This is a genomic window from Kocuria rhizosphaerae (assembly GCF_044462265.1).
Lineage (GTDB): Bacteria > Actinomycetota > Actinomycetes > Actinomycetales > Micrococcaceae > Kocuria > Kocuria rhizosphaerae.
The window spans coordinates 1-44,897 of sequence record NZ_JBISWL010000033.1 but is presented as its reverse complement, the minus strand read 5'-3'; the positions used below and the strand labels follow the sequence as shown (position 1 = coordinate 44,897).

The following is a 44,897-nucleotide window of genomic DNA, read 5'->3' as shown; positions in this document are numbered from 1 at the left end:
CCCATGAAGCTTGCAACGCTGCGCACCGACCGGTCCACGACCGCCGCCCGTCTGGACGGTGAGGTCTTCACCGAGATCGAGGGCTACCCCGACCTGGGGGCGCTGCTGGCCCAGGAGAACTGGCGGCAGATCGCGGCCGACGCCTCCGGGCCGCGCCACGAGGCCGCCCACGCCCGGCTGGAGACGCTGGTGCCCAACCCGTCCAAGGTGCTGTGCGTGGGGCTCAACTACAAGAGCCACATCCAGGAGATGGGCCGGGACCTGCCCTCCCATCCGACGATGTTCGCGAAGTTCGCCGACACCCTCACCGGGCCCGGCGACCCGGTGGAGGCCGTGGCGGAGGACCCGGAGCTGGACTGGGAGGGCGAGCTCGTCGTGGTCATCGGCAAGACCGCCCACAAGGTCTCCGAGGCCGACGCCGCCGGCCACATCGCCGGGTACACGGCCGCCAACGACATCTCCATGCGCGGGTATCAGTTCCGGACCAAGGAGTGGCTGCAGGGCAAGATCTGGGCGGCTTCCACCCCGGTGGGCCCGGTCATGGTCACCGCCGACGAGTTCGACCCGGCGACGGCGACCCTGCACACCCGGGTCAACGGGCAGACGATGCAGGAGCACTCCATCGGGGACCTGCTGTTCACCCCGACGTTCCTGGTCTCCTACCTCTCCACGATCCTGCCCCTGCGCCCGGGCGACATCATCCTCACCGGGACCCCGGGCGGGGTGGGCCGTGCCCGGGACCCGCAGGTCTACCTGAAGTCCGGGGACCAGGTGGAGGTCGCCATCGACGGGATCGGCACGCTGTCCACGAAGATCGTCGACCCCGCGCCCAGCCGGATCTGAGAACCGGGACGGATGCTCCGCCGGCAGATGGGATCCGGCCACGACATGAGGTCTCGTCGTCGGTGTGCTCGGCATCCCGTGCAGGTCCCGGCGACCCGCCCGGGACCGGGCGGCCCGGCATGACCGTCCCCTCCGGGCCGGCGGGGACGGGGCCTGCCCTGCTCGTCGTGGCCGCGGGCGTCGTCGCCGCCCTGCACGTGTGGAAGCTGGCCCCGGCGCTGCCGGGGCTGTCCGCCGAGCTGGGCCTGACCCTGGTGCAGGCGGGGTTCCTGCTCTCCACCGTGCAGGTGGCGGGGATGCTGCTGGGCACCGTGGTGGGCCTGTTCGGGGACCGCATCGGCCTGCGCCGGGGTCTGCTGCTGGGGCTGAGCCTGCTCACCGCCGGGTCGCTGCTCGGGCTGGCCTCCACGGGGTACGGGACGCTGCTGGGCTCCCGCGTGCTCGAAGGCGTGGGCTTCATGCTCGTGTCCATCTGCGCCCCGGCCCTGATCCGGCGGACCGTGGCGCCCGGGCGGGTGTCCCTGCTCGTGGGCCTGTGGGGCTGCCACATCCCCGTGGCGGCGGCGCTGTCCCTGCTGCTGGGCGGGCTGCTGAGCGAGGCGCTGGGCTGGCGCACGTGGTGGGGGGCCGCCGCGGCCTGCTCCCTGGGGCTGGGCCTGCTCGTGCTCGCCGTGCTGCCGCCGGACCCGGCGCACGTGGTGGTCCACGGGGTCCGGGAGCGGCTCGGGCTCACCCTGCGCAGCCCGGGGCCGTGGCTCGTGGCCCTGGTCTTCTGCCTCTACACCGCCCAGTGGAACGGCGTCGTGCAGTTCCTGCCCTCGATGTACGCCGAGGCGGGGATCGCGATCACGGCGGCGGCCGGGCTCAGCGCGCTGGCGGCCGGCGTCAACGTGGTGGGCAACCTGGCCGCCGGAAGCGCCCTGCAGCGCGGGGTGCGCCCGGTGGTGCTGTGGGTCGTGGGGTTCGCGGTGCTGGGCCTGGCCGCGGTGGTCGCCTTCGGGCTCGCCCCGCACCTTGACCCGGAGGTCCGCTTCGGCGCCCGCTACGGCGCGGTGCTCGTCTTCTCCGCGGTGGGGGGCGTGGTGCCGACGACGGCGATCGCCGGCCTCATGCGGGTGGCGCCGACCCCGACCACGGTGGCGACCAGCCTGGGGCTCGGCCAGCAGTTCAACGCGCTGGGCCAGTTCGCAGGGCCCCCGGCCGTGGCCGCCGTGGCACAGTCCGCCGGCACGTGGGACGCGACGTGGACGGTGACGGGGGCGCTGGCCCTCGCCGGGATCGCCGTGGCCGTGACGGTCTCGCGGCGCGTCCCCGCCGAGCGCTGACGCGGGGCCAGATGCTCCGGGTCCGGGACTCAGCTCCGGCCCGGGGCCGCCCCGACGCACCGCCGTCCGGGCGCCCCCGCAGGCCTGACCCGTCTGGTGGGGCTCTGCGGAACCGCGGATCGGTCCCCGGGCTGGTGGAGCCGTCCCTGCGGCGATCGAACGATCAAGAACGCCGGGGCACAACTCCGGGGCGGGGGCGCCGCATCCCAGGACGTAAGCTGAATTCGTGGCCGAGTTCACCCTGAAGCAGTTGGAGTACTTCGTGGCCGCTGTGCAGGCTGGGAGCTTGGCGGGCGCGGCTCGCCGCTGCCACGTCTCGCATGCCGGCATCGCCCATGGGCTGAATGAACTCGAGCGAGCCTGTGGGACTCCGTTGCTGGTCCGGCGCAAGGCCAAGGGCGTGGTTCCGACGGCGCTTGGCCATGCCATGCTGCCATTGGCCCGGAACATCCTGCGCGATGCCGCAGGCGTGGAGCTGCTGCTGCAGTCCAATCCTGGGGAACTGTTCGGGGAGCTGTCCGTTGGGTGCACCCTGGCCCTCTCCCCAGCGCTGCTGCCGGCGATTGCCTCGGGCTTTGCCGAACTTCATCCGAAGGTGGAGCTGATTTTCCGGGAAGCATCCGGAGGTGAGGTCCTGCAGCTGGTCCGCGACGGTCAGGTCGATGCCGGCCTGGCCTTCCGGCGTCAGGTGCCCCCCGACCTGGAGTACGTCTCCTTGCGTCCGATCCGGGTCAAGGCGGCCCTTCCCAGGTCCCACCCGCTGGCATCCAGACCGAGCATCTCGCTTCGCGAGCTGCGGGATGAGCATGCCATCACACCCGACGGCCCCGCGCTGGAGGCCATGCTCGCGGTCATGCGGGAAGCGGGCGTGGAACCGAGGATCCGCTGGACGCTGTCCAGCCCGGAGACGATCCGAGCGATGGTCGCCCGTGGCTTCGGGTATTCCCTGCTCTACGTCTTCCCGGAGGAATCCCGCCACGACGACTCGCCCGTTGTCGCCGTGCCGGTGCAGGACCAGCTGCCGGGCAACGCCCTGGTCCAGGTTCTCCCACCGCTGCGGCGTCACGTGGCGAAGGTGGACAAGCTGGCCGAGTTTCTGCGCGGGGACGTGGTAGGTGAGCTCATCGGCTAGTGTTCCGTTCCTGACGCCCGGTCTCATGGCTCTGTCCCTGGCGCAGCCGGCGAAGGTCGATGAGCACGACGGTGAGCAGGAGCAGGAGCAGGAGCGTGGCTTCGGCGCGGTTGTAGCGCAACTCGAGGTGTTGGCAGCCCAGGAGCCGGCACCGGGACAGTCGTCACCCTTGTCCGCGTACCACTTCTCCGGCCTACGAGGGGGCCGCCCCGGAGACCCACGACGACCGCTCGCGGATGCGTCGGTCTCCACCAGGGGGACGAAGCGCCTGCTGTCGTGGGTCCGGCCGCCGATACCAACAAGTGCGGCGACAGGACGGTCGCGTGCCGGGGATCAGGGGGCGAGCAGAGGCCACAAACGGTCGTCCACCATCCGTGGCTGCGTCCGCCTCCGCATCGACGCAAAGGTCAAAGAAAGATTTCGGGTCGTTATTTCCGCGAATTAACCGCTTTACCTGTGTGATTCGGGTCACGCAAGCTTGATGTGAGTCCAGATTCCAGGGGTCCTGCTGGGTCCCTGATCCAGACCGTCATGCCGGGTCTCGTCACCCCTTGGGGGTGGGTCCGGCGACCCGTCGACCAGGGAAGGCAACATGCCGAACGAACACACATCATCCGGCCGAGAAGTCTCAGGCTTCTCGACCGACCTTCGAACCGCAGCCTCGAGTGTCCCGTCCACGGGAACGCACCTGGTGCTCCTGGGCACCCAGGGCGGTCCCATCCCGGGGGCACGTGCGGCTACGTCCAGCGCCCTGGTGGTCGACGGGAGCATCTACATCATCGACGCCGGCAGCGGCCTGCCCGTCCGCTTCTCGGAGGCAAGGCTGGGTTTCGATCGTGTCAGGGCCATGTTCATCACCCACCTGCACTCGGATCACTTTGCGGACTACTTCAACTTCCTGAGCCTGAACTGGACGAACTGGGACGCCGACGGGCAGACCATCCGGCTGTTGGGCCCGGGCCGGGCCTCCGAGGCCGACGCCGGGGCCTCCGAGGTCCCGGGCCTCCCCGACGCACCTGACACCCCCGTTGTCAGCCCCGGACTGCCGACGCCAGGCCTGCGGGACATGACAGAGCTGCTCACGCGGGCCAATGCGTACGACATCAACGAACGCCTTCGTTCCACACGGCGCAAGGACGGCAAGCCCCTGGATTTCACCGGGCTCGCAGGCTCCCCGATGTTCACCACGCACGAGATCGAGGTCCCTGAGGGAGCCAGTGTCTGCAGTCCGGCTCCCGCCGGCGACGGGTACGTCATCTACGAGGACGAGAACGTGCGCGTGCTCGCCACCCTCGTGCAGCATCCGCCCGTCTTCCCGGCATTCGGGTTCCGGTGCGAAACGGCCTACGGCACGGTCGTCTTCAGCGGCGACACCACGCCCTGCTCGAACCTGGTCGAGCTGGCCCGGGGAGCGGACGTGCTCGTCAACGAGGTCATGGCGGTCGATCAGGCCATTGAGCGCTTCCGGGGCACCCCGCTGTACTCGACCATGGCGCACCAGTTCCTCAGCGCCCACACCCCCTTGCGGGGTCGTCAGGCTGGGGACGGCCTGCCCGCCATTCCGGGTGTGGGCACCGTGGCAAGAACGGCCGGCGTCCGTGCCCTGGTGCTGAACCACATCTACCCCGGAGACGGGTCCGTGCCCGACGAGGTGTTCCACGACGAGGCCGCCGCGGAATTCGATGGTCCCGTGGTCGTGGGCAGGGACCTGCTCAGCGTGGACGTGGCGGCTGTCGCCGGCGCCGCACCGGCCGGCGGGCGTGACCTGTCGAGCGCGTTCAGCGCCTGACCGGCCGTTCCACCTCCCTCCAACCGTTGGTGCCGCCCGCACCGGGCGGGGCCCTCACATCAGGAGACAGATCAATGGAAACCAGCAGAGCGCCCCGCCGGGGCACCGCAATCAAACCAGTCGCCATCATCCTGGCCTTCCTCGCAGTCCTCATGGACGGATTCGACACCGCGATCCTGGCCATGCTCGTGCCCCACCTCGCCTCGGAGTGGGGAACCCAACCGGCCGCCTTCACCTGGCCGCTGATGCTCACCAACGTGGGCGTCGTGGTCGGCTATCTGTCCTGCGGCATCCTGGGGCGCGCCCTGGGCGAGAAGCGCGTACTCATCTTCGGAACGTTCACCTTCGGCATAGCCACACTCCTCAGTGCGGCTTTCCTGCCCACGGAGTCCATGGCCCTGCTCAGCCTCACCCGCGCCGCCACCGGCATCGGCCTCGGGGTGGTCCTGCCGATGGCGGTCGTCGTCGGCACCCGCAACGGACCCCAGGACAAGCGGCAACCCGTCGCTGTCCTGGTCACGATGGGCCTCATCACCGGGGCCACGGTGGCCGGATTCACCGGGGGCCCGCTCATCGCCGCGCTGGGCACGAACGGAGTCCTCTGGGCAACGGGCGCGGCACCCCTGGCCCTGGCTGTGCTGCTGCAGCTGTGCGTCCCGGCAACATCGAACCACGAGGCGGACACCGACGCGTCCGCCCCCCGGGCCAAGCTCGCCAGCATCTTCACCGGAGACCTGCGACGTCCCACCCTGATGCTGTGGACCGCAACGTTCCTGATCTTCACCGTCTCCTACACCCTGAAGTCCTGGTTGCCGACCCTCTTCATCGACTACGGGCTGGGGAAGACGGAGGCGGGCCTGGGCCTGGCCTACTTCAGCCTCGGGGGCATCATCGCTGGACTGGCCCTCATGCCGCTGTCCGCCAAGATGGGCACCGCACGCGCCCTGGTTCTCATGTCCTCGATCGGAGCCGCCGCCACCGCGGCACTGGCCCTCGTGGACGTCGGAAATGCCATGCTCATGGCGGTCACACTCGTGGCCGGAATAGGCATCACCGCCGGCTCGATCGGGCAGACGGCCATTGCGGTGTCCATCTACGAGTCGTCGCTGCGGGGCGTCGCGGTGGGCTGGTCGGCCGCGTGGGGCCGGACGGGATCGATCCTGGGGCCGAGCATCGGCGGCGTCCTGCTCGCACTCGCCTGGCCGGCGCAGGACATCGTGCTGCTGCTGGCCGCCCCGATCGCCGTCACGACCGTCTGCTGGTTCATCCTGCCCCGGCTCTTCAAGCCCACGGGCAATGCCCACGGCCATGGCCTGGACGGCACCAGGGAAGCGGCACCCGAGGCCAAGGTGAGCTAGGCGAGCTCTTGCCCACCGCACCGCGCAAGCGCGGTCCGAGGGCGCGGGAGTCACCGAAACGGCTCCACGCTCTTGGACCGCGCCACCGCGTTCGTCCGGCGCCAGTGGGCAACAGGTTCGTCCGGGCCGGAGCTCGAGAAAGGGTTTCAGTGGTCGAAGCGCAGGGCGGTGAGCCCAGCACCGCGGTGGTGACCATTGCTGCCATGGTGGTGGGGTCGATCAGCCGCACGTGCTGCTCCGCCACGGCGGTGGCGAGCTGGTGGATCCATCCCATCCAGAGCTCCTCCGGGAGGTGGGGCGTGCAGGGCCGAACGGAGAGCGGGAGGGCAGGAACGTCCGTGCCGACTTGCTGCCCTCCGCCCGCCCGCCCGCGTCCCTCAGTGCCCTTTGAAGGCCTCCGCGAGCCACCAGGCCCCGCCGTCGGAGGCGATCCGGGCGTCGATCACGAGCGGCCGGTCGCGGGGCCCCGCGACCCACTCCGTGACCGCCGCGAGGTCCTCCCGGGTGCGCACGACGACGCCGGCGGCGCCGTGGCCCCGCGCGATGGAGGCGATGTCGGTGACCGGGAAGCGGACGATGGCCAGATCCTCGTCCTCCTGGGTGTCGAAGTGGTGGACCTCGGCGCCGTAGGCCGAGTCGTTGTAGACGACCACCACCAGGGGGATGTTCTCCCGGACGGCCGTCTCCAGCTCCGCGATCGCCATGAGGAAGCCGCCGTCCCCGGTGCCCAGCACCGGCAGCCGGTCCGGGCGGGCGGTCGCCGCCCCGATCGCCGTGGCCAGGCCCAGGCCGATCGACTGGAACGCCTGGGTGAAGCAGAAGCCGAACTCGTCGGGCACCCGCAGGTAGGTGCTGGGGTAGCCCATGAAGTTGCCGGAGTCGATCGCGACGATCCGCTCGGCCGGCAGCAGCGTGTCGAGCTCCTTGCTGAGCACGCGCGGGTCGATGGACTCCGCGGTGGAGAGGTCCTCGGTGTCCACCGTGTTCCACCGGGCGTGAGCGGCGATCCGTTCGGCCGTCTCGGGTGTGCGCAGGCCGGTGCTCCGGTGCCCGGCGGCGTCCAGCAGTTCGAGAGCGGCCGTGGCGGTCCGGGCGCAGTCGCCCAGCACGCCCAGGTCGATCGGCCGGTTCACCCCGAGCGCGGAGTCCTCGAGGTCGACCTGCACCACGGTGGCATCGGGACCGATGAGTGCTCCGTGGCGCATGGTCCACATGTTCAGGGCGCACCCCCAGCCCACGACGAGGTCGGCGTCGGAGATCGTGGCCGCCGTGAACGGAGAGGAGAAGCCGCCGGAGATCCCGAGGTTGAACGGGTCGTCCTGGAACAGGCCGTGTGCGACCGCCGAGGTTGCCAGCAGGGCCCCGGAGGCCTCGGCGAGTGCCGCGATCTGCGGGCCGGCGGTGCGCCCACCCCGCCCGGCCACGAAGACCGGGCGCTCGGCGCGGCCGATCAGTCCGACGAGGCGCTCGACCACGGCGGCGTCCGGGCGCACCGCCTGCGGCGGGTCCAGCGGCCGCAGCTCTGCCGCGGCGTGGTCGACGGGAGCCGCCTGGAGGTCCGTCGGCAGGGACAGCACCACGGTCCGGCGCTCGTTGACGGCCGTCCGGTAGGCGCGCACGGTGTCCGCCAGCGCACTGGCCGGGGAGTGGACGCGCTCGGCCACCGCCCCGACGCTGCGCGCCAGCGCGTCCTGGTCGATCCGGAAGTTCGAGCGCACCGCGGCGGCGGCCGTGTCGGCGGTCAGCACGATCATGGGCGTGCGGCTCTTGGCGGCCTCGCCGATCCCCGTCACGGCATTGGTCAGCCCGCAGCCCTGGTGCGTGGAGACCACCCCGACCCGCCCGGACATCCGTCCGTACGCGTCGGCCATGGTCGCGGCCCCGCCCTCGTGGCGGGCGGCGGTGAAGGGCACGCCCGCCCGGCGCAGGGCGTTGGTCACCGTGAAGTTGCCGCTGCCGACCACGCCGAAGACGTGGCCGGCGCCCAGCGCCGCGAGGGTCCGGCCGACCAGTTCCGCGACGTCGGCCGCCGGTCGGTTCTCGGGCTCCGGCGCGACGGCGTGGTGGGTCGCGCTCGTGGTGGTGGTCATGGCTTCTCCTTCGGGACGAGCCGTGGCCGGGGGGGGCCCGGCCACGGCGATCGGGGACTGAGATCAGACGGACGTGGAAGAAACCGTCGCTTGGCCTTCGACGGGAACCGACGGCTTGCGTCGGACCGTCGGGAAGCGCGGGATGAGGGCGACGGCGATCGCGGCCACCACTGCGACGAGGGCGAAGACGATGAAGTTCCACTGGAAGGGCAGGGCCATCGAGCCGATCCAGCCGCCGATGAGCGGGCCCGAGATCGCGCCGATGCGGGCGAAGGACAGGGCCCAGCCGGTGGCGGTGGCGCGGGCGTAGGAGGGGTAGTAGTCGGCCACCCAGCCGGTGAGCACCAGGGAGGTGGAGATCGAGCCGATGCCGGCCAGGGCCACGAACACGTAGTTGATCACGATGTTGTTGGGGAACATCAGCAGCAGGATGCCCATCCCGCCGAGCAGGTAGAAGGTCACCAGGATCAGCTTCTTGCCGTACGCGTCGGCCGCCCGGCCCAGCACCATGCCGCCGAAGGCCGAGGCGAGGCTGAAGACGGCCAGGAACGTCAGCGAGGAGCCGAGGTCGTAGCCGGCCGAGCGCATGATCGAGGGCAACCAGGTGTTGAGGCCGTAGACCAGGACCATGCCGCAGAACAGGGAGATCCAGAAGAAGACCGTGGCGCGCAGGTAGCCGCCGGAGAACATGGCCGCCAGGGACTGCTTCCAGCTCACCGACTGGATGTCGGCGCCGGTGGCGTGGGTCGGGGTCCAGTCCTTCTCCACGAAGGGTGCCACGCGCAGCCTGTGGGCCAGCTGCCCGGCCTCGGCCTTGCGCCCCTTGCTCATGAGGTACTCGATGGATTCCGGGACGATCCACGCCAGCAGCGGCAGCAGCAGCAGCGGCAGGGCGCCGACGCCGATCACCCAGCGCCAGCCCAGGGTGGGCAGGATGGCGATCGCGACCAGGGCAGCCACGAGAATGCCGAAGGAGTAGCCGGAGAACATGACGCCGTAGTTGAAGGACCGGCGTTTCGGGGCGGAGTACTCGATGGTCAGGGCTGCGGCCACGGGGAGGACCCCGCCCATGCCCAGGCCGCCGAGCAGCCGGAACAGGCCGAACAGTTCCGGTGTGGGGGCCAGCGCGGCGCCCAGCTGCATGGTGGTGAAGAGGGCCACCGAGACCAGCATCATCTTCTTCCGGCCGATGCGGTCCGAGAGCGTGCCGATGGTCATCGCGCCGATGAGCATTCCGATCAGGGCGTAGGACCCGAGACCGCCGAGCTCCAGCGGAGTGAGGCCCCACGGCTGGTACTCGGCCAGCGCCGGCAGGACGGCGCCCAGGACGCCGACGTCGTAGCCCTCGGCGAGGATCACCAGCCAGCAGGCGAACAGCACCGTGTTCGTGGTCTTCTGTGGAACGGGCCAGTGGGTGGAGGTCGGAATTGCCATGGTCACCTTGTCCTTGCTTCGCTCGCGTGCCGACGGGCCGGAGGTTCGGATGGAGTGTGCAGAAGTAGTGTGCCGCGAGTCACAGTATGCTCTATACATTACGTTCGTCACAAGAGCGCAATGGGCGATTGAGGGGCACTTTCCGGAGCCGTCCGACGCGCGGGCGCGCAGAGCCCGGAAGGCGTCCGGGGGTGCGGGCTCCGGTCGCGTCGGCGTTCGGGAGGGCCCGGCGGTCTCCGCCGGACTGGTCCCGGCCGGTGCGGATGAGCAGCCTGTCGCCGGTATCGCCGCAGTCGTGCCGGGCGATGCCGCTCCCGGGGCGGGTCAAGCTCGTTATAGTGAAGTCACGGCTCCTGTCACCACAGGTCAGGCCGCAATGGCAACGACATCAGGCGCCATCCACGGTGAGCGTCCTGCGGGAGGACCCACGGTCCTCCTGCGGGGGACCGACGATCCGACTCGGTCACCCGGTGGCCGCACCACCCGGCCGCAGTGCTCCCAGCACGAGGAGAACGCAGCCCTCGGACGCCCGACATCCCGCGTGGGACAGGTGCGAGAAGGCGTTGACCCGCCACCCGAGAAGAAAAGGAACCGATGAGCTCCACACCAGACGACCACCACCCCTCCAAGGCTGCCGACGAGAACACGGTGGAACCATCGGCCGCTGCCGGTGACGCCTCCGACGGGCTGGCCAATCCCGAAGCCGCTGAGCAGTTCCAGCAGGCCGTCGAGCACCGCTTGATCGACCAGGCACGCGAGAAGTCCGACACCGATGAGGAGGAGGCTCCCGAGACGGAGCCGGAGGAGGACAGCCCGGTGCGCATGGACAACCCGGAGTAGATCCCGACGGGCTGCTCGGCTCGCCCCGGTGTGGCGTGGCCGGGGGACGGCCGGGTCCGCGGCGGCGTAGCCTAGGGCGTCCGGGACCGGCCACCTCGTCGTCGTCCCCCGCCCCTCAAGGAGACACCGACCGTGGAACCCGAACCGCTGGAACCCCTCATGCGCTTCCTCGCCGTGGACCGCGCCGAGGACCTCCAGGAGCTGGCCGAGCGCATCCCGGGTTCCGGTTTCGTCTGCTTCTACCCCAACGACGAGGAGTACGAGGGCTTCCTCGACGGCGCGGGGCGGTTCTGGCTGCGCGGCGACGACGCCACGCCCGCGAAGAAGCTGCTCGACGTGCTCGAGCCGCCGTTCCGCGTGGCCTACCCCGTCGCACCGGCCGTGACGGGCAACGAGGAGTCGGTGGTCTCCGCCGGCGTCCTGCACACCCCCGAGGAGCTGGCGGCCTACCGCGGCCGTTTCTTCGACGCGGACGGGGGCGTGGACCTGGACCACCAGGCCCACGCCATCGACGCGAACGGCCAGCACTGGACGCTGATGAGGGGCGACACCTCGGAGGAGGTGGTCGCGGTGTGCTTCGCCCGGGACGAGCGGGGCGAGGCGTTCTCCGCGCAGACCCCCTTCGACGCGGAGGAGCTGCCCCTGCCGGTCACCGTCGTCGAACTCGACTGAGACCCGCTCCGGTCGCGACGGGAGGTCGTCATGAAGCATCCCTTCCCCACCGTGCGTGACAGCCGGTCGAGGAGGGTCTAGCTTCGGGGAGCATGACCGTTCAGCGGATGGACAACGTCGCCGTCGTCGTCGAGGACCTGGACGCCGCCGTCGCCTTCTTCACCGAGCTCGGCCTGGAGGTGGAGGGCAGGGCGCAGATCGAGGGCCAGTTCGCCGACCGCGCCGTCGGGCTCGACGGCGTCCGCAGTGAGATCGCGATGATGCGGACCCCCGACGGCCACGGCAGGCTGGAACTGACCAGGTACGTCACTCCTGCGGCGGTGGGCGCCCAGCCGCAGGATCCGCCGCCCAACACGCTGGGCCTGCACCGCGTCATGTTCGCCGTGGATGACATCGACGACACCATCGCCCGCCTGCGCGCCCACGGCGCCGAGCTGCTCGGCGAGGTGGCGCAGTACGAGAACACCTACCGGCTCTGCTACCTGCGCGGGCCCGCGGGCATCGTCGTCGCCCTGGCCCAGCAGATCGGCTGACGACGACGGCGGCGCGCTCCGCGGGGAGCGCACCGCCGTCGTCCCGGTGCGGGGACTGTGCCGGTCGGGGCCTACGCCCGCCCGGCCGGGGCCTCCTCGGGCGCCTCGACCAGCGGCGCCGGAAGGTCGTCCTCGGGGGTGGAGCGGGTCGCCGGGCCGTCGAGCTGCTGGATGTCCTGGCCGGAGCGGTCCTTGGACGCCAGCAGGGCGACCAGACTCATGGCGGAGAAGGCGATCCACAGACCGGCGACCAGCCACAGTGATCCGCCGCCGGCGATGACCAGCGCGGTGGCGATCATCGGGGTGAAGCCGGCGCCCAGGGTGGAGGCCAGCTGGTAGCCGATCGAGGCGCCGGAGTTGCGCACGGAGGTGGGGAACAGTTCGCCGGCGAAGGCCCCGTAGGGCCCGGAGGTGAAGCCCTGGACCACGGACAGGCCGAGGAAGATCGCCAGCATGAACGCCACGGTGGAGCCCATGTCCAGCAGGGCCATGACCGGGAAGGCCAGGATCATGGCCGCAATGTTGCCCCAGATCATGACCCGGCGCCGGCCCAGCCGGTCGGAGAGCCTGGAGGCGATGATGACCATGATGATGGTGCACACACCGGCCAGGGCCTTCATGTTCAGCACCTCGGACGGGGCCAGCACGGCGTGCTGGACGGCGTAGGAGATCGCCCACGCGCCCATCAGGCCCTGGGCCATCTGCCCGGACAGCCCGGCGCCGACGGCGATGAGCAGGGACCTGGGGTGCTCGCGGAACAGCTCGGCGGCCGGGACGCGGCGCTTCGTGGTCTCGGCCTTGGCGGAGAGCTCCTGGAAGACCCGGGACTCGGAGACCTTCATGCGGATGAAGATGGCCACCCCCATCAGGACGGCGGAGAACACGAACGGCACGCGCCAGCCCCAGGCGAGGAACGCCTCCTGCGGCAGGGTGAACATGGCCGAGAGAATCAGGGTGCCCAGGATGGTGCCCGCCGGAGCGCCCATGTAGGCGAAGGCGGAGGCGAATCCGCGGGACTCCTTCTTCGAGTTCTCGAAGGCCAGCAGCATGGCCCCGCCCCACTCGCCGCCCACGGCGATGCCCTGGAACAGGCGCAGGGTCACCAGCAGGATGGGTGCCCACACGCCGATCTGCTCGGACGTGGGCAGCAGGCCGATCAGGGTGGAGGCGATGCCCATCATGAGTACGGTGCCGACCAGGATCGCCTTGCGGCCGATCTTGTCGCCGAGGTGGCCGAAGACGAACCCACCCAGGGGCCGGGCGATGTAGCCGACGGCGAGGGTGCCGAAGGAGACGAAGACCGCCAGGTGCGGGTCCATGCCCGCGAAGAACACCTGGTTGAAGACGAGGCCGGCGGCGGTGGCGTAGAGGATGAAGTCGTAGTACTCCACGGCGGTGCCGAGGAAGCTGGAGAACAGGATCCGGCGCATCTCGCGCGGGGAGGCGTGGTAGCTGCCTCCCGGTGCGGCGGGCGAGTGGGTGTGTGCGGTCATGGTGTTGTCCTCAGGGTCTCTAGTGTGCGGTGGCGGCTGCGGTGACGCCAGGGGCGTTCAGGGAAGCGGTGTCCGGGGCCCGGCCGAACGGGATGTTCTCCAGATCGTCCGGAACGCTCAGCGGCCCTTCGAAGGTGGTGCGGGCCTCGGCCCACGCCTCCGGCGGTGACCAGCTCGGCACCAGGTGGTGCAGCGCGAGGTGGCGCGCCCCGGCCCGGGCGGCGATCGTGCCCGCCTCGGCCGGGGTCGTGTGGGCCCTGCGGTGGTGGTCCATGGTGGCCTGCAGCATCTGCTCGTCCGTGTACTGGCGGGCCAGGACGTCCAGGTTGATCGCCTCGTGCAGCAGGAGGTCCGTGCCGCGGGCCAGGCGCACCGTGTTGTCACACGGAGCCGTGTCGCCCGAGATCGTCACGGAGCCCGCCTCGGTGTCGAAGCGGAACGCGTAGGCGGGCGCCGTCGGGTGGTGGGAGACGAGGATCGCGGTGACGGTGACGAGCTCGTCCCGGAACACCTCGAACGGCTCCATGTCCGGGGCCACGACGGTGTCCGGATCGAAGCCCGTGCCCGCCGGCAACTCGATCTCCCGCGCCGCGAACTGCTCGGCCGGGCTCCTGGCGAGGGAGTCGAAGATCCGGTCGTTGCAGTCGGTGGCGTAGGCGGTGAGCAGGCCCTCGACCAGACCGGCGACGCCCGGCGTCGGCCGGTGCGGCGCGACCGGCGCCGGGATCGAGGTGGCCCTGGGTGAGAGCGGTGGAAGCCGGCCCCTGTCGCCGGGTCCGACGACGGGGATCGGCCCGCGGCGGTGGTTCTTCAGCTCGAAGGCCCCGAAGAGCAGCAGCGAGGGCAGGTCGACCGTGTGGTCGGAGTGCATGTGCGTGATGAACACGCCGCCCAGGTCGGCCATCCGGAGCCCGGCCGCGGCGGCCTGGCGGCCGGCGCCCTGGCCGCAGTCCACGAGGTACCAGGTGCCGTCGACGACGACGGCCGTGGCGATGCCGGCGCGCGGGGCGCCGTGGTGGTCCGTCCACCAGCGAGGACCGCCGGCGGTGCCGAGGGTGATGACGTGAGGGAGGTGCTGGCTCGTTCGCATGGTGCCGTGCCTTCCGGTCGGGGTTTTTCTCCTGTCTTCGAGAATCGTGGCGCCCATCACATTTGTCGAACTAAAATAACTGCTGAGACGAATAAGGAGGGCTTATGAGTGAGGTCACGCTGCGGCAGTTGGAGTACTTCGCCGCGGTCGCGGAGACGCTGTCCGTGACGGAGGCGGCCCGGCGCTGCCACGTCTCCCAGGCGGCGGTGAGCCTCGCGCTCGTCCAGCTGGAGGATTCCGTCGGTGCGACCCTGGCCATCCGGCGGCGCGGCAAGGGAGTCGCGCTCACCGCGGAGGGCCAGGTGGTCGCGACCCGCGCCCGTCAGGTGGCCGACCAGGTGGCGGACCTCGCCTTCGCGGTCGACCGGGTGCACGGCCAGCTGTCCGGGCGGTTGGTCATCGGGGTGTTCAGCACCCTGGCCATGCACGTCGTCCCGCCGCTGGTCGACTGGTTCACCTCCCGCCATCCCCAGGTGGAGCTGGACTTCGTGGAGGGCACGGGGCCGGAGGTCCAGGAGGCCATGCTGGCCGGTCGTCTGCAGCTGTGTGCGGTGTACGAGGCCCAGGTGCTCTCCGACTGCGCGGCCGAGGTGCTGCGGGAGATGAAGCGGCAGGTCGCGCTCAGCCCGGAGCACCCACTCGCGGCGCAGGAGGCTGTCAGTCTGGCCGACCTGGCGCCGTATCCCGCCATACTCGTGGACGAGGAGCCGGCGTTGCAGCGCAACCTTGCCGAGTTCGCCCGTGCCGGCGTGGAGCCGGACGTGCGGTGGCACTCGGCGAGCGTGCAGGCCATCCAGAGCGTCGTGGGCCGGAACCTGGCCTACTCCCTGCTGATGCAGCCGGTCGCCACCAGCCCCGAGGGGCGGCCCCTGGTGTTCCGGCCGCTGGCCGGGGACATCCCGACGAACTCGGTGATGGCGGTGCTGCCGGCCGGCGTCGCCCCCAGCACGCTGGTGGAGGAGGCGCTGACGGCCCTCCGGGCCCACTGGGGACCGGAGGACTGAGTCCCGGTCCCGGCCGGGCTGCCCGCCCCGGTCCGCGAGGAGGCAGGCGGCCCGTCCGCGGCTGCGGGGACCGGCTATCCGTGCAGGTCGCGGTAGGCGGCCGCGGCGCCCGGATGCAGGGGAATGCCGAACGTGTAGATCAGGGACCGCGGGTCCAGGTACTGCACGCCGACCGTCCCGGAGGGGACGAGCTCCGCGGAGCGCCGGACCAGGACCTCGACCACGCCCCGGGCCACCTCCTCCGGCAGCCCGGACCGGGACACGAGCAGGGTGGCGACGCCGATGGACGGGACCTCCCGCGTGGCCCCGTAGATCCCCCGGGGAACGGCCGCGGCCTGGTAGACCTTCCCGTACCGCTCCTGCAGGACGCCGAGCTCCCGTGACAGGTCGACCAGCCGGATCCCGCTCCCGGTCCCCGGGGCCGCTCCGGCCTCCATCTGCGGGTTCGGGACGCCTCCCGCGAACAGGGCGGCGTCCACGGCGCCCTCGTCCAGGGCGCGCCGCAGCCGCGTCAGGGGAATGTCGACGAGTTCGACGTCGTCGAGGTCCATGCCGCCGGCGCGCAGGACACGGTGGCCGACGTGGGAGGTCCCGGACCCCTCCCGCCCCAGCATGACGGTCCGCCCGCGCAGGTCGGAGATCGTCCGGACCTCGGAGTCCCCGGGCACGGCCAGCTGCACGTAGCTGAGGTACATCCGCCCCATGGCGCGCAGGTCCAGCTCCGACTCGAGGGCGACGTCGGCGAGGACGAGGGCGAGGTCCACGGCGCCCTCGCCCAGCAGCTCCATGTTGTCCAGGGAGCCGTCCGTGGTCCTCGGGGTGATCGAGAACGCCGCTCCGGAGCGTTCCACGGCCCGGCTCAACAGGTGGGCGAACTCGTAGTAGAAGCCGCGCTCCTCGCTGGCGCCGAGAACGTGCGCGGGCCGTGGCGCGGAGCAGCCGCTCAGACCCACCCCGGCCGCCGCGAGGAGGCCCAGCAGGTGGCGGCGCGTCAGTGGAGCGGCCCGGTTCATGATCGCTCGACCCGCGTGCCGGGCTCGGCCGTGCCGGCGGGCGGGCCGCCGGAACCCCCGACGGCGTCCTCGGCACCCTCTTCGGCGCCGTCGTCGGCGTGGCCGGCGGCCCGCGGAAGGGCGACCCTGACGGTGAGGCCACCGCCGGGTGTTCCCACCAGGGCCAGCCGGCCGCTGTTGGCCGTGACCAGGGCGTCGACGATGGCCAGCCCGAGTCCGGTGCCCGAGGGCGCCGGACCCTGCTCGGCGGTCCGCGCGGTGCCGCGGAAGAACCGCTCGGTGAGCCGGTCCAGGTCCTCGGCGGCCACTCCGGCGCCGTCGTCGGCCACCTCGACGGTGATCCCCGGGGTGGGGAAGGACGGGTCGTCGTGGCGGTGGATCCGGACGGTGGCCGTGGCACCGCGTCCCGCGTACCGGCAGACGTTGTCCAGCAGCACGTCGAGGATCTGCTGGAGGTCCTCGGCGCTCGCCGCCGCCCAGGACGCGGTGTCCACCTCCGGGGCGACCAGGGTGACGCCGGCCCGCTGTGCCGTGTCGAACCAGAAGTCCACCCGGTCGGCGGCCACCAGGGAGGGCAGGCAACGGCGGCCCGCCCCGGAGGAGTCCCGGGGCAACTCGGCGGAGGAGAGCGCCAGCAGGTCCTGGAGGAGACCCTGGAGGCGCTGCGACTCACTCACGGCGCGCTCGAACCCCGCCCGGCCCCGGGGCGGCACCAGGGGAGCGAGGGTGTCCAGGCGCAGCTGGAGGGCCGCCAGCGGATTGCGCAGCTGGTGCGCGGTGTCCGCGATCAGCCGGCGCTGGGCCTCCACCGCGTGCTCGACGGCGGAGGCCATGGTGCCGAAGGAGCGGGACAGGGCGCGCAGCTCCGGCGGGCCGGTCTCCTCCCGGCCGTCCGACCCCGGGCCGCCCGGCTCCGGGGGAGGGGCGAAGGGAAGGGTGTCGGCCAGCGTCCTGATGCGGTGGCTGAGCCGGTCCAGGGGCCGGAGGACCCAGCCGCTCACGGCCACGGCCAGGACCCCGAACAGGACCAGGGCCGCCACCATCCCCAGGCCGATCAGCAACCAGCGCACACCGATGTCCGCCCGGGCCTGCTCGGTCGAGGCGACGATCACCACGGCGCCGTTGACCTGCGTGCCGGTGCCCACGGACTGGGCGAACACCACGCTCTCGGCACCCCACGGGGTGAGGACGTCGGGGGTGGACGGGCGCTGGTTGCGCAGGACGCTGTTCACGGCGTCGGCCACGCGGGTGTCGTCCGGGGCCGCGCCCGTCGAGAAGGACCCGGTCCCGCGGGTGGAGACCACGGCCACGCCCTCGGCGTAGAGCTCGTGGTAAGCGTCCATCTCCTCCTGCACCAGACCCTCGGCGCCGGTGCGGACGTAGTCCTCGGCGAGCCCGGCGAAGCGTTGCAGGTGGGCCTGGCGGCCGGCCACGAACTCCCGGGTGCGGGCCTCGGCGGTGCTCAGGGCCAGCGGCACCGCGAACGCGGTCACCACGATCGCCCCCAGGACCGCCAGCACCACCAGCAATCGCGTGCGCATCGCGTCGGATCACCCGGTCCAGCGGTACCCGAAGCCACGGATCGTCTCGATCAGTCCGGGGCGGGCGAGCTTCGAGCGCAGTGCCGTCATGTGCACGTCCAGGGAGCGGGAGAAGGCCACGAAGGCGTCACCCCACAGCCGGTCCATGAGCTGCTCCCGGCTCACCGCGGCGCCGGGGGTCTCGACCAGGACGGACAGCAGGTCGAACTCCTTGGTGGTCAGTGGCACCCGGTCCCCCGCCACGGTCAGCGACCGGGCGTCGACGTCGATCACCACGTCCCCGAACGTCAGGACACCGGTCCGTGGGGTGCTGCTCTCCGGTGCGGCCCGCCGCCGGACCGTGTCGATGCGGGCGAGCAGTTCGCTCATCCGGGCCGGTTTCACCAGGTAGTCGTCGGCGCCGTTGTGCAGCCCGCGGACCACGGAGCGCTCGTCCTCGCGGGCGGTGAGGATGATGATCGGCATCCTCGACACCTGTCGCAGACGGCGGAGCACCTCGATCCCGTCCAGGTCCGGGAGACCGAGATCGAGGAGGACGATGTCGAACTCGAGGTGACGGATCAGGATGTCCTGGCCCCGTCCCAGGTGGACCGCCGTCATCCAGTGCGCCTCCAGTGCGTCTACCAGGGCGTCGGCGACCCCCTCGTCGTCCTCGACGACCGCTACGCGCATCTGTACGGTGACTCCTCTCCGGCCCTCAGCGGTGCAGGAGGACCTGCACCGCTGAGGGGGTCGTTCCGGCCAGTGTAGATCCGGGCCGGTGGGCCGACAGGGCCCACCGCGTCCGGCTCAGCCGCCGAGGAACGGCGCGATCGTCTTGACCAGCTGCTGGCCGCCCAGGACGGCGAACAGCAGGGCCGTGATGCCCAGGGCGATGTTGGTGTGCAGCTTGTTCGCCCACTGCTTGGGGATCCGCTTGCCGTTGAGCAGTCCGAGCAGCGTGAGGGCGAGGAAGGGCATGAACAGCGACCCGAGCACCCCATAGGCCAGGATCAGGCCGATGGGCTGGCCCAGGGCGAAGAGGAGCATCGGCGGGAACGTCAGCCACAGCACGTAGAAGCGGAAGTACTTCCCGCCCACCCGGGTGTCCGGGTGACCCGACTCCTTGCCGCGGATGTTCCCCCAGAAGTCGGCGAACATGAGGGAGACGCCGTTCCAGACTCCGATGATCGAGGAGAACGACGCGGCCCAGAAGCCCACCAGGAAGCCGGTTCCGACCACGTCGCCGTACTCGGCGCGCAGCACGGCGTAGAGGTCCAGCAGGCCCTCGTCCCCGGAGCTGAGCGCCAGGCCGGCGGAGCGGACCACCTCGGCGCCCACGACGAGCATCGCGATGACGAAGACGCCCGTGACGACGTAGGCCATGGAGTTGTCGATCCGCATGACGCGCATCCACTTGGGCGTGAACCAGCCCTTCTCGCGCAGCCAGTAGCCGTAGGCGGCCAGGGTGATGGTGCCGCCCACGCCGCCGGCCAGGGCCAGGGTGTAGAGCACGCCGTCCTCGGGGATCATCGGCACGAGGCCCGTGAGCATCTCCGGGATGTTGGGGGTCGCGATGACCGCCAGTCCCACGACGGTGACGAACATCAGGCCGACCAGTGCGGCGGTGATCTTCTCGAAGGTGGCGTACCTTCCGAACCACACCATGACGAAGCCCAGCAGGCCCATGACGATCGCCCACGCCCAGAGCGGGAGGAAGGGGAGGACCGCCGCGAGGGGCAGGGCGGCGGAGGACATCGCCGTGGCTCCGTAGACGAAGCCCCAGAGCATGATGTAGGGGCCGAAGTACCAGGTGGTCCACCGGCCCAGGGAACGCCAGCCCTCGAAGATGGTCCGGCCGGTGGCCAGGGTGAAGCGCCCGGCGCCCTCGACCAGGATGATCTTGAGGATCACCCCGAGGATGACCGCCCAGAGCAGGCCGTAGCCGTACCGGGAGCCGGCCACCAGCGTGGCGACCATGTCGGCGGCGCCGACGCCCGTGGCGGCGACCACGAGGCCGGGTCCCACGATCTTCCACTTGGCGGGGGCCCCGCCGTCGTCGTCCGTTCGCGCCTCGTGGGCCGCGAACGCAATTTCTGTGTTCTCGCTCATGTATTTCCTCGAGGAATCGGTCAATGGAATGCCGTGAATTCCGGCACCGGTCTGCACGGGGGCATTGATTCGCGGCATCGCCGCTCGTCGCGGGAGGATCCAGGTCTTTCCGGGCGCGCGAGGGTCAATGAAATGCGTCGAAGAATTCACCCCTGCGGCGCCTGCTCGCAGGGGCCCGCTGTGCTCCCGATCACCTTACCGGGGGAATGCGTGAGTCATTGCCTAAGGGAATGTTAAGAAATTCCCCGGCTACCCCTCCGGGCGCCCGGACACCGGTATCAGGGCGTCGTGACCGGCCGTCCGGGGAGCATGCGCTCCAGCAGCTCCCGGCAGGTCCGGTAGGCCTGGTGCTCCGGATCGGCCACCGCGAAGTGGTCGCCGGTGACCACGTGCAGCTCGGCCGGATCCCCCGCCGCCCGCGCCGCCGCCACGTAGTCCGCGGACAGCGCGAAGGGGATGGTGTCGTCGGCCGGGCTGTGCACGGCGTGCACCACGGTGCCGATGGGCAGGGCGCGCACAGGGTCGGCCAGGTGGAAGGACCGGCCGGGAGCCGCGCCCATGAGGTTCCGGACCGCGTCCTCGCCCAGTCGCAGCCGGTCCGCCGCGGCCAGGTCCAGGACCCCGGCCAGGCTGACCACGCCTCTCGGCGACACCCGGGGCCCGGCTCCCGGGGCGTCCGGGGGCAGCCGGTGGCGCCCCGCCGCCCACACGGCCAGGTGCCCGCCGGCGGAGTGGCCCAGGAACGCCACGCGGTCCATGTCCAGAGCGTGGGCGTCGGCCAGCTCCGCGAGGTGGTCGATGCCGGTGCCGATGTCCTCGAACGTGGCCGGCCAGCCCCCGGCCCCGCCCGCCCCGGTGCGGCCCGCCCGGCGGTACTCCAGGTTCCACACCGCGAACCCGTGCTGCGCGAGGTCCTCCGCCACCGGAGCGACGAGCTCGGCCGTGTAGGGGTCCTGCCAGTAGCCCCCGTGGACGACGACCACGACGCCCCGGCGGGGCTCCGCCCCGGGGAGATGCAGGTCTCCCCACTGGTCCGGATGCGGGCCGTAGCGGAGACGCCGCGACGCGCTCGGCCGCGAGCCGGAGGCCCGAGCGGTCATGGGCGTCCTTCCTGCGGCTGGAGCGGCTGTCCCACCCTGTGGTCGGCGACCTCGTTCGGAGCCGCCACGTCGCCGGCGGTCGTCCTCACAGCGCCTGCACCAGGACGAGCACGGCGCCCAGCGTGGACGCGCCGAGGCCCACCCGCCTCACGACGCGCCGGTTGATGCGTGCGTTGACCGCACCGGAGGCCGCGAAGCCGAGGAGCACGGCGGGGAAGAGGACCGCCGCGAAGAGCAGGGTCCGCCGGTCGATCGACCCGACCGCGGTCAGCGCGACGAGGGCCATGAGGGCGCCGATCAGGAAGAAGGCGCTCATCGTGCCGCGCATCCTGGCGCGCGAGGAGCCGTGCCACACGAGGGCCATGGGCGGCCCGCCGATCGACGTGGCCGTTCCCAGCAGGCCGGAGGCGGCCCCGGCGGCGGCCACGGCGCCCGGCCGCGGCCTCGGCTGCCAGCCGCACACGCTCAGCAGCACGGCGAGCAGCACCGTGCACGCCAGGACGAGGGCCAGCGTCCGGGCCGGGAGGGCGGCCACCAGCAGCGCTCCGGCCACCGTGCCGGGGACCTGCCCCGACACGGCCCAGCCGACGTCCTTCACGTCCACGGCGGCGCGGTCCCGCAGCACGCCGAGCACGGTGAGCCCGGCGGCCAGCAGCACGATGGAGCCGGGCAGGAGCGTGGGGTCCAGCAGGGCGATCACGGGAGCGGCGAGCAGGCCGATCCCGAAGCCGATCGCTCCCTGGAGGCAGGACGCCACGCCTACCACGAGCGCGGCGACGGCGAGCTCCATGCCGGTCACGGGGCACCTTCCGGTGGGGGACGGGGATGGATGCATTCTGCCACTGCCGCGGACACCTCGGGCCGCGCGCACCGTGCCGAAAATCGCCGCCGTCTCCGCGAGGGCGGTCTCCACGGCGGACGCGGTGTCCGGCTCCGCGGCGGCGTGCAGCCGGGCTCGCGTCCCCTCCAGGGGGACGCCGCGCAGGACCGGGACCCACTCGCCGTGCCCGGCGGGGTCCGGGTCGGCGCTCGCCGGTGCGACGATGGTCCGCATGACCTCTCGTCCTGGTGCCCTGTCCCGCTCGACCGACCCGCAGGGCCGGGGCGGGACGGCGTCGCGCAGACTGTCCCGGCGGCTGGTGCAGTTGTACGCCGGCCTGGTGCTCTACGGGGTCTCCATGGGCCTGCTGGTGCGGGCGCAGCTCGGCGTGATCCCGTGGGACGTCCTCCACCAGGGGCTGTCCCGGCAGCTCGGCGTGAGCATGGGCACGGTCGTCGTCGCCCTCAGTCTCCTGCTGCTCCTCCTCTGGATCCCGCTGCGCGAGCGGCCCGGACTCGGCACCATCAGCAACGCGCTGGTGGTCGGGGTGGTGCTCGACGCGACCCTGGCCGTGCTGCCGCCGGTCGAGGCGATGCCGCTGCGCGTGCTGCTCGTGGTCACCGGCGTGCTCCTCAACGCGGTGGCGACCGCCGGCTACATCGGCGTGCACCTCGGTCCGGGCCCGCGTGACGGGCTGATGACCGGTCTGGTGCGGCGCACCGGGGGATCCGTGCGTGTCGTGCGCACTTCGATCGAGGCGACCGTGGTGCTCGTCGGGTGGCTTCTCGGAGGATCCGTGGGCCTGGGTACCGTGCTCTACGCACTGGCCATCGGACCGCTGGTCCAGGTCCTGCTGCCCAGGCTGAGTGTTCGGCTCCATGCCTGACGCCGCTGCCCTCAGGGGAACCTCGCCGGGCGTCGTCGACGCGGCATGCAACAGGCTCCGCGGATGTCCGGATGACCACCGCACCGGACGGGCGCGGAGTCGGAGGAGCGTCATGGAAACAGGCACTGGCGCCGACACGGACGGTGCGGGTCAGCCCGGCAAGGAAGCCGATACCCCACAAGAGACCCCGGAACCTGCCCGCGAAGTGAAGGAAACGTTCCGGTTCGGCGAGCCGGCCGTTGAGAAGATCTCCTCGCTCGTCCACGGCGCCGGCGCATTCCTGCTGCTGCTGATGCTGCTGGTCGCGTGGAGGCTTGGTCTGTTCGACCCCGCGACAGAGGTGCGGAAACAGGCCTCGTGGACATCGTCACCGACTCGGACGGGCGAAACGGAAACGTCCCGCCCGACACTGTCGGGCGGGACGTCGCTGGTCGCCCGTCCTAGAGCTCGGCGACCCTCATGCGGGCTGCGGCGGCCCGTGCGATGACCCGGGCGTTGCCCTTGTCCTGGACCGTGACGATGCGGTCGTCCTCGTACGGGATCCGGATGCTGTAGGTGCCGTCGGCGTTCTCGGTCATCAGCTTGTCGGCGGCCTCTGCGAGGCTCTCCCGTCGCTGGGGCGCAATCTGCGTCATGGGGTTCACTCCCCTCTGCGGGCCCGGGGGAATCTCCACCTGGGGCACTGTCTCGGCGCGTCCGGCGCGCTCTTCTCATTGTACGGGCGGGCCGTGCGCGCCGCGATGATCTCCTCGAACAAGGTCTCCAGCATCACCCGGTCCTCGTCCGCGGCCAGTGGGGACTTGCTCAGCAGGGTGAGGGCCTCCACCCCGATGATCGCTTTCTCCTCGTCCTCCGCGGAGGCGTGGTCGATGGCCCACTGGGTGCGGCGCCACCACTCGGCTCGCTCGTCAGCCTCCTTGTGCTGCCTGTCGGCTTCCTCGCGCTGCTTGTACGTCTTCCAGGCGATGACCGCCGCGATGACCGCAGAGACGAACAGCAGCACGGGGCCGAGACCGGTGCCCAGGGCCCGGAGCACCTCAAGCCACATCGGCAGCTGTGCGTCGCTCATGGTGACGAGTCTGCCAGGGCCGGCGGCGGTGCCGTCGCCGCTGTCACCGCTGTCAGGGCGTCTCGGCGCAAGAGATCTCCACGGCCGGCCCCTCCACCATGGACGCTTCCTCGAAGGAGCGCAGTGCGACCGGGAGCAGGCGACAGTTCAGCAGGCGGGACACCTGACCCAGGGGGCCGGCCACGACGCGGGCATGAGGTGGTGCCGCACTCATGGACTCCATGACCGACACCCTGCGTCCGACAGTGCCGCCGCACTCGATGCCCCACGCCTTTCCGCGGACGATCACCGACGCCGCCACGAACTGGTGCAGCGCGTCCACGACTACGGCTGACCGCGTCCCGGGCCCGGCATGGCGCACCACGGCTCGAATCGGCGCCCAGTCAGGCCACAACGCCGTCCGCGCTGATAGGTTCCCGACCATGATGACCGCATCCGTCCTCACCGCCTCCAGCCTCGTCGAGCCCGGCTCGGCCACCAGTGTCGTCCTGTTCGTGCTCGTGACCCTGGCGGTCGTCGGCGCGGTCGTCACGATCATCGTCCGCACCCGCCGCCAGCAGCACGGGGACCAACCCGGCCCCGGGGACGACGACCGAGGGCCGGGCGAGGGCACGGCCGGAGACTGACGCCCGTTCAACCTCGCCGGCGTCCGCCGATGGGAAGGAGACCCCCGTGGCCGACCTCGTGGGCACCGCCGTCAGGGACGACGACGCTCGGTCTCCCGCACCGCCAGGAGGCCACCGATCAGGAACATCAGGGTCGCGCCGAGGACGACCAGGAGCGGGACGGTCCAGGTCCCGGTCGCGGAGCTCAGGGCCCCGAGCAGGGGCGGGCCGACGGTCGCGGCCAGGTAGCCGCTGGCTTGGATGCGGGCGGAGGTGGTGGCCGCCTCGGCGTCGGAGCGCACGATGCGGGCGACGATGGAGAAGATCACGGTGAACCCTCCTCCCTGGGCGACGCCTCCGACGAACGACCAGAGGACGTACCCCTGGGGCGCGACGAGGAGGCCGAGGGGAAGGGTCACCCACAGGGCTCCGATGACCGCCACCGGCGCCCACGGCGGAGTGCGGGCCGCCAGGAGGGGAACTCCGAGGGCCCCCGAGATGGCGGCCACCTGGAACAGCGAGGCACTCGCTCCCGAGGCCGCGAGGCTCAGGCCGCGGGTGTCGGCCAGCAGCGTGGGCAGCCACGCGGTGACGGTGAAGTAGGAGAACGCCTGCCCGCAGAAGGCGAGCGTGAGAAGCCGGCCGATGCGCCGCACCTGCGCCGTGCCCCTGTTCGTTCCCGGCGGGGCGGCGGAAGCGCCCGGCACCGCGGGGGAGCGGGGTGGGGTGCCGCTGCGGCGGCGGGCCACCCCCGCCCAGAAGAGCATGCCCGCTAGGGCGAAGACGCCCCAGGCGGCCAGGGCCCAGCGCCACCCGAGCACGGCGGCCAGGGGAGCGGTGCCCAGGGAGGTGATCATCGATCCGAGGTTGAGGGCGGCGGTGTAGGCGGCGGTGACCACGAAAATCCGGCGCCAGGGGACGTCGCGGCGGATGATCACCGGGACGACGATGTTGCCGACCGCGATGGCGGCACCGATGACCACGGTGCCGGCCATGACCACCGGGGCGGGTCCGGCCGAGCGGATCGCGGTGCCGGCCAGGATGCCGGCCAGGCACACCAGGACCGCGACCTCGGGGCCCGCGCGGCCGATCAGCCGGGAGGCCAGCGGTGTCGTCAGGGCGAAGAGCAGCACCGGCAGGCCGGTGACCAGTCCCGCGACCGCCGCGGAGAGCCCGAGATCGGCCTGGATCTCGATCATGACCGGTGTCGGGGCGATGATCGGCCCGCGAAGGCTCAGGGCCATCAGGACGATGCCGACGACGACCCACGGCAGGGCCCGGGGCGGGACGGGGTTCGGGCGCATGTCAGCCCTGCTGGGCGTGCGGCGGTCCCGGGACGTGCTGCCGCGTTCGGGGGCGGGCCGGGTCGACGTCGAACGGGTGCGGACCCTGCACGCCGGAGGAGAGGAGAGCCGCGGCCCCGTGGGCCGTCTGGCCTGACCGATCCATGATGCCCCGATCGTGACGCTTGCTGTGGTCTGCCTCGGTCGAAGAGTCCAACATACAGCGTCGGGTTCCGGTGCCCGGAACGCACGATCACCCGGCCGCCGCGCCTCTCCACGGCCCCGGTATCCGCGACGACCGCACTGCGGCGACCGTCGGCACGCCGCTCCTCCTCGGCTACTCCTTCAGCTGGTGCGGTGCGCGCACGAGGCGGAGATCTCGCTCCACAGGGCGTGGACCATCTCCTCGAGCTCGGCCACGAGGCCCGGCCCCCGGGCTTCGTCGAGGGGGTCCTCCAGCGGCCAGTCCCGATATGTGGTCTCCGGTTCGACGGGACAGGCGTCGCCGACGCCGAAAGTGACGACCCAATCGGCCGCCCGGACCGCCTCGTCGGTCACCGGTTTCGGGACCACCTCGGCCGGCTCGACGCCGTGCTGGGCCAGCACCTCCACCGCGACCGGGTCCACCACGGTCCCGGGGTGGATCCCGGCCGAGCGAGCCACCGCGGCCGTCCCGACGTGGTGGGTCAGCAGACCCGCGGCGAGCTGGGCCGGGCCGGTGTCGTGGGCGTCGACGAACAGTACCTGGGGCACCGTTGTCGGGGTGCCGTCCTTGGCCCCGGCCAGGGTGGCCAGTCTGGTCGCGGCGTCGTGGACGGCCATGGGCGCCAGATAGGTGTGGATCCGGGCAGTACGAGCCAGGGTTGCGTGGCACTCCGCCACGTAGCGGTGAACGAGTTCCGGGAAGAACACCCCGGCGTAGCGGGCCGCCAACGGCTCGGCCGTGCGCCGCAACACCTGGCGGTCGGAGAGATGGGTCTGTTCATTCATGACAGCTCCTCACGGCCGTGGTCACCGGACCCGCAGCCACCTCGCAGGGGCGCAGGCCGACATCGGCGGCCTCGGTCACGGCAACGCCTCGACGGAGCCGTGGACGTACCGAGGACAGCGCCATCCTGACCGATCCGGATGGCCGGCGCGTGACCGCCGCATGGCGTGGTGGTGGACAGATGCGCTGCGCCACGGCCGAGGGAGCATGATGGTCATCGGCAGATCAGTGGTGGCGGGCCCGGCAGCAGCGTTGCCGACGGTCGCCGGCGCGCCGGCCGTGGCGGGGCCGGACCACACCCATGGGAGCTGGGAGGAGCGGACCACGGAAGCCCGGAATCCGGTGCGATTCATGACCTACAACGCCTCGCTGAACCGCACGGGCGAGGGGCAGCTGCAGGCCGACTTGGCCACGCCGGACAACGCCCAGGCGCGGGCCGTGGCCGAGGTGGTCCAGCGCACCGACCCGGACGTCCTGCTGCTCAACGAGTTCGACCACGACGCCGAGGGCCGTTCCGCCGAGCTGTTCCGCGACAACTACCTCGCGGTGTCCCAGAACGGCCAGGACCCCGTGGACTACCCGTACGTCTACACGGCCCCCGTGAACACCGGCGTACCCTCCGGCCTGGACCTCGACCAGGACGGGACGGTGGGTGGCGGCGGCGATGCGTGGGGCTTCGGGCTGTTCCCGGGCCAGTACGGCATGGTCCTCTACTCCACGTACCCGATCGACATCCAGGACATCCGCACGTTCCGGAACTTCCGGTGGGCGGACATGCCCGGGAATCTCATGCCCATCGACTTCTACACCCCCGAGCAGGCCGGGCAGCTGCGGCTGTCCAGCAAGTCGCACTGGGACGTACCGGTGCGGATCGGCACCACGACCGTGCACGTGCTCGCCTCCCACCCCACCCCGCCCTCGTTCGACGGGCCCGAGGACCGCAACGGGCGACGCAACCACGACGAGATCCGGTTCTGGGCCGACTACGTGTCCGGCCCGGCGGCGTCGTCGTACGTCCACGACGACGAGGGCGGGCGAGGCGGGCTGAAGCCCGGTGACCGGTTCGTGGTCATGGGCGATCAGAACGCCGACCCGCACGACGGCGACTCCTGGCCCGGGTCCATCCAGCAGCTGCTGGAGCACCCCCGGGTGCAGGACCCTCTGCCGTCCTCCGCCGGCGGGCCCGAGGCCGCCGCTCGGCAGGGAGGGGCCAACCTGAGGCACGTCTCCGACCCCGCGTACGACACCGCGGACTTCCACGACGACCCGGCTCCGGGGAACCTGCGCGTCGACTACGTGCTGCCGTCGAGGAACCTGCGGGTCGTCCACGCAGGCGTCTGGTGGCCGAGGCCCGGGGAGCCCGGGGCGGAGCTGACCGGCGAGCACCCGTTCCCCGCCTCCGATCACCGTCCCGTCTACGTCGACGTCCACGTCGGAGGCCGTTGACGACCTGGGAGCGGAAGCAGCAGGTCCCCACACCGTTCTATCGCGTCCTGGCCCGCCTCCGAGCAGCCGGTCGCGGGCTCCGGGAGGCCCACTCCTCCCGTTCGTTCACGGCGCGGTCACCGGGTGTCAAGGAACAGGACAACCCGTCCCCATGCGCCTGGCCCAGGATCGGGTGGTCCCATCCGTCTCCGCATCCACGAAGGACCTCCCCCTGTGAAACTCCGCTCCGCCGCCCTGGCCGCTGCCGTTGTCGCCGTGCCCCTGGCGCTTTCCCCCTCGGCGTCTGCCGCCCCGGCTGCCCTGAGCACCGCCGAGGCCGTCCCGGCCCCGCAGCCGGGGTTCCGGGTGCTGCCCTACCTGCAGGACCCGCGCAGCGACAGCATGACGCTGAACTGGATCAGCGAGCTCGGCGATCCCGGCACGGTGCGCGTCACCGGGCCCGGGATCGGCGGCGGCAAGGGCCGGGGAGCCGGCAACGTGGTCACGCTGACGTCCACCCCCGAGGACCGGCCGCTGCTGGACTACACGGACAAGGAGCGGGCCCAGTCCATCGAGGGCCTGGAGCAGGGGTCCTGGTTGAAGGCCGACAGCAACTACAAGCACTCCGTCACGGTGGACGGCCTGAAGGCCGGCAAGGAGTACTCCTACACGGTCACCCAGAACGGCGTCGAGCACCGCAGCTCGTTCAGGACCGCGCCGGACGGGGAGAACTGGAACAACCTGCGCATCGTGGCGTTCGCGGACTCCGAGACCGAGCCGAAGGGCCGCGTGGAGCACCGCGAGTGGGAGATCAACCCGGTCACCGGCTATGCCGAGGGCTCGCTGCAGCGCCCAGGGGCCGGCTCCCTGTGGGACCGGACGTTCGGCAGCGCCACCCGCTACGGCGAGTTCACCCTGCGCTACCCCATGAGCCAGGACACGGCCATGAAGGAGAACATGGCCGTGATCGAGCAGGCCGATCCGGACCTGATGATGATCGCCGGGGACATCACCCAGGGCGGGGGCTACCAGCCGGGCTGGGACGAGTTCTTCGGCTACGTGGCCGGCGAACACGGCGACCTGGCCTCCTCCGTGCCCTTCCTGACCGCCCTGGGCAACTGGGAGACCTACGCCTCGATCAACGGCGGGTACGGCACACCCGAAGACCGGACTCCCGCGGTCGTCTCGCGGAACAAGTACCTGACCTACTTCGACAACGCAGGGGACTCGCAGAACCCGCAGCACCAGGGCTCCTACTACCGGACCGACCACGGACCCGTCACCGTCCTGACCCTGGACTCCACCAACGGCATCCCGGACGAGAACACCCGCACCGGCACCCTGTCCAACCCGGTGTTCTCCGGCGACGACACCAGCCTGACCGCGGACAACCTCTCCACGGACACGCAGGGCGAGTTCACGGCGGCGGAATACGCCTCCGCGTACGCCGAGCTCTTCCCCGGGACCGCCGCCGCGGACCTGCCGTCCTTCAACCCCGGGTCCGCCCAGTGGGAGTGGGCCGAGCGCCAGCTGGCCGAGGCGCGCGAGCAGGGACAGATCGTCGTCGTCCAGTTCCACCACGCCGCCTACTCCAACGGCGTGCACGGCACCCCGCCCAACCACGAGCACGCGGACAACCAGTCCGGCACCGCGATGCGCGCCTACACCCCGCTGTTCGAGAAGCACGGCGTGGCCACCGTGGTCTCCGGCCACGACGAGATGTTCGAGCGGTCCTTCGTGGACGAGGACGGCGACGGGCTGGGCTTCCACTCCTACGACGTCGGCGTCGCCGCCGACGGGCTGCGCGGTGAGCAGCTCGTCGAGACGCAGGACGGCTCCTACGCGCCGCTGCGCTTCAACACCCACTCCCGGTGGATGGCCGCCGCGGACGAACCGGAGCTGTGGGAGAAGGACGAGAACGGGGTCCTGCAGCTCACCTCCGGCGGACTGCACTACGGCCACCTCCAGATGGACCTCGAGCGCACGGCCTGCGGTGCCGAGATGACCCTCACCCCCGTCCACGTCTTCCCGGTCCTGGACGAGGACTACGACCTGGAGCGCACCGAGCGCCGGGAGTACGACGACGTCGTGACCGTCCACCTCGACGCCGAGGGCAGGGTCGCAGCACCCACCGCCGACTGCGGCAGGGCCGGCTGACCCGACGGCGCCGCGCCGGCCGTGGCGCCCCGGCCGCGGCGCCGGTCTCCCGCCGCCGCGGTCAGTGGCCCCTGAAGGCCTCCGCGAGCCACCGGGCCCCGCCGTCGGCGCGTCGGCACAGGGCGGTGCCGGCACCAGCCGCGCCGACGCCCGGTCGGGCCCGGTGCGTCCCGGTCAGGACGGCGCGCCCATGGTGACCACGGCCCGTCCGCGGATGCGCCGGGCGGCGAGGTCCTTGTAGGCGCGGTCGGCGTCGGCGAACGCGTAGGTGTCGGTGAGGAGATCGTCCAGGGCGATCCGGCCCTCGGCCACCAGGTCCAGGACGGCGGGCATGTCCTGGGACGCGCGGGCGCCGTAGGAGCCGAGGATCTGGATCTTCCGCCGGACCACGTGGGCGATGTTGATCTGCGCCTCCACCCCGGCGGGGGCGATGCCCACGAGGACCACCCGGCCGCCGTCGTCGACGAGGTCCACGGCCGTGCGGACGGTCGGGGCGCTGCCGAAGGCCTCGAAGGCCACGTCCACCCCGTGGCCGTCCGTCAGGGCCCGGACGGCCTCGTCGGGGTCCTCGTTCAGCGAGTTGACGGTGTCGGTGGCGCCCATGCGGCGGGCGAGCTCGAGCTTCTCGTCGCTGATGTCCACCGCCACGATGCGTTCGGCGCCGTGGGCGGCGGCCATCTGGACGATGTTCAGGCCGATCCCGCCCACCGCGACCACGGCCACGGTGTCCCCGGGGCGGACCTGCCCGACGTTGTGCACGGCCCCGTAGCTGGTGAAGACGCTGCAGCCCAGGATCGCGGCCTTCTCCAGGGGAATGCTCTCCGGCACGCGGAACACCGCGGTCGCCGGGACGACGGCGTACTCGGCCAGCCCGGCCATCGAGTACATGGCCACCGGGGCGCCCTCGGCGTCGGAGAGGCGGGTGGTGCCGTCGTAGAGCTGGCCCTTGAGGCGGTTCTTGGCGAAGAACTCCTCGCAGAGGTCCTCGTTGCCGCGGCGGCAGTGGCGGCACGCCCCGCAGGGCATGACGAAGCTGCAGGCCACGCGGTCGCCGGCCGACAGCCCGTCGACGCCGGGGCCGGTCTCCTCGACCCACCCCGAGATCTCGTGCCCGAGCACGCAGGGCTTGGGGAACGCGACCTCGTCCTTGATGACGTGCAGATCCGTGTGGCAGACGCCGCAGGCGGCGACCCGGACCAGGACCTCCCCCTCGCCGGGTGCGGCGATGCCGATCTCCTCGAGGGCGAGGTCGTCTCCGCCGGTCCTGAGAACGTGTGCTTTCACGATGTCTCCTCCGATGCTCCGCTGTCGTGGGTCGTGCCGTGGGTCGTGTCGTGGTTCGTTCGGATGTCCTGGGCCGGGCCGGGAAGCGCCCGGCGGAACCGGAGCAGCGCGGCGTAGGCCTCGTCCCGCAGGGCGAGGAGCTCCTCCCGCCGCTCCGGGGGATAGTCGCCCAGCAGTCCCTGCCCGGACTTCAGCCCCAGTCTTCCACCGGCCACGGCCTCCGCTATGGATCGCGGCACCGAGAACCGTTCACCGTAGGCGTCCTCGAGGGTGCGGTAGGCCCCCGCGTAGACGTCGAGGCCGGCCATGTCCCCGATGAGGAAGGGACCGAACGCGGCCAGGCGGAACCCGAAGCTGTTGCTGACCACCGTGTCGATGTCCTCAGCGCTCGCCAGTCCCTCGCCCAGCATGAGGTGGGCCTCGCGCACGAGAGCGAACTGCAGCCGGTTGGCCACGAACCCGGGGGAGTCGGCCACCACGACAGGGACCTTCTCGAGCTCCTCGAGGAGGGAGACCGCGCTCCGCACGGTGTCCTCCGAGGTCCTCGGCCCGGGGATCACCTCCACGGCGGGGATCAGGCCCGGCGGGTACATCCAGTGCACGCCCAGGAAGCGGGTCTCGTCCCGCACGGCGCCGGAGAGGTCCCGGATGGGGATGGCCGAGGTGTTGGTCGCGACGACGGCTCCGTCCGGCACCACCGCGGAGATGCGGGCGAGGACCTCCCGCTTGACAGCGGGGTCCTCCCGGACGGCCTCGGTGACGTACCCGGCGTGCCGGCACGCGTCCTCGATGGAGTCGTGGCACTCGATCCGCGCCGCGATGTCCGCGGCGTCCCGTCCGGCGCCCTCGAGCAGCCGCTCCTTGGCGGCTCGGGCCGTCTCGGGCGACGCGTCGGCGAGGGCGACGTGGAACCCGGCCGAGGCCATGACCGCGGCGATGCCCGCACCCATCTGGCCGGTGCCGACGACGGCGCACGTGCGCTGCTCCTGCTGCATGGTGGACTCCTCCACGAGATCGGATCTGGGGCGGATTCGTGCTCGGACGCGGGGCCGGTCTCGGGGCCGGACCGGTGTCTGCCCGCGATCAGATCGGGGCGAGGCCCACGGTCTTGCCCCCGCAGACGTAGAGGGTCTGGCCGGTCACGAAGCCGGACCGCTCGTCGAGGAAGTACGCCGCGGCGTGCGCGACGTCCTCCGGCTCACCGACCCGCCGCACCGGGATCGAGTCGATGATCGCCCGGGTCCGGGCGGCCCCGGGGGGATTGGCCTGGTCGAACAGGGCCGTGCGGATCGGCCCGGGCGCGACGGCGTTGACCGTGATCCCGTCCGCGGCCAGCTCCAGGGCCAGCGTCCGCGTCAGGCCGATGAGGCCGGCCTTCGCCGAGCCGTAGGCCGCCCGCCCCTCCTTGCCGAGAGCGGCCCGGGACGAGATGTTGACCATCCGGCCGAAGCCCTCCTCGCGCATCCCGGGCAGCACCGCCTGGACGCACTGCACGGCGCTCCTGAGGTTGATCTGCACGGTCCTGTCCCAGTCCTCGAGGTCCAGCTCCGAGACGGGGGCGGGCCGGATGTATCCCACGTTGTTCACGAGACGGGTGACGGGGCCCCGGCGCAGCACCTCGTCGAGGGCCGCGGCCGTCTGCTCGACGGAGGAGAGGTCGGCGTGGACGGCGTCGGGACCCACGAGGTCGATGATCTCGACCTCGTGGCCCTCCGAGGCGCTGCGGCGGGCGATGGCGGCGCCGATTCCCGAGGAGCCGCCGGTGACGAGGACACGCTGTCGCATTCCGGCCTACTCCGCGGGGGCGTGGGCCGAGGGCAGGCTGTCGACCATGGAGGCCTTCGTGCGGCCGCCGCCGTCCACGACGTACGCCTCCGGCCGGAAGGACCCGTTCTCCCGGCGGAACTCGGTCATGAAGTCCGGCCACAGCGTGGTCAGCCGGCCGTTGCGGTCCAGGTACCAGGACTTGCAGCCCCCGGAGACCCAGACGGTCCCCTCGCTGCGCTCCACGAGGGACCGGGCGTAGTGCTCCTCGGCCGACCGCGGGACCTCCAGGGAGCGGACGCCGTTCGCCGTCATGTACCCGACGGCCTCGAGGATGTACTGCGCCTGGGTCTCGACCATGAAGATGATCGACCCGGCACCGAGCCCGGTGTTGGGCCCGAGCATCACGAAGAGGTTCGGGAAGCCCGTGACCGTGGTGCACGCGTAGGCCTGTTCGCCGGCCTCCGCCCAGTGGCCGGCCAGGGACCGGCCGCCCCTGCCGAAGATCCGGTAGGCGATCGGGAGGTCGCTGGCCTCGAACCCCGTGCTCAGCACGAGCACGTCCAGCGGCTCCTCACGGCCGTCGGTGAGGACGGCCCCGTCCGGTGTCATGCGCTCGATCAGGGAGGTCTCCAGCGAGACGTCGTCCCGTTCGAGCGCCGGGTACCAGTCGTTGGAGATCAGGATCCGCTTGCACCCCACCTCGTAGTCGGGGGTGACCTTGCGCATGAGCTCGGGGTCGGAGATCTGCTGCTGCCGGTGCCGGTCCGCGAGCGCGCGGATCTGGGCCAGGAAGTCCGGCACCAGCCGGCGCTGCGGGAAGCGCGACTCGTTCCACCAGAACAGCTCGTCGCGCAGCTCCTGGGCCTTGGCGGGCACCTTCCGGAACATCTGCTTCTCCACGTCCGAGTACTCCCGGTCGACGCGGGGGATGACGTAGGGCGCGGAGCGTTGGAAGACGGTGACGTGCTCCGCCTCCGGGGCGATCGCCGGGACGATCTGGATCGCGGAGGCCCCCGTGCCCACCACGCCGACCCGCTTGCCCCGGAGGTCTGCCGAGTGGTCCCACCGCGCCGAGTGGAAGATCGTGCCGCGGAACTCACCGATGCCCGGCAGCTCGGGGATCTTCGGGTCGGACAGGTGGCCGGAGGCGGTCACGAGGATCCGGCAGCTGAAGGAGTGCCCGCCGGCGACGACGGTCCACCGGGCAGTCTCGTCGTCCCACGTGGCGGCCGACACCTCGTGGCGGAACCGGATGTGGCCGCGGAGGCCTTCCTCGTCGGCGGTGTCCTCGAGGTACTGCAGGATCTCGGACTGCCCCGCGTAGACCCGGGACCAGTCGGGGTTCGGGCGGAAGGAGTAGGAGTAGAGGTGGGACTGGATGTCGCAGGCGGCACCCGGGTAGGTGTTGTCCCGCCACGTGCCCCCGATCGCGGCGGCGCGTTCCAGGAGCAGGAAGTCGTCGAAGCCGGCGCGCTTGAGGCGCGTCCCCATGGCGAGCCCGGAGAAGCCGGTCCCGATGATGATGACGTCGGTGTCGTGCGGTGCGGTGTCGTGCGGTGCTGTGGCGTTCACGTGGGTGTCCTTCGGTGAATGGTGGCCGGGGAGTGCGGACGGGTCACGCATGGATCGGGGGCAGGACGGTGCCCTCGAGGTGCGGGGTCCGGTCGAGGACGAAGTCGTGGATGCGCTTGAAGACCTCGGCCGGACGTTCGTGCATGACCGAGTGCCCGGATCGGATCTCGACGAACGTCGCGTTCGGAATGGCGGCGTACAGGGCGTAGGAGTGCGCCACGGGGACCATCAGGTCCTCCGTGCAGCCGATCACGAGCGTCCGGGCGTGGATGCGGGACGCGGCGTCCGTCAGGTCGACCGCCCGGTTGAGCAGCATCTTCACGCTCCGGTCGGGGCCGTTCTGGACGCCCTCCACCAGCCCGGCGATCTCGGGGGCCGTCTTCGACGACAGGAACCGGTGGCTGAACGAGGTCAGGACGGTGAACTCCCCGAGCAGCCCGGGCGCCTCGTCGCGGAGCCGGAACCACAGGTCGTTGCGCAGCAGCTGGTGCTGGTCGGTGGCCAGCCACCCGGCGACGAGGACCAGATTGCTGACGACGTCGGGGCGTTCGGACGCGAGCGTCGCCGCGACCACGGCCCCCAGCGAGTAGCCCACCACCGTGACGGGCGTCGACGTCGTGGCGTCGATGACGGCCAGGGTCTGCTCCACGTAGTCGGAGACGGTCGTGTCCTCGCCCCGGACGTCCGTCAGGTCGAGGGCCACCACCTTGTACTTGAAGGACAGCATCGGCATGAGCGCCCAGAAGCTGCCGTAGGCGGAGCCGCCCGTCCCGTGGATCAGGACGATCGTGCCCTGGCGGTCGTCCACCGGGCCGGAGTCGTAGTACCGGACGTCGCCTCCCGCGACCCGAACCGTTCCCTGGGTGAAGTCGGGCTGGAATCCCATGTCGCTGACCCTCCGTCGACGAGTGCGTGATAGTCCACTCAAAATGGAGTGGACTATCAGTTCATGGATGTAACTTCTACCACAGCCTGTCAGCGATGAGAAGAGGGGGCCGTCGATGTCGCCGGGTCCGCGCCGGCGGCGCTCGCCCCGCCGACGGCGCCGGGCGGCGGCCGGAGCCGGCGGAGAGGGCTCAGTCGTCCAGGACGAGGGGGTCGAGCTGCGCGTGCATCCGCGCGCCCACGCGCTCCCAGATGGTCTCCGGGGGCAGTCCCCGGGTGGGGGTCCTGTCGATCTCGTGCATGTAGATCGCGTGGCAGTTCTGGGCGACGAGCAGCGGGTCGACCGTCCGGAGGAGGACCCCGCGGCCCTGCCCCTCGGTGAGGACGGAGGCGGTGAGCCGGATGGACCGGTCGCCCTGGGCGATGTTCCGTCCCCGGCTCAGGTTCTGCCGGTCGAAGCCGGCGCGCAGGTAGATCGCGGCGTTCTCGGGGTTCTCCAGGTAGAACTCGCACCGCACCCGGTAGGCGTCGAGGACGCGGTCGACGTAGTGCCGCCCGGACGGGCTGTCCGCGCCGGCCCCGGCGGCCGCGAGGGCGTCGGTCTCCTCGATCCGGGACAGGATGGCGTCCATCCGGTTGCCGTAGACCATGAAGAGGAGCTCGTGCTTGGAGCCGATGTACCGGAACAGCGTGGCCTCCCCGATGCCGGCGTGCTCGGCGACCTCCTTGGTGGTGATCTCGTTGATGCTGCGGTCGCGGAGGAGCGCCTCCGCCGCCGCCTGGATCCGCGACGCTCGGTCCTTCTTCGACGCTTCTCGGAGGCCCGGGGATTTGGCCATGGTGGCGAGTCTTTCGGTGAAGCGCGCCGGCGGGCGGCGAGCGCTGGATCGGTGTGGAGCGGCGGGCTCCGGGTGCTGGGTTGCAGAATCGTAGCAGGCGGTCCGCGGTCCGGTCCGGGGTCCCCCGGCTGCCGGAAGGCCCCGTGCCGGTGGCGGAATCGGTGCTGGATGTGACTTGACACACATGGGGCACCTCCGTAGCCTCGCATCATCAAGAAGTGATAGTCCACTTCGCTTTTCGGACCACTGCCCGAAGAAAGACCCCTGGAAGGGACCACCTCATGAATGCACACTTCTCTCGCTCCCTGGTGTCGCTCACGGCGGCCGCCGCCCTCGGCGTCTCACTGACCGCATGCGCCCAGGGCGAGGCCGGCGGCGGGTCCGGGGGCGAATACCCCTCGGAGCCGGTCACGTTCATCGTTCCCTATGCCGCGGGCGGTCCCACCGACGTGACCGCCCGGGCGCTCGCTCCCTGCCTGTCGGAGGAGCTCGGCCAGGAGGTGGTCGCGGAGAACGTTCCCGGCGGCTCGGGCGCGCTCGGACTCCAGGAGATGACCTCGGCCGAGCCGGACGGGCACACCCTCGCCATCGTCTCGACCGGCATGGTGGTGCTCACGCCGCTGGTCAACGACCTCGACTACGGCAAGGAGGACGTCACGCCCATCGGCGTCATCTCCCGTGTCCCCATGAACCTCGTCGTCGGCAAGGACTCCCCGTACCGGACCGCGGAGGAGTTCTTCGCCGCGGCCCAGGAGAACCCGGGAACGCTCAACGTGGCGGTGTCGGGTTCGTCCACGCCGCAGGCCATCGAGCTCCAGCGCCTCGAGGACGACCACGGGGTGGACCTCACGGTGGTCGCCTTCGACGGCAGCGCCGGAGCCACCACCGCGCTGCTGGGCGGGCACGCCGACGCCGCGTTCATCAACGACGCCCCCGAGGTCTCCGACCGCATCGAGGACGGCTCCTTCCGGGTCCTGCTCACCTCGGGCGAGGAGCGCCAGGAGCACATCCCGGACACGCCCACGTTCGTCGACCTCGGCTACGAGGACCTGACGCTCGCCGTGACCACGTACGGTCTGGCCGGCCCCGCTGGCCTGCCGGAGGACGTCGTCTCCACCGCGGGCGGCGCGCTGGAGACGTGCCTCCAGAACGAGGAGACGGTCCAGGCCATCGGGGAGCGCTTCGTGCCCGAGACCTACGGCGGCCCCGAGGAGCTGCAGCGGCACCTCGACGAGGGCGCCGAGGTCTACCAGTCCATCCTCGGCGAGTAATGGCGGGGCTGACCATGACCGACGCCGTCGAGGACGTCCGGGGCCCGGAGCAGGACAGGGCGCCGAGGGAGCGGAGGCACCTGACGGCGGCCCGGAGGATCCCGGCCGCCGTCCTGCTCCTCCTCGGCGCCGGCGCGGCCTTCGCGGCGTCGCAGATGAAGATCGGGAGCCCGTCCGTGCCCGGTCCCGGGCTGTGGCCGCTGACCGTGTCGGTGCTCCTGGTCCTCTTCGGCGGTCTCCTCGTGCTCACGCGGGACCACGAGGGCCAGGAGCGGTGGGGCCGGAACTCGCTCACGGTGCTCGGGGCCGTCGCGAGCCTCGCGGTGTTCATCGTGCTCTTCCCGAGGATCGGCTTCACCGTTCCCGCCATCGCGATGACGCTCCTGTGGCTGAAGGTCTTCGGCCGGGAGCGCTGGACGAGCGCCGTGCTGCTCGCCGTGGCGGCACCCGTCCTGCTGTACCTGCTCTTCGACGAGTTCCTGGGCGTCAGGCTTCCCCGGGACCTGCTGATGTCCATGATCCTGGGGGTCTAGATGGAATCGATCAACAGCCTCGTGTACGGGTTCGGGGTGGCCTTCGAGCCGACCAACGTCCTGTACGTCTTCATCGGCGTGCTCATCGGCACCGCCATCGGCGTGCTGCCGGGTCTCGGGCCCACGGCCACGATCGCGCTGCTGCTGCCCCTGACGTTCACCCTCGAGCCCGCGACCGCCATCATCATGCTGGCCGGCATCTACTACGGCTCGATGTACGGGGGCACCATCACCTCCGTGCTCCTGCGGCTGCCCGGCGAGGCGGCGTCGGTGGTCACGACCTTCGACGGGTACCAGATGGCGCGGAAGGGCAGGGCAGGCCCTGCCCTGGGCATCGCGGCGATCGGCTCCTTCATCGGCGGCACGGTCTCGATCTTCGGCCTCGTCTTCCTGGCCCCGGTGCTGGCCAACCTGGCCGTCGCCTTCGGGCCCACCGCCTACGTCGCCCTGATGATCCTGGGCATGTTCCTCATCACCTCCCTCGGCACCGGATCGTTCCTCAAGGCGGTGTCCATGGCGGCGCTGGGCCTGCTCCTCGCCACGGTGGGGCAGGAGCTCGCGACGGGCACCCCCCGCTACACGTTCGGCACGCCGCAGCTGCTGGACGGTCTGGACTTCGTGGCGGTGGCCATGGGGCTCTTCGGCCTGGGGGAGATCTTCCACAACCTGGAGCAGACCGAGACCGCGCAGGCCATCAAGACGAAGATCAAGCACATCTGGCCCAACCGCCGGGACTTCTCCGACGCCTCCGGCTCCATCGGCCGCGGCTCGGTCCTCGGCTTCCTCATCGGCATCCTGCCGGGCGGGGGCGGTGTCATCTCCTCGCTGGCGTCGTACGGGTTCGAGAAGCGCCTGTCCAAGAAGCCGGAGGAGTTCGGTCACGGCGCCATCGCCGGTGTCGCGGGCCCGGAGACGGCCAACAACGCGTCCTCCACCTCCGCCTTCATCCCCCTGCTGGTCCTCGGGCTGCCCTCCAACGCGGTCCTGGCGCTGCTCTTCGGCGCCCTGCTGCTGCACGGCGTCACCCCCGGGCCACGGCTGATCACCGAGCACCCCGACCTCTTCTGGGGCGTCATCGCCTCGATGTTCGTGGGCAACCTCATGCTGCTCGTGCTGAACATCCCCCTGGTCGGGATCTTCGTGCAGCTGCTGCGCGTGCGCCCCGTGGTGCTGGTGACCCTGTCCCTGCTCGTGGTCCTGGTCGGCGTCTTCTCCATCAGCAACGACCCGTTCGACATGTGGGTGGTCCTGGCCTTCGGCATCCTCGGCTGGCTGATGAAGAAGACCGGGTTCGACCCCGGCCCGCTCGTGCTGGCGTTCGTCCTGGGACCGATCCTGGAGGAGTCGGCCCGGCAGGCGCTGATGCTCTCCGGCGGGGACATGACCACCTTCGTCGCCGACCCCATCGCCCTCGGCATCTACGGGATCATGGCCCTGGCCGCCGCCCTGTCCGTCGCCCGGACCGTCCGGCAACGGCGGATGGCCCGGCGCGCGGACGAGACCGAGACCGTCCGGGTGTGAGGCCGTGGACGTGACGGACGCGGTGGACCTCCGGGGACCCGGCTCCCTGCTCGAACGGCTGGCCGCGCTGGCCGCGGCCGTCTCGCTCGAGGACCTCGGCCGGGAGGTCGTCGACGACGCCGAGCTCGTCCTCTTCCACAACCTGGTGGTCGCGCTCGCGGCCCGCCGCACGGACGTCCCCGGCCTCGACCGGACCCCGTGGCCGCGGGGGATGCCGCCGGCCCGTTCGGCCCGGCGCCTGCCGGACCTTGTCCGCAGCCCGCTGGACGCCGCCGTGCTGAACGGCTCCCTCCTGATGGGGGCCCGCGCCCAGCACGACGAGTACCCCCCGGCGACCAGCCACTTCGGCAGCACCGTCATCCCCCCGCTGCTGGCGCTCTCCGACGCCGTCACCGTGAGCGGCAAGCGGTTCCTCGAGGCCATGGTGGCCGGCTACGAGGCCGGCGCGCGGGTCGGTGCCGCCACGGTCGGTCCCACCCGCGCCCGGGGCTTCCGGCCCACGGGGATCTACGGGCCGATCGCGTCCGCCACCGCCTGTGCCGTCGCCCTCGGACTGCCGAGCCCGCGGATCGTCTCGTCGATGGCCCTCGGCGCCCACCAGGCGGCGGGGCTGATGCAGGTCTGGCTGGAGGGGACCGACGAGTGGCGCTTCCACACGGCCTTCGCCGCGCGCAACGGCCTGACCGCCGCCCTGCTGGCCGCGGACGGCGTCCGGGGCGCGGCCTCGAGCCTCGAAGGCCCCGCCGGGTACCTGCGGGCCTATGCGGACGACGCCGGCATCGCGGTCGACACGGACCGCCCGGACGGCGCCTGGGCGATCTCCGATGTCCTCCTCAAGGCGTACCCGGTGTGCGCCCTGAACCAGGCGGCCATGCAGCAGCTGCTCGACCTCTGCCGGCGTGAAGGGCTCGGTGCGCGGGACATCGCGCAGGTGCGCGTCACGCTGGAGCAGCAGGACGTGGACTACCCGGGCGTCGGCGCCGCGGGGGCTCCCCGGACGGCGTCCGCGGCGCTGATGAGCCTGCCGTACTGCGCCGCGCGCGCCGTCGTCGACGGGGAGCTGTCCCTGCCCGCCGGCTGGGACCTCGACGCCCCCGAACCCCTCCGGTTCATGGAGCGTGTGGTCCTGGAGCCGCACCGGGACCCCGCGCCCTCCCGCCGCGGCCGGCACGGCGCCTCGGTCGAGGTCGTGCTGACCGACGGCCGGAGGCTGGGCGGGACGGACCCCCAGCTCCTGCGGTACGACCGGTCCACGGCGCAGGGGCTGGCCACCTCGCTGCTGCCCGCCGTCGGGATCGGCCGGGACCGCATCGAGGCGATCGCGGAACTGGTCTTCGGCCTCGAGCGCTGCCCGGACGTGTCCGAGCTGACCGGCCTCCTGACCTCCGGGACGGAGGGCCCGTGACCGTCGTCGCCGCCCTCCGGACCCCCATGCCCACGACACGGACGAGGACGAGCCCATGAGCACGGAGACAGGTCGTTCCGCAGCGGCACTCATCGACTTCGCGGCCTCGGCCCTGCGCGCGGTCGGCGTCGGGGACGAGCACGCGAGGACGACCGCCGACTCCCTGGTCGACGCCGACGCCCGCGGAACCCACTCCCACGGCCTGATGCGGCTGCCCTTCTACATCGCCGCGATCGAGGAAGGCGGCATCAACCCCACGCCCCGCCTGCGCTGGGTGTCGGAGCGCGCCGCCGCGGGCGTCCTGGAGGCCGACGGAGCCCTCGGCCAGGTGGCCATGGCCACCGCCGTCGACGGGGTCGCGGCCAGGGCCGAGGAGTTCGGGGTCGGCGCCGTCTGCGTGCAGGGGAGCACCCACTACGGTGCGGGCGCCTACTGGACGGACCGCCTGGCGTCCCGGGGGCTCCTGTCGTTCCTCACGTCGACGACCGGCCCCGTCGTCGCACCGTACGGAGGCAGCGAGAAGGTGCTCGGCACCGACCCCCTGACGCTGTCCGCCCCCGGCGCCGACGGCCACCCGCTCACGGCTGACCTCGCGACCAGCAGCGGGGCCTACGGCAAGATCCTCGCGGCGCGGAACGAGGGCCGCCCCATTCCCGCGGACTGGGCCGTCGACGCGCAGGGGCGTCCGACGACGGATCCGTCCGAGGCGCTGGCCGGGTCGCTGACGGCCTTCGGGGGTCACAAGGGGTCGGCCGTCGCCGTCCTGCTGGAGGCCTTCGCCGCCTCGCTCAGCCACGGGGCGTACTCCCACGAGATCCGCAGCATCTGGAACTCCCCGCGCTCCCGGATGAACACCGCGCACACGGTGATCGCGCTGGACGCCGAGGCGTTCACCGGCCGGAGGCACACCGAGGAGAAGGTCGCGCGCCTGCGGGACACGATCCGCGGGGCAGGAGCCGCGCCGGTGCTCGCCCCGGGCGATCCCGAGCAGGACCGGAAGGAGTCCGCGGCCTCCGGGGTCGTGCTTCCGGGGTCCACCGTCGAGGCGCTCCAGCTGCTGGCGGAACGCCTCGACGTGCCGTGGCCGGCCGGCTCCCGGTAGCCGATCCGTCCTTCCGGGACGCGCCCGCGACGGCGGGTGCCGTCAGCCCACCCGGAACACGTCGATGCGCACCCCGGCCGGGCGGCGCTCGCCGGTGCCGACGAAGAGGGTCCGGTTCAGCCAGGCCCAGGGCCCGGACTCGTCCGCGGTCAGCCGCGGCACGCAGCGGAAGTAGATCCGGCCCGGGTCCACGGTCCCGCCCTCCATCACGGTGCGCAGGTCCTCGGCGCTGCCGGTGCGCACGGCGCGGTTCTGCACGAGCACGTGGTGACCGCCCTCGAGCTCCAGCACGTAGTCGGCGGCGAGGTAGGCGACGTCGTCTCCGGGGTACTGCTGGACGTCCGCCCCGGCGTCGAGCACCCGCCCGGAGATTCCCGGGCCGTGGACCCGGCCGCCGCGGATGGGGACCACGCGGCGGAGCCCGTCCACGGTCCTGCCCACGGTGATCGGCGGGTCCACGTCCACCTCGATGGTGGCGACGAATTCGAGGGGCGGGGGCGCCGGAGTTCCCGCCGAGGGGGTGTGCCGGCCGGGGCGAGCGGTCATGGGAAGTCCTTCCGTCGTCGGGGCGTGGTCCGCGTGGTCCGCCGCTCGCGTGGCCCCAGGCTGCCCGCGCCGGCCTCCCGCTGATGTCCTGTCGGGTGAGGGCGTGCGGGTCAGCACTCCACGACGTTGACGGCGAGTCCGCCGAGGGCGGTCTCCTTGTACTTGTGGCTCATGTCCTTGCCGGTCTCGCGCATGGTCACGATGACCTCGTCGAGGCTCACCCGGTGCGTGCCGTCCCCCCACATCGCCATCTTGGCGGCGTTGATGGCCTTGGTCGCGGCGATCGCGTTGCGCTCGATGCAGGGGATCTGCACGAGGCCGCCGATCGGGTCGCAGGTCAGCCCGAGGTTGTGCTCCATGGCGATCTCCGCGGCGTTCTCCACCTGGCGCGGGGTCCCGCCCAGGACCTCGGCGAGACCGGCCGCGGCCATCGAGGAGGCCGAGCCGACCTCGCCCTGGCAGCCGACCTCGGCCCCGGAGATCGAGGCCTGCTCCTTGTACAGCACCCCGACCGCCCCGGCCGTGAGCAGGAAGCGGACCACGATGTCCCCCCTCGCCGCCTCGAGCGCCTCCGGGCCCTCCTCGGCGGCGGCGCGGGCGGCGGGGGAGTAGTGGGTGGCGTAGAACAGGACCGCCGGGATGATGCCGGCCGCTCCGTTGGTGGGGGCGGTGACGACCCGCCCCCCGGAGGCGTTCTCCTCGTTGACGGCCAGGGCCACGAGGTTCACCCATTCCGGCCAGAAACCGGGGTCGCGGTCCGGGTCCTCGGTGCGCAGGCGCCGGTGCCACTGCGGGGCGCGGCGGGCGACGTTCAGCCCGCCGGGGAGGGGGCCGGTGCGCCGCAGGCTGGAGTCCTTGCACTCCTCCATCACGGTCCAGATGTGCAGCAGCTGCCGCCGGATCTCGTCCTCGTCGCGCCAGGTCCGCTCGTTGGCCAGCATGACCCCGCTCATCGGCAAGCCGGTGCTGTCGCAGTGGGCCAGCAGCTCCCGGGCGGTGCGGAAGGGGTGGGGCACCTGGGCGCTGGCGGCGTCCAGCTCGGCGGCGGCGGCGTCCTCCTGCCCCTCCTGGACGATGAACCCCCCGCCCACGGAGAACCAGGTCTCGTCGGCCAGCACGGCGCCGGCGTCGTCCAGGGCCTGGAAGCGCATGCCGTTGGTGTGCCGCTCCAGGACGGTCAGCGGGTGCTGCACCATGTCCTCGACCCGGTAGGCGATGTCCAAGCGGTGCCCCAGGGCCGCGCACAGGCGCAGCGTCCCGGTGGCGGCGATGTCCTCCAGCCGCTCCTCGACCTCGTCGGGCAGGACCTGCTCCGGGTCGTAGCCCTCCAGGCCCAGCAGGATCGCGGTGAAGGTGCCGTGGCCGCGGCCGGTCGCGGCCAGCGACCCGTAGACGTCCACGCGCAGGTCCGCGGTGCGCTCCAGCAGGTCGCCGGCGGTCAGGGTCTCGGCGAAGCGCCGCGCGGCGCGCATGGGGCCGACGGTGTGGGAGCTCGAGGGGCCGATGCCCACGGTGAACAGTTCGAAGACGCTGATGGCCATGACGGTGATGCTCCAAAGGAGGTGGTGCCCCGGGAAGGGGCGGGGGTGGG

42 protein-coding genes are annotated in these 44,897 nt (G+C 71.8%); 19 read left to right on the top strand and 23 right to left on the bottom strand.

From position 1 onward, the window contains the following. The 5 genes from ACH9EU_RS04375 to ACH9EU_RS04355 all read left to right on the top strand — a co-directional run. Positions 1-843 (top strand): fumarylacetoacetate hydrolase family protein (locus tag ACH9EU_RS04375; RefSeq protein ID WP_396412721.1); only part of this gene is annotated, 843 nt, incomplete at its 5' end. Between the two features lie 119 nt (positions 844-962). Next, the gene (locus ACH9EU_RS04370) at positions 963-2,168 is read left to right on the top strand and encodes an MFS transporter (protein ID WP_396412720.1); all 1,206 of its coding nucleotides are present in this window, start codon (positions 963-965) and stop codon (positions 2,166-2,168) included. Between the two features lie 226 nt (positions 2,169-2,394). Then, on the top strand, positions 2,395-3,300 hold the full coding sequence (locus ACH9EU_RS04365) for a LysR substrate-binding domain-containing protein (RefSeq protein ID WP_396412719.1): 906 nt from the start codon (positions 2,395-2,397) through the stop codon (positions 3,298-3,300). Positions 3,301-3,892: 592 nt separating this feature from the next. Next, entirely contained in the window at positions 3,893-5,089 is a 1,197-nt protein-coding gene (locus ACH9EU_RS04360; protein WP_396412718.1) for an MBL fold metallo-hydrolase, read from the top strand. 74 nt (positions 5,090-5,163) lie between these two features. Further along, on the top strand, positions 5,164-6,447 hold the full coding sequence (locus tag ACH9EU_RS04355) for an MFS transporter (protein WP_396412717.1): 1,284 nt from the start codon (positions 5,164-5,166) through the stop codon (positions 6,445-6,447). Positions 6,448-6,824: 377 nt separating this feature from the next. Here ACH9EU_RS04355 and ACH9EU_RS04350 read toward each other — a convergent pair whose 3' ends face one another. Continuing rightward, positions 6,825-8,537: a thiamine pyrophosphate-binding protein gene (locus ACH9EU_RS04350; protein WP_396412716.1), complete on the bottom strand. Its 1,713-nt coding sequence runs from the start codon at positions 8,535-8,537 to the stop codon at positions 6,825-6,827. 63 nt (positions 8,538-8,600) lie between these two features. Next, complete coding sequence (locus ACH9EU_RS04345) at positions 8,601-9,971, bottom strand: MFS transporter (RefSeq protein ID WP_396412715.1); 1,371 nt, start codon at positions 9,969-9,971, stop codon at positions 8,601-8,603. A gap of 594 nt (positions 9,972-10,565) precedes the next feature. Here ACH9EU_RS04345 and ACH9EU_RS04340 point away from each other — a divergent pair. The 3 genes from ACH9EU_RS04340 to ACH9EU_RS04330 all read left to right on the top strand — a co-directional run bounded on the left by ACH9EU_RS04340 (position 10,566) and on the right by ACH9EU_RS04330 (position 12,016). Continuing rightward, positions 10,566-10,811, top strand: coding sequence for a hypothetical protein (locus ACH9EU_RS04340; protein ID WP_396412714.1), 246 nt, complete (start codon positions 10,566-10,568; stop codon positions 10,809-10,811). A 132-nt stretch (positions 10,812-10,943) separates the two neighbouring features. Continuing rightward, positions 10,944-11,483, top strand: coding sequence for a hypothetical protein (locus tag ACH9EU_RS04335; protein ID WP_396412713.1), 540 nt, complete (start codon positions 10,944-10,946; stop codon positions 11,481-11,483). 92 nt (positions 11,484-11,575) lie between these two features. Continuing rightward, complete coding sequence (locus ACH9EU_RS04330) at positions 11,576-12,016, top strand: VOC family protein (RefSeq protein WP_396412712.1); 441 nt, start codon at positions 11,576-11,578, stop codon at positions 12,014-12,016. 71 nt (positions 12,017-12,087) lie between these two features. On the opposite strand, the gene ACH9EU_RS04325 is transcribed toward ACH9EU_RS04330, so the two are convergent. Further along, on the bottom strand, positions 12,088-13,509 hold the full coding sequence (locus ACH9EU_RS04325) for an MFS transporter (RefSeq protein ID WP_396412711.1): 1,422 nt from the start codon (positions 13,507-13,509) through the stop codon (positions 12,088-12,090). Positions 13,510-13,528: 19 nt separating this feature from the next. Then, positions 13,529-14,599 carry an MBL fold metallo-hydrolase gene (locus tag ACH9EU_RS04320; protein WP_396412710.1) on the bottom strand — a complete coding sequence of 357 codons (1,071 nt, stop codon included), beginning with the start codon at positions 14,597-14,599 and terminating at the stop codon, positions 13,529-13,531. Positions 14,600-14,703: 104 nt separating this feature from the next. On the opposite strand from ACH9EU_RS04320, the gene ACH9EU_RS04315 reads away from it, so the two are divergent. Then, positions 14,704-15,603 (top strand): LysR substrate-binding domain-containing protein, encoded by a 900-nt coding sequence (locus tag ACH9EU_RS04315; protein WP_396412709.1) that lies wholly within the window; start codon positions 14,704-14,706, stop codon positions 15,601-15,603. A 74-nt stretch (positions 15,604-15,677) separates the two neighbouring features. Here ACH9EU_RS04315 and ACH9EU_RS04310 read toward each other — a convergent pair whose 3' ends face one another. The 6 genes from ACH9EU_RS04310 to ACH9EU_RS04285 all read right to left on the bottom strand — a co-directional run bounded on the left by ACH9EU_RS04310 (position 15,678) and on the right by ACH9EU_RS04285 (position 22,402). Further along, positions 15,678-16,616, bottom strand: coding sequence for a TAXI family TRAP transporter solute-binding subunit (locus tag ACH9EU_RS04310; RefSeq protein WP_396412708.1), 939 nt, complete (start codon positions 16,614-16,616; stop codon positions 15,678-15,680). Further along, positions 16,613-18,157: an ATP-binding protein gene (locus ACH9EU_RS04305; RefSeq protein ID WP_396412707.1), complete on the bottom strand. Its 1,545-nt coding sequence runs from the start codon at positions 18,155-18,157 to the stop codon at positions 16,613-16,615. The genes ACH9EU_RS04310 and ACH9EU_RS04305 overlap by 4 nt, the downstream gene beginning before the upstream one ends. 9 nt (positions 18,158-18,166) lie before the next feature. Next, positions 18,167-18,829: a winged helix-turn-helix domain-containing protein gene (locus ACH9EU_RS04300; protein ID WP_396412706.1), complete on the bottom strand. Its 663-nt coding sequence runs from the start codon at positions 18,827-18,829 to the stop codon at positions 18,167-18,169. Between the two features lie 117 nt (positions 18,830-18,946). Then, complete coding sequence (locus ACH9EU_RS04295) at positions 18,947-20,248, bottom strand: Nramp family divalent metal transporter (RefSeq protein ID WP_396412705.1); 1,302 nt, start codon at positions 20,246-20,248, stop codon at positions 18,947-18,949. A gap of 278 nt (positions 20,249-20,526) precedes the next feature. Further along, positions 20,527-21,348 (bottom strand): alpha/beta hydrolase, encoded by an 822-nt coding sequence (locus tag ACH9EU_RS04290; RefSeq protein ID WP_396412704.1) that lies wholly within the window; start codon positions 21,346-21,348, stop codon positions 20,527-20,529. Positions 21,349-21,433: 85 nt separating this feature from the next. After that, positions 21,434-22,402: a sulfite exporter TauE/SafE family protein gene (locus ACH9EU_RS04285; RefSeq protein WP_396412703.1), complete on the bottom strand. Its 969-nt coding sequence runs from the start codon at positions 22,400-22,402 to the stop codon at positions 21,434-21,436. Between ACH9EU_RS04285 and yczE the strand changes: the two genes are divergently transcribed. Continuing rightward, positions 22,392-23,054, top strand: a complete 663-nt coding sequence (yczE, locus tag ACH9EU_RS04280) for a membrane protein YczE (RefSeq protein WP_396412702.1) — start codon at positions 22,392-22,394, stop codon at positions 23,052-23,054. The two genes, ACH9EU_RS04285 and yczE, sit on opposite strands and share 11 nt — an antisense overlap. Before the next feature lie 440 nt (positions 23,055-23,494). Here the strand turns inward: yczE and ACH9EU_RS04275 are convergent, their stop codons facing one another. The 3 genes from ACH9EU_RS04275 to ACH9EU_RS04265 are packed head-to-tail and all read right to left on the bottom strand — an operon-like array spanning position 23,495 to position 24,445. Then, positions 23,495-23,689, bottom strand: coding sequence for a hypothetical protein (locus ACH9EU_RS04275; RefSeq protein WP_396412701.1), 195 nt, complete (start codon positions 23,687-23,689; stop codon positions 23,495-23,497). A gap of 5 nt (positions 23,690-23,694) precedes the next feature. Beyond that, complete coding sequence (locus ACH9EU_RS04270; protein WP_396412700.1) at positions 23,695-24,123, bottom strand: hypothetical protein; 429 nt, start codon at positions 24,121-24,123, stop codon at positions 23,695-23,697. A 52-nt stretch (positions 24,124-24,175) separates the two neighbouring features. Next, complete coding sequence (locus ACH9EU_RS04265) at positions 24,176-24,445, bottom strand: hypothetical protein (RefSeq protein WP_396412699.1); 270 nt, start codon at positions 24,443-24,445, stop codon at positions 24,176-24,178. Between the two features lie 100 nt (positions 24,446-24,545). On the opposite strand from ACH9EU_RS04265, the gene ACH9EU_RS04260 reads away from it, so the two are divergent. Beyond that, positions 24,546-24,749, top strand: coding sequence for a hypothetical protein (locus ACH9EU_RS04260; RefSeq protein ID WP_396412698.1), 204 nt, complete (start codon positions 24,546-24,548; stop codon positions 24,747-24,749). Between the two features lie 71 nt (positions 24,750-24,820). Here the strand turns inward: ACH9EU_RS04260 and ACH9EU_RS04255 are convergent, their stop codons facing one another. Further along, positions 24,821-26,032: an MFS transporter gene (locus ACH9EU_RS04255; protein ID WP_396412697.1), complete on the bottom strand. Its 1,212-nt coding sequence runs from the start codon at positions 26,030-26,032 to the stop codon at positions 24,821-24,823. Here ACH9EU_RS04255 and ACH9EU_RS04250 point away from each other — a divergent pair. Continuing rightward, positions 26,031-26,168: a hypothetical protein gene (locus ACH9EU_RS04250; RefSeq protein WP_396412696.1), complete on the top strand. Its 138-nt coding sequence runs from the start codon at positions 26,031-26,033 to the stop codon at positions 26,166-26,168. The two genes, ACH9EU_RS04255 and ACH9EU_RS04250, sit on opposite strands and share 2 nt — an antisense overlap. A gap of 188 nt (positions 26,169-26,356) precedes the next feature. Here the strand turns inward: ACH9EU_RS04250 and ACH9EU_RS04245 are convergent, their stop codons facing one another. Next, entirely contained in the window at positions 26,357-27,001 is a 645-nt protein-coding gene (locus tag ACH9EU_RS04245) for an arsenate reductase/protein-tyrosine-phosphatase family protein (RefSeq protein ID WP_396412695.1), read from the bottom strand. Between the two features lie 349 nt (positions 27,002-27,350). Here ACH9EU_RS04245 and ACH9EU_RS04240 point away from each other — a divergent pair, with 349 nt between their 5' ends. Beyond that, entirely contained in the window at positions 27,351-28,445 is a 1,095-nt protein-coding gene (locus ACH9EU_RS04240) for an endonuclease/exonuclease/phosphatase family protein (protein ID WP_396412694.1), read from the top strand. Between the two features lie 213 nt (positions 28,446-28,658). Continuing rightward, positions 28,659-30,581: a metallophosphoesterase gene (locus ACH9EU_RS04235; protein ID WP_396412693.1), complete on the top strand. Its 1,923-nt coding sequence runs from the start codon at positions 28,659-28,661 to the stop codon at positions 30,579-30,581. Between the two features lie 174 nt (positions 30,582-30,755). Here the strand turns inward: ACH9EU_RS04235 and ACH9EU_RS04230 are convergent, their stop codons facing one another. From ACH9EU_RS04230 to ACH9EU_RS04205, 6 genes are all read right to left on the bottom strand, one after another. Next, positions 30,756-31,865 carry a zinc-binding dehydrogenase gene (locus tag ACH9EU_RS04230; protein ID WP_396412692.1) on the bottom strand — a complete coding sequence of 370 codons (1,110 nt, stop codon included), beginning with the start codon at positions 31,863-31,865 and terminating at the stop codon, positions 30,756-30,758. After that, positions 31,862-32,860 carry a 3-hydroxyacyl-CoA dehydrogenase NAD-binding domain-containing protein gene (locus ACH9EU_RS04225; RefSeq protein ID WP_396412691.1) on the bottom strand — a complete coding sequence of 333 codons (999 nt, stop codon included), beginning with the start codon at positions 32,858-32,860 and terminating at the stop codon, positions 31,862-31,864. The genes ACH9EU_RS04230 and ACH9EU_RS04225 overlap by 4 nt, the downstream gene beginning before the upstream one ends. Positions 32,861-32,948: 88 nt before the next feature. Further along, positions 32,949-33,650 carry an SDR family oxidoreductase gene (locus tag ACH9EU_RS04220; RefSeq protein ID WP_396412690.1) on the bottom strand — a complete coding sequence of 234 codons (702 nt, stop codon included), beginning with the start codon at positions 33,648-33,650 and terminating at the stop codon, positions 32,949-32,951. Between the two features lie 6 nt (positions 33,651-33,656). Further along, positions 33,657-35,204, bottom strand: coding sequence for an NAD(P)-binding domain-containing protein (locus tag ACH9EU_RS04215; protein WP_396412689.1), 1,548 nt, complete (start codon positions 35,202-35,204; stop codon positions 33,657-33,659). A 43-nt stretch (positions 35,205-35,247) separates the two neighbouring features. Continuing rightward, on the bottom strand, positions 35,248-36,090 hold the full coding sequence (locus ACH9EU_RS04210) for an alpha/beta fold hydrolase (RefSeq protein ID WP_396412688.1): 843 nt from the start codon (positions 36,088-36,090) through the stop codon (positions 35,248-35,250). A 190-nt stretch (positions 36,091-36,280) separates the two neighbouring features. Then, positions 36,281-36,928: a TetR family transcriptional regulator gene (locus ACH9EU_RS04205; protein ID WP_396412687.1), complete on the bottom strand. Its 648-nt coding sequence runs from the start codon at positions 36,926-36,928 to the stop codon at positions 36,281-36,283. A 281-nt stretch (positions 36,929-37,209) separates the two neighbouring features. Between ACH9EU_RS04205 and ACH9EU_RS04200 the strand changes: the two genes are divergently transcribed. Genes ACH9EU_RS04200 through ACH9EU_RS04180 form a run of 5 tightly spaced genes read left to right on the top strand, consistent with a single transcriptional unit; the run spans position 37,210 to position 42,760 of the window. Beyond that, positions 37,210-38,199, top strand: coding sequence for a tripartite tricarboxylate transporter substrate-binding protein (locus ACH9EU_RS04200; RefSeq protein WP_396412686.1), 990 nt, complete (start codon positions 37,210-37,212; stop codon positions 38,197-38,199). 14 nt (positions 38,200-38,213) lie between these two features. Next, positions 38,214-38,732, top strand: coding sequence for a tripartite tricarboxylate transporter TctB family protein (locus ACH9EU_RS04195; RefSeq protein WP_396412685.1), 519 nt, complete (start codon positions 38,214-38,216; stop codon positions 38,730-38,732). Next, positions 38,733-40,253, top strand: a complete 1,521-nt coding sequence (locus ACH9EU_RS04190; protein ID WP_396412684.1) for a tripartite tricarboxylate transporter permease — start codon at positions 38,733-38,735, stop codon at positions 40,251-40,253. Between the two features lie 4 nt (positions 40,254-40,257). Beyond that, complete coding sequence (locus ACH9EU_RS04185) at positions 40,258-41,658, top strand: MmgE/PrpD family protein (protein WP_396412683.1); 1,401 nt, start codon at positions 40,258-40,260, stop codon at positions 41,656-41,658. A gap of 55 nt (positions 41,659-41,713) precedes the next feature. Further along, positions 41,714-42,760, top strand: a complete 1,047-nt coding sequence (locus ACH9EU_RS04180) for an Ldh family oxidoreductase (protein ID WP_396412682.1) — start codon at positions 41,714-41,716, stop codon at positions 42,758-42,760. A 42-nt stretch (positions 42,761-42,802) separates the two neighbouring features. Here the strand turns inward: ACH9EU_RS04180 and ACH9EU_RS04175 are convergent, their stop codons facing one another. Together ACH9EU_RS04175 and ACH9EU_RS04170 are read right to left on the bottom strand one after the other, a co-directional pair. Then, positions 42,803-43,306, bottom strand: coding sequence for a DUF3237 domain-containing protein (locus ACH9EU_RS04175; RefSeq protein ID WP_396412681.1), 504 nt, complete (start codon positions 43,304-43,306; stop codon positions 42,803-42,805). Between the two features lie 110 nt (positions 43,307-43,416). Next, positions 43,417-44,847, bottom strand: a complete 1,431-nt coding sequence (locus ACH9EU_RS04170; RefSeq protein WP_396412722.1) for an L-serine ammonia-lyase — start codon at positions 44,845-44,847, stop codon at positions 43,417-43,419. Positions 44,848-44,897: the final 50 nt, after the last annotated feature.

Coding starts and splice junctions, on each gene's coding strand:
- ACH9EU_RS04270 (WP_396412700.1), bottom strand. CDS start 24,123: ATGAGCGACGCACAGCTGCCGATGTGGCTTGAGGTGCTCCGGGCCCTG.
- ACH9EU_RS04315 (WP_396412709.1), top strand. CDS start 14,704: ATGAGTGAGGTCACGCTGCGGCAGTTGGAGTACTTCGCCGCGGTCGCG.
- ACH9EU_RS04370 (WP_396412720.1), top strand. CDS start 963: ATGACCGTCCCCTCCGGGCCGGCGGGGACGGGGCCTGCCCTGCTCGTC.
- yczE (WP_396412702.1), top strand. CDS start 22,392: ATGGTCCGCATGACCTCTCGTCCTGGTGCCCTGTCCCGCTCGACCGAC.
- ACH9EU_RS04205 (WP_396412687.1), bottom strand. CDS start 36,928: ATGGCCAAATCCCCGGGCCTCCGAGAAGCGTCGAAGAAGGACCGAGCG.
- ACH9EU_RS04360 (WP_396412718.1), top strand. CDS start 3,893: ATGCCGAACGAACACACATCATCCGGCCGAGAAGTCTCAGGCTTCTCG.
- ACH9EU_RS04200 (WP_396412686.1), top strand. CDS start 37,210: ATGAATGCACACTTCTCTCGCTCCCTGGTGTCGCTCACGGCGGCCGCC.
- ACH9EU_RS04260 (WP_396412698.1), top strand. CDS start 24,546: ATGATGACCGCATCCGTCCTCACCGCCTCCAGCCTCGTCGAGCCCGGC.
- ACH9EU_RS04300 (WP_396412706.1), bottom strand. CDS start 18,829: ATGCGCGTAGCGGTCGTCGAGGACGACGAGGGGGTCGCCGACGCCCTG.
- ACH9EU_RS04175 (WP_396412681.1), bottom strand. CDS start 43,306: ATGACCGCTCGCCCCGGCCGGCACACCCCCTCGGCGGGAACTCCGGCG.
- ACH9EU_RS04345 (WP_396412715.1), bottom strand. CDS start 9,971: ATGGCAATTCCGACCTCCACCCACTGGCCCGTTCCACAGAAGACCACG.
- ACH9EU_RS04190 (WP_396412684.1), top strand. CDS start 38,733: ATGGAATCGATCAACAGCCTCGTGTACGGGTTCGGGGTGGCCTTCGAG.
- ACH9EU_RS04225 (WP_396412691.1), bottom strand. CDS start 32,860: ATGCAGCAGGAGCAGCGCACGTGCGCCGTCGTCGGCACCGGCCAGATG.
- ACH9EU_RS04290 (WP_396412704.1), bottom strand. CDS start 21,348: ATGACCGCTCGGGCCTCCGGCTCGCGGCCGAGCGCGTCGCGGCGTCTC.
- ACH9EU_RS04195 (WP_396412685.1), top strand. CDS start 38,214: ATGACCGACGCCGTCGAGGACGTCCGGGGCCCGGAGCAGGACAGGGCG.
- ACH9EU_RS04330 (WP_396412712.1), top strand. CDS start 11,576: ATGACCGTTCAGCGGATGGACAACGTCGCCGTCGTCGTCGAGGACCTG.
- ACH9EU_RS04340 (WP_396412714.1), top strand. CDS start 10,566: ATGAGCTCCACACCAGACGACCACCACCCCTCCAAGGCTGCCGACGAG.
- ACH9EU_RS04180 (WP_396412682.1), top strand. CDS start 41,714: ATGAGCACGGAGACAGGTCGTTCCGCAGCGGCACTCATCGACTTCGCG.
- ACH9EU_RS04295 (WP_396412705.1), bottom strand. CDS start 20,248: ATGAGCGAGAACACAGAAATTGCGTTCGCGGCCCACGAGGCGCGAACG.
- ACH9EU_RS04285 (WP_396412703.1), bottom strand. CDS start 22,402: ATGCGGACCATCGTCGCACCGGCGAGCGCCGACCCGGACCCCGCCGGG.
- ACH9EU_RS04325 (WP_396412711.1), bottom strand. CDS start 13,509: ATGACCGCACACACCCACTCGCCCGCCGCACCGGGAGGCAGCTACCAC.
- ACH9EU_RS04170 (WP_396412722.1), bottom strand. CDS start 44,847: ATGGCCATCAGCGTCTTCGAACTGTTCACCGTGGGCATCGGCCCCTCG.
- ACH9EU_RS04320 (WP_396412710.1), bottom strand. CDS start 14,599: ATGCGAACGAGCCAGCACCTCCCTCACGTCATCACCCTCGGCACCGCC.
- ACH9EU_RS04210 (WP_396412688.1), bottom strand. CDS start 36,090: ATGGGATTCCAGCCCGACTTCACCCAGGGAACGGTTCGGGTCGCGGGA.
- ACH9EU_RS04310 (WP_396412708.1), bottom strand. CDS start 16,616: ATGAACCGGGCCGCTCCACTGACGCGCCGCCACCTGCTGGGCCTCCTC.
- ACH9EU_RS04245 (WP_396412695.1), bottom strand. CDS start 27,001: ATGAATGAACAGACCCATCTCTCCGACCGCCAGGTGTTGCGGCGCACG.
- ACH9EU_RS04220 (WP_396412690.1), bottom strand. CDS start 33,650: ATGCGACAGCGTGTCCTCGTCACCGGCGGCTCCTCGGGAATCGGCGCC.
- ACH9EU_RS04305 (WP_396412707.1), bottom strand. CDS start 18,157: ATGCGCACGCGATTGCTGGTGGTGCTGGCGGTCCTGGGGGCGATCGTG.
- ACH9EU_RS04355 (WP_396412717.1), top strand. CDS start 5,164: ATGGAAACCAGCAGAGCGCCCCGCCGGGGCACCGCAATCAAACCAGTC.
- ACH9EU_RS04255 (WP_396412697.1), bottom strand. CDS start 26,032: ATGCGCCCGAACCCCGTCCCGCCCCGGGCCCTGCCGTGGGTCGTCGTC.
- ACH9EU_RS04275 (WP_396412701.1), bottom strand. CDS start 23,689: ATGACGCAGATTGCGCCCCAGCGACGGGAGAGCCTCGCAGAGGCCGCC.
- ACH9EU_RS04350 (WP_396412716.1), bottom strand. CDS start 8,537: ATGACCACCACCACGAGCGCGACCCACCACGCCGTCGCGCCGGAGCCC.
- ACH9EU_RS04240 (WP_396412694.1), top strand. CDS start 27,351: ATGACCTACAACGCCTCGCTGAACCGCACGGGCGAGGGGCAGCTGCAG.
- ACH9EU_RS04250 (WP_396412696.1), top strand. CDS start 26,031: ATGTCAGCCCTGCTGGGCGTGCGGCGGTCCCGGGACGTGCTGCCGCGT.